This is a genomic window from Rhodococcus sp. USK13 (genome assembly GCF_018343855.1).
In the GTDB taxonomy this organism is placed as follows: Bacteria; Actinomycetota; Actinomycetes; order Mycobacteriales; family Mycobacteriaceae; genus Rhodococcus_F; species Rhodococcus_F oxybenzonivorans.
In genome coordinates, this window is record NZ_CP069241.1 from 519,043 (window position 1) to 576,276 (window position 57,234).

Annotated in this window: 52 protein-coding genes and 6 pseudogenes (2 of these 58 cut by a window edge); 30 read left to right on the top strand and 28 right to left on the bottom strand. The window is 63.4% G+C overall.

The window, feature by feature from the left end:
- The 10 genes from JQT59_RS02355 to JQT59_RS02400 form a co-directional block, all read right to left on the bottom strand.
- Positions 1-243 carry the 5' portion of an acyl-CoA dehydrogenase family protein gene (locus JQT59_RS02355; RefSeq protein ID WP_213571468.1) on the bottom strand. The gene continues 939 nt to the left of window position 1, outside the view, so the window shows 243 of its 1,182 coding nt (coding positions 1-243); the start codon lies at positions 241-243; its stop codon lies off the left edge, out of view.
- Between the two features lie 45 nt (positions 244-288).
- Positions 289-1,077, bottom strand: coding sequence for an alpha/beta fold hydrolase (locus tag JQT59_RS02360; protein ID WP_349306981.1), 789 nt, complete (start codon positions 1,075-1,077; stop codon positions 289-291).
- A gap of 123 nt (positions 1,078-1,200) precedes the next feature.
- Positions 1,201-1,962, bottom strand: a complete 762-nt coding sequence (fabG, locus tag JQT59_RS02365; protein ID WP_213571470.1) for a 3-oxoacyl-ACP reductase FabG — start codon at positions 1,960-1,962, stop codon at positions 1,201-1,203.
- Positions 1,959-3,194 carry an acyl-CoA dehydrogenase family protein gene (locus JQT59_RS02370; protein WP_213571471.1) on the bottom strand — a complete coding sequence of 412 codons (1,236 nt, stop codon included), beginning with the start codon at positions 3,192-3,194 and terminating at the stop codon, positions 1,959-1,961. The genes fabG and JQT59_RS02370 overlap by 4 nt, the downstream gene beginning before the upstream one ends.
- The gene (locus JQT59_RS02375) at positions 3,191-4,237 is read right to left on the bottom strand and encodes a Rieske 2Fe-2S domain-containing protein (RefSeq protein ID WP_213571472.1); all 1,047 of its coding nucleotides are present in this window, start codon (positions 4,235-4,237) and stop codon (positions 3,191-3,193) included. The genes JQT59_RS02370 and JQT59_RS02375 overlap by 4 nt, the downstream gene beginning before the upstream one ends.
- Before the next feature lie 31 nt (positions 4,238-4,268).
- Positions 4,269-5,435 (bottom strand): CaiB/BaiF CoA transferase family protein, encoded by a 1,167-nt coding sequence (locus JQT59_RS02380; protein ID WP_213571473.1) that lies wholly within the window; start codon positions 5,433-5,435, stop codon positions 4,269-4,271.
- On the bottom strand, positions 5,432-5,845 hold the full coding sequence (locus tag JQT59_RS02385) for a Zn-ribbon domain-containing OB-fold protein (protein ID WP_213571474.1): 414 nt from the start codon (positions 5,843-5,845) through the stop codon (positions 5,432-5,434). Before JQT59_RS02385 ends, JQT59_RS02380 begins: the two co-directional genes overlap by 4 nt.
- A gap of 8 nt (positions 5,846-5,853) precedes the next feature.
- Positions 5,854-7,008: a thiolase C-terminal domain-containing protein gene (locus JQT59_RS02390; protein WP_213571475.1), complete on the bottom strand. Its 1,155-nt coding sequence runs from the start codon at positions 7,006-7,008 to the stop codon at positions 5,854-5,856.
- Positions 7,005-8,186, bottom strand: coding sequence for a pentapeptide repeat-containing protein (locus JQT59_RS02395; protein WP_213571476.1), 1,182 nt, complete (start codon positions 8,184-8,186; stop codon positions 7,005-7,007). Before JQT59_RS02395 ends, JQT59_RS02390 begins: the two co-directional genes overlap by 4 nt.
- Positions 8,183-9,352 carry a CaiB/BaiF CoA transferase family protein gene (locus JQT59_RS02400; RefSeq protein ID WP_213571477.1) on the bottom strand — a complete coding sequence of 390 codons (1,170 nt, stop codon included), beginning with the start codon at positions 9,350-9,352 and terminating at the stop codon, positions 8,183-8,185. The genes JQT59_RS02395 and JQT59_RS02400 overlap by 4 nt, the downstream gene beginning before the upstream one ends.
- Before the next feature lie 707 nt (positions 9,353-10,059).
- Here JQT59_RS02400 and JQT59_RS02405 point away from each other — a divergent pair.
- The 3 genes and pseudogenes from JQT59_RS02405 (at position 10,060) to JQT59_RS38260 (ending at position 13,327) form a co-directional block, all read left to right on the top strand.
- Positions 10,060-11,437: pseudogene (locus JQT59_RS02405) on the top strand (IS21/IS408/IS1162 family transposase).
- A pseudogene (gene istB / locus JQT59_RS02410) lies at positions 11,434-12,274 on the top strand (IS21-like element helper ATPase IstB). The pseudogenes JQT59_RS02405 and istB overlap by 4 nt, the downstream one beginning before the upstream one ends.
- Before the next feature lie 864 nt (positions 12,275-13,138).
- The gene (locus JQT59_RS38260; protein WP_213571478.1) at positions 13,139-13,327 is read left to right on the top strand and encodes an IS3 family transposase; all 189 of its coding nucleotides are present in this window, start codon (positions 13,139-13,141) and stop codon (positions 13,325-13,327) included.
- A 6-nt stretch (positions 13,328-13,333) separates the two neighbouring features.
- Here the strand turns inward: JQT59_RS38260 and JQT59_RS02420 are convergent, their stop codons facing one another.
- The gene (locus JQT59_RS02420) at positions 13,334-13,975 is read right to left on the bottom strand and encodes a TetR/AcrR family transcriptional regulator (RefSeq protein WP_213571479.1); all 642 of its coding nucleotides are present in this window, start codon (positions 13,973-13,975) and stop codon (positions 13,334-13,336) included.
- A 40-nt stretch (positions 13,976-14,015) separates the two neighbouring features.
- Entirely contained in the window at positions 14,016-14,798 is a 783-nt protein-coding gene (locus JQT59_RS02425) for an enoyl-CoA hydratase/isomerase family protein (protein WP_213571480.1), read from the bottom strand.
- Between the two features lie 102 nt (positions 14,799-14,900).
- Here JQT59_RS02425 and JQT59_RS02430 point away from each other — a divergent pair, with 102 nt between their 5' ends.
- Entirely contained in the window at positions 14,901-15,917 is a 1,017-nt protein-coding gene (locus JQT59_RS02430; protein ID WP_213571481.1) for a phosphotransferase family protein, read from the top strand.
- A 45-nt stretch (positions 15,918-15,962) separates the two neighbouring features.
- Here JQT59_RS02430 and JQT59_RS02435 read toward each other — a convergent pair whose 3' ends face one another.
- On the bottom strand, positions 15,963-17,183 hold the full coding sequence (locus JQT59_RS02435; protein ID WP_213571482.1) for an acetyl-CoA C-acetyltransferase: 1,221 nt from the start codon (positions 17,181-17,183) through the stop codon (positions 15,963-15,965).
- Positions 17,184-17,236: 53 nt separating this feature from the next.
- Between JQT59_RS02435 and JQT59_RS02440 the strand changes: the two genes are divergently transcribed.
- A complete protein-coding gene (locus JQT59_RS02440) occupies positions 17,237-18,130 on the top strand; it encodes an alpha/beta hydrolase (RefSeq protein WP_213571483.1) in 894 nt (297 codons plus the stop codon).
- 9 nt (positions 18,131-18,139) lie between these two features.
- Positions 18,140-18,664, top strand: coding sequence for a MaoC family dehydratase (locus JQT59_RS02445; RefSeq protein WP_213571484.1), 525 nt, complete (start codon positions 18,140-18,142; stop codon positions 18,662-18,664).
- Between the two features lie 632 nt (positions 18,665-19,296).
- Here the strand turns inward: JQT59_RS02445 and JQT59_RS02450 are convergent.
- The 4 genes and pseudogenes from JQT59_RS02450 to JQT59_RS02465 form a co-directional block, all read right to left on the bottom strand.
- Positions 19,297-19,959: pseudogene (locus JQT59_RS02450) on the bottom strand (citrate/2-methylcitrate synthase); the annotation flags it as partial.
- 275 nt (positions 19,960-20,234) lie between these two features.
- Entirely contained in the window at positions 20,235-20,450 is a 216-nt protein-coding gene (locus JQT59_RS02455) for a hypothetical protein (protein WP_213571485.1), read from the bottom strand.
- A 232-nt stretch (positions 20,451-20,682) separates the two neighbouring features.
- Positions 20,683-21,738, bottom strand: coding sequence for a ferredoxin--NADP reductase (locus JQT59_RS02460; protein WP_213571486.1), 1,056 nt, complete (start codon positions 21,736-21,738; stop codon positions 20,683-20,685).
- 453 nt (positions 21,739-22,191) lie between these two features.
- Positions 22,192-23,591 (bottom strand): annotated as a pseudogene (locus JQT59_RS02465) (IS1380 family transposase).
- Between the two features lie 363 nt (positions 23,592-23,954).
- On the opposite strand from JQT59_RS02465, the gene JQT59_RS02470 reads away from it, so the two are divergent.
- The 8 genes and pseudogenes from JQT59_RS02470 to JQT59_RS38265 all read left to right on the top strand — a co-directional run bounded on the left by JQT59_RS02470 (position 23,955) and on the right by JQT59_RS38265 (position 29,913).
- On the top strand, positions 23,955-24,212 hold the full coding sequence (locus tag JQT59_RS02470) for a hypothetical protein (protein ID WP_213571487.1): 258 nt from the start codon (positions 23,955-23,957) through the stop codon (positions 24,210-24,212).
- A 322-nt stretch (positions 24,213-24,534) separates the two neighbouring features.
- A complete protein-coding gene (locus JQT59_RS02475; RefSeq protein WP_213571571.1) occupies positions 24,535-24,654 on the top strand; it encodes a transposase in 120 nt (39 codons plus the stop codon).
- Positions 24,655-25,825: 1,171 nt separating this feature from the next.
- Positions 25,826-27,211 carry an NtaA/DmoA family FMN-dependent monooxygenase gene (locus JQT59_RS02480; protein WP_213571488.1) on the top strand — a complete coding sequence of 462 codons (1,386 nt, stop codon included), beginning with the start codon at positions 25,826-25,828 and terminating at the stop codon, positions 27,209-27,211.
- Between the two features lie 156 nt (positions 27,212-27,367).
- Complete coding sequence (locus tag JQT59_RS02485; RefSeq protein ID WP_213571489.1) at positions 27,368-27,910, top strand: NADPH-dependent FMN reductase; 543 nt, start codon at positions 27,368-27,370, stop codon at positions 27,908-27,910.
- A complete protein-coding gene (locus JQT59_RS02490) occupies positions 27,903-28,433 on the top strand; it encodes a flavin reductase family protein (protein ID WP_249353627.1) in 531 nt (176 codons plus the stop codon). The genes JQT59_RS02485 and JQT59_RS02490 overlap by 8 nt, the downstream gene beginning before the upstream one ends.
- Before the next feature lie 412 nt (positions 28,434-28,845).
- A pseudogene (gene eutB, locus JQT59_RS36655) lies at positions 28,846-29,478 on the top strand (ethanolamine ammonia-lyase subunit EutB).
- Between the two features lie 26 nt (positions 29,479-29,504).
- Positions 29,505-29,687, top strand: a complete 183-nt coding sequence (locus JQT59_RS37615; protein ID WP_213571490.1) for an ethanolamine ammonia-lyase light chain EutC — start codon at positions 29,505-29,507, stop codon at positions 29,685-29,687.
- Complete coding sequence (locus JQT59_RS38265) at positions 29,677-29,913, top strand: ethanolamine ammonia-lyase light chain EutC (protein WP_502939698.1); 237 nt, start codon at positions 29,677-29,679, stop codon at positions 29,911-29,913. Before JQT59_RS37615 ends, JQT59_RS38265 begins: the two co-directional genes overlap by 11 nt.
- Before the next feature lie 25 nt (positions 29,914-29,938).
- Here the strand turns inward: JQT59_RS38265 and JQT59_RS02510 are convergent, their stop codons facing one another.
- Complete coding sequence (locus JQT59_RS02510; RefSeq protein WP_213571492.1) at positions 29,939-30,649, bottom strand: GntR family transcriptional regulator; 711 nt, start codon at positions 30,647-30,649, stop codon at positions 29,939-29,941.
- 132 nt (positions 30,650-30,781) lie between these two features.
- Between JQT59_RS02510 and JQT59_RS02515 the strand changes: the two genes are divergently transcribed.
- The 7 genes from JQT59_RS02515 (at position 30,782) to JQT59_RS02545 (ending at position 38,823) form a co-directional block, all read left to right on the top strand.
- Positions 30,782-31,858 (top strand): fumarylacetoacetate hydrolase family protein, encoded by a 1,077-nt coding sequence (locus tag JQT59_RS02515; RefSeq protein WP_213571493.1) that lies wholly within the window; start codon positions 30,782-30,784, stop codon positions 31,856-31,858.
- 16 nt (positions 31,859-31,874) lie between these two features.
- Entirely contained in the window at positions 31,875-32,810 is a 936-nt protein-coding gene (locus JQT59_RS02520) for an MBL fold metallo-hydrolase (protein WP_213571494.1), read from the top strand.
- A 31-nt stretch (positions 32,811-32,841) separates the two neighbouring features.
- Positions 32,842-34,143, top strand: coding sequence for an MFS transporter (locus tag JQT59_RS02525; protein WP_213571495.1), 1,302 nt, complete (start codon positions 32,842-32,844; stop codon positions 34,141-34,143).
- On the top strand, positions 34,140-35,609 hold the full coding sequence (locus JQT59_RS02530) for an aldehyde dehydrogenase family protein (protein WP_213571496.1): 1,470 nt from the start codon (positions 34,140-34,142) through the stop codon (positions 35,607-35,609). Before JQT59_RS02525 ends, JQT59_RS02530 begins: the two co-directional genes overlap by 4 nt.
- A 55-nt stretch (positions 35,610-35,664) precedes the next feature.
- Positions 35,665-36,657 carry an amidohydrolase family protein gene (locus JQT59_RS02535; protein WP_283254001.1) on the top strand — a complete coding sequence of 331 codons (993 nt, stop codon included), beginning with the start codon at positions 35,665-35,667 and terminating at the stop codon, positions 36,655-36,657.
- A gap of 21 nt (positions 36,658-36,678) precedes the next feature.
- Positions 36,679-38,130, top strand: coding sequence for an amidohydrolase family protein (locus tag JQT59_RS02540; protein ID WP_213571498.1), 1,452 nt, complete (start codon positions 36,679-36,681; stop codon positions 38,128-38,130).
- A gap of 489 nt (positions 38,131-38,619) precedes the next feature.
- Positions 38,620-38,823, top strand: coding sequence for a hypothetical protein (locus JQT59_RS02545; protein ID WP_213571499.1), 204 nt, complete (start codon positions 38,620-38,622; stop codon positions 38,821-38,823).
- 437 nt (positions 38,824-39,260) lie between these two features.
- On the opposite strand, the gene JQT59_RS02550 is transcribed toward JQT59_RS02545, so the two are convergent.
- On the bottom strand, positions 39,261-40,082 hold the full coding sequence (locus JQT59_RS02550; protein ID WP_213571500.1) for a hypothetical protein: 822 nt from the start codon (positions 40,080-40,082) through the stop codon (positions 39,261-39,263).
- Positions 40,083-40,342: 260 nt separating this feature from the next.
- Between JQT59_RS02550 and JQT59_RS02555 the strand changes: the two genes are divergently transcribed.
- Positions 40,343-40,657, top strand: a complete 315-nt coding sequence (locus tag JQT59_RS02555) for a hypothetical protein (protein WP_213571501.1) — start codon at positions 40,343-40,345, stop codon at positions 40,655-40,657.
- Positions 40,658-41,031: 374 nt separating this feature from the next.
- Here JQT59_RS02555 and JQT59_RS02560 read toward each other — a convergent pair whose 3' ends face one another.
- Complete coding sequence (locus tag JQT59_RS02560) at positions 41,032-41,199, bottom strand: hypothetical protein (RefSeq protein WP_213571502.1); 168 nt, start codon at positions 41,197-41,199, stop codon at positions 41,032-41,034.
- Between the two features lie 124 nt (positions 41,200-41,323).
- On the opposite strand from JQT59_RS02560, the gene JQT59_RS02565 reads away from it, so the two are divergent.
- A complete protein-coding gene (locus JQT59_RS02565) occupies positions 41,324-41,800 on the top strand; it encodes a hypothetical protein (RefSeq protein WP_213571503.1) in 477 nt (158 codons plus the stop codon).
- Here the strand turns inward: JQT59_RS02565 and JQT59_RS36665 are convergent.
- Both JQT59_RS36665 and JQT59_RS37620 read right to left on the bottom strand, forming a co-directional pair.
- Positions 41,743-42,130, bottom strand: a pseudogene (locus JQT59_RS36665) (transposase); the annotation flags it as partial. The gene JQT59_RS02565 and the pseudogene JQT59_RS36665 sit on opposite strands and share 58 nt — an antisense overlap.
- A gap of 45 nt (positions 42,131-42,175) precedes the next feature.
- Complete coding sequence (locus tag JQT59_RS37620; protein ID WP_283253998.1) at positions 42,176-42,310, bottom strand: hypothetical protein; 135 nt, start codon at positions 42,308-42,310, stop codon at positions 42,176-42,178.
- Between the two features lie 144 nt (positions 42,311-42,454).
- Here JQT59_RS37620 and JQT59_RS02570 point away from each other — a divergent pair, with 144 nt between their 5' ends.
- Complete coding sequence (locus JQT59_RS02570) at positions 42,455-43,309, top strand: HpcH/HpaI aldolase/citrate lyase family protein (RefSeq protein WP_349306976.1); 855 nt, start codon at positions 42,455-42,457, stop codon at positions 43,307-43,309.
- A gap of 48 nt (positions 43,310-43,357) precedes the next feature.
- Here JQT59_RS02570 and JQT59_RS02575 read toward each other — a convergent pair whose 3' ends face one another.
- Complete coding sequence (locus tag JQT59_RS02575) at positions 43,358-45,016, bottom strand: flavin-containing monooxygenase (protein ID WP_213571504.1); 1,659 nt, start codon at positions 45,014-45,016, stop codon at positions 43,358-43,360.
- Between the two features lie 173 nt (positions 45,017-45,189).
- On the opposite strand from JQT59_RS02575, the gene JQT59_RS02580 reads away from it, so the two are divergent.
- Positions 45,190-46,809: a class I adenylate-forming enzyme family protein gene (locus JQT59_RS02580; RefSeq protein ID WP_213571505.1), complete on the top strand. Its 1,620-nt coding sequence runs from the start codon at positions 45,190-45,192 to the stop codon at positions 46,807-46,809.
- A 244-nt stretch (positions 46,810-47,053) separates the two neighbouring features.
- On the opposite strand, the gene JQT59_RS38270 is transcribed toward JQT59_RS02580, so the two are convergent.
- Positions 47,054-47,545 (bottom strand): transposase, encoded by a 492-nt coding sequence (locus JQT59_RS38270; protein ID WP_213571506.1) that lies wholly within the window; start codon positions 47,543-47,545, stop codon positions 47,054-47,056.
- Between the two features lie 207 nt (positions 47,546-47,752).
- Between JQT59_RS38270 and JQT59_RS02590 the strand changes: the two genes are divergently transcribed.
- The 3 genes from JQT59_RS02590 to JQT59_RS02600 all read left to right on the top strand — a co-directional run bounded on the left by JQT59_RS02590 (position 47,753) and on the right by JQT59_RS02600 (position 52,566).
- Positions 47,753-48,181 (top strand): hypothetical protein, encoded by a 429-nt coding sequence (locus JQT59_RS02590; RefSeq protein WP_213571507.1) that lies wholly within the window; start codon positions 47,753-47,755, stop codon positions 48,179-48,181.
- 1,206 nt (positions 48,182-49,387) lie between these two features.
- On the top strand, positions 49,388-50,161 hold the full coding sequence (locus JQT59_RS02595) for a DUF5677 domain-containing protein (protein ID WP_213571508.1): 774 nt from the start codon (positions 49,388-49,390) through the stop codon (positions 50,159-50,161).
- 1,427 nt (positions 50,162-51,588) lie between these two features.
- The gene (locus JQT59_RS02600) at positions 51,589-52,566 is read left to right on the top strand and encodes a hypothetical protein (protein ID WP_213571509.1); all 978 of its coding nucleotides are present in this window, start codon (positions 51,589-51,591) and stop codon (positions 52,564-52,566) included.
- Positions 52,567-53,154: 588 nt separating this feature from the next.
- Here JQT59_RS02600 and JQT59_RS02605 read toward each other — a convergent pair.
- The 3 genes from JQT59_RS02605 to JQT59_RS02615 all read right to left on the bottom strand — a co-directional run bounded on the left by JQT59_RS02605 (position 53,155) and on the right by JQT59_RS02615 (position 55,452).
- On the bottom strand, positions 53,155-53,295 hold the full coding sequence (locus JQT59_RS02605; protein ID WP_213571510.1) for a hypothetical protein: 141 nt from the start codon (positions 53,293-53,295) through the stop codon (positions 53,155-53,157).
- A 131-nt stretch (positions 53,296-53,426) separates the two neighbouring features.
- Complete coding sequence (locus JQT59_RS02610) at positions 53,427-54,221, bottom strand: hypothetical protein (protein WP_213571511.1); 795 nt, start codon at positions 54,219-54,221, stop codon at positions 53,427-53,429.
- A gap of 1,039 nt (positions 54,222-55,260) precedes the next feature.
- The gene (locus JQT59_RS02615; protein ID WP_213571512.1) at positions 55,261-55,452 is read right to left on the bottom strand and encodes a P-loop NTPase family protein; all 192 of its coding nucleotides are present in this window, start codon (positions 55,450-55,452) and stop codon (positions 55,261-55,263) included.
- Between the two features lie 75 nt (positions 55,453-55,527).
- Between JQT59_RS02615 and JQT59_RS02620 the strand changes: the two genes are divergently transcribed.
- Complete coding sequence (locus JQT59_RS02620; protein WP_213571513.1) at positions 55,528-55,824, top strand: hypothetical protein; 297 nt, start codon at positions 55,528-55,530, stop codon at positions 55,822-55,824.
- Here the strand turns inward: JQT59_RS02620 and JQT59_RS02625 are convergent.
- Positions 55,821-56,342, bottom strand: a complete 522-nt coding sequence (locus tag JQT59_RS02625; protein ID WP_213571514.1) for a GIY-YIG nuclease family protein — start codon at positions 56,340-56,342, stop codon at positions 55,821-55,823. The two genes, JQT59_RS02620 and JQT59_RS02625, sit on opposite strands and share 4 nt — an antisense overlap.
- A gap of 575 nt (positions 56,343-56,917) precedes the next feature.
- Here JQT59_RS02625 and JQT59_RS02630 point away from each other — a divergent pair.
- Positions 56,918-57,234, top strand: partial view of a DUF4238 domain-containing protein gene (locus tag JQT59_RS02630; protein WP_213571515.1) — the 5' portion only. Its footprint extends 67 nt past the window's final position; only the first 317 of its 384 coding nucleotides appear in the window; it begins with the start codon at positions 56,918-56,920; its stop codon lies beyond the right edge, outside the window.

The window sequence follows — 57,234 nt, forward strand, 5'->3', positions numbered from 1 at the left end:
GATCGCGGTCATCACCGGTCCGAGGTCGGCTCCGCCGTACTCCGCGGGCGTGGCGATGCCCCAGAAGCCCGAACGCCGCGCCTTCAGCTGCAGGTCCCTGATCTGCTCGTCCTCCATGCCTGGACGGCCGGCACGTTCGTTGCTGAGAACCTGCGGCTCGTGAGGGATGATCTCTTTCTCGAGGAACGCACGGACAGAGTCCCTCATGGCGCGCTGCTCGTCACTGAGCGCGAAATTCAGCATGGCGAAGTCTCCTGATAGCAGAACGTGTGGTGATGGGGGAATGGTTCAGCGGTGGATACGCCGTTGGAGGAAGTCGCTCAGGACGGTGTCGAACACTGAGTTGTCATCGCCAGCGACCATGTGGTGGGCGTCGGCGATCTCGACGTACTCGGTGTGGGGCACGACGCGCAAGAATCTCCTGACGTCCTCCCGATCGAGGACATCCGACTTTCCTCCCCGGATCAGCATGGTCGGGATGCGCAGCGTGGCTGCCGCAGCACCGAGGCGTGCCGGATCGATCAGCCGGTCGCGATGCACCGGCTGATCGAAGGCAGACGACAGGAAGGCTGGGTCCCAGTGCCAGTGCCAGCGATTGCCTCGCTGGCGAAGATTCTTACGCAGCCCTTCGGAGTTCCGAGGACGGGGTCGGTGGGGAAGGTAGGCGGCCACGGCGTCGGCGGCCTCGTCCAAGGACGCGAAACCCCCAGCGTGAGAGGTCATGAAGTCGCGGATCCGATCAGCACCGCTCGACTGGACGAATGGTGAGACGTCGACTAGCACCAGCCCCCGCGCCGAGAGTGGCCGCTGACCCAGACTGGCGAGTGCTGCGGCACCTCCAAGGGACGCACCCACCAATACGGGTGGTGACGTCAAGGAGTCGACGATCGCATCGATGTCCGCCGCGAAATGATCAAGACCATAGGACCGCGATGCCGACCATCGACTGCTGCCGTGGCCACGTAGATCGACATTCAAGGTTGACCAGCTGTCGGAGCACAGCCGGGTGGCAGACACATCCCACGAGTGACGTGTCTGACCGCCCCCATGAAGGAACACGATCGTCGGGTCGTCCACGGAGCCGCGACGGTCACCTTCGAGCACGACATCACCGGAGGCCACGCCGACCCGGATCGGCGCGGCTGACGTGGGCGAGGTCATCGCGATGCGGGCGCGGTCGAGGTTGAGGGGGGCATCCGGTTACGCACGGGGGCCGCCGGCGACGTAGATGACCTGTCCGGTGACGTAGGACGCATCCTCGCTGACGAGGAACGCGATGACGTTCGCGACGTCCTCGGGACGGCCGGTACGCCCGAGCGGAATCTGCGAGACGATTTGGGCTTTGTAATCCTCGAACGACATCCCGACCCGCGCCGCGGTCGCCTCGGTCATGGCCGTGTCGACGAAGCCGGGCGCCACGGCATTGACGTTGATATTGAATTTGCCCAGCTCGGTCGCCAGGGTCTTGGCCATACCCTGCAGGCCTGCCTTCGCGGTGGAGTAGTTGGTCTGTCCTCGCTTGCCCAGAGCCGACGTGCTGCTGAGAAAAACCATCTTCCCGCGCTTGTTCGGGACCATATGCGCTTGCGCTGCGCGTGCCACGTGGAATGAACCCTTGAGGTGGATGTCGATCACGAGGTTCCAGTCCTCGTCGGTCATCTTGTGAAGCAGGTTGTCGCGAGTGACACCCGCATTGCTAACGACGATGTCCAGACCGCCCAGCTCTTCGACGGTCTTCTCGACAGCCGCCAGCACGGCACCGTCGTCCGACACGTCGCACGCGACCCCGATGGCTGAGCCGCCTGCTTCCTCGATGGCCCGCACCGTCGCCTTCGTAGCAGCCTCCTCGAGGTCAACGACGGCGATCTTCGCTCCGTCACGCGCAAGGCGAAGCGCGGTGACCGCACCGATCCCCTGCGCCGCACCGGTGATGAAAGCAACAGATCCTTCGAGTCCACTCATGGCAAGTTCTCCTTCGTTTCGTCCAGGTGCCCCGTCCGGGCATCCAGGGATTGCATCCACGGCGCCTGGCCGTCGTAGTCACGCAACAGATGGCGGCTGATCACCATGCGGTGGACCTCGTCCGCGCCATCGAGGATCCTGCCGAAGCGGGCCTCTCGATACATCCGGTCGAGCGGCAGGTCTGAGGTGACGCCAGCGGCACCAAAGACCTGGATCGCCCGGTCGACCACGTTGTGGAACATGTGGGCTGCGGCGACCTTCGCCATCGAGATCTCGACGCGGGCCTTTGCTCCTGTATCGAGGACCCGCGCGGCGTCGAGGACGAGCAGTCGTGCGGACTGGAGCTCGATCGCCGACTCAGCGATGTGGCGCTGCACCTCACCTTTGTCGGCCAGCAGGCTCCCGTGCGCGAATCTCGTCTGAGCGCGCTCGCACATGAGCTCGAAGGCGCGCTCGGCCTGACCGAGCCACCGCATGCAGTGGAAGATTCGTCCCGGGCCCAGCCGAGCCTGGGCGATCCGTAGACCGTGCCCCGTCTCTCCCACGACGTTCTCGTGGGGGACTCGCACGCCGTCTAGCAAGATCTCGCTGTGACCCCCGGAAGTCTTTCCCATGGTCTCCAGCACGCGGACGACGGTGTATCCGGGCGTATCCGTTGGTACCAGGATCGCGCTGAACTCGGGCGTGTCTGCGGTGCCCCCGGTCCGACAGAAGACGGTGGTGAAGGCGGCTCGGTTGGCGTGGGTCGTGAACCACTTGCGTCCACTGATGATCCAGTCGTCGCCGTCACGCACTGCACTTGTCTGCATCAGCCTCGGGTCCGACCCCGCCACGTCGGGCTCGGTCAAACCTACTGAGGGATGGATTTCTCCCGCGACCAGGGGTGGTAACCAACGATCCCGTAGCTCGGGGTTGGCGAAACGTTGCAGCATCAGGGCGTCCTGAAGTGTGGCGGTCCCGAAGACTCGCTGCCCCCAGTCCGAACGACCAATCGTTTCATTGAGCCGCGCGTACGGCAGAAAGTCGAGTCCACCGCCCCCTATCTCCGCCGGGTGACCCAGGGCCCAGAGCCCCTCGGCCTTGGCCTTCGCCTGCAGATCGTGTAACAGCGGAGATCGATGCCAACTTGCATCGAGTCTATTGAGCTCTGGCTCGGCCGGAATGAGATGGTCGTCGACGAACGCGCGGAGTCGGGACCTCAGCTCGGCCTCGGGCAACGTCACGGCGCTCATCGCTCCTGCCAATCGTAATACTGCTCGGTCCACTGCCGGACCTCGGCGAAGGCGCGAGCCTCCTCGCGGGCGTACGCAGGCTTGTCGCTGTACCTCAGGTGGTCCCAGATCTGCCAGTCCCGCTCGTAGACCTCGCGGTGCGAGGCACGGAGCATCGCGGCCGCCCGTCCACTCGGGACGTCCTCATCCCCCTCCTCGCGAGGGATCCAAGCCGTCATGCGCAGTTCCGCCCGACCGGGACTTGTCGGCGTGGTGCAGATCGTCGTGACCTCACCAAGTCCACCCTTCTCGTGCGACGTCTCCTCTCCAGGGAACTCGAACCGATGCCGGGAGATCACAATGCCGACGCCCCATGCCTTGACCTCGACGTGCTGAGTGACTGTGCCGCGCTTCGTCTTCAGTTTCGCCCGCGTAAGGGAGGTGAAGCAGTGGCCGTCCGGCCCGTAGTCGTCAATCTGCGGGTACTCGCTCCACTTGTGCACGTGCACGAAGTGTGCGGCGTCGACCTGGTTCTCGACGACGTACTGCGGGTGGCCGTTCATCTCCTCGACCCGGGACAGGTGTGGCCAGATCGGGTAGTACTCGGGATGTCCGTGTTCGGCGATCGCCGGCATCGGGTCCGCCCATGTGGGCTCGCCGCCTGACGGGTGGTACCACGCGAAGATCAGACCGCTGACGATCTTCACCGGCAGAGTGCCCAACCGTCGGCTCGGGTTGACCCGCTTGCTGTACGGAATGTCGACGACTTTGCCCGACTCGTTCCACTTCCACCCGTGGTACGGACACACGACGCACCCGTCCTCGACGACTCCGCCATACCCGAGATGAGCGCCCATATGGCCGCAGTACGCCGTCATCATGTGGATCTCACCGTCCTCCTTGCGGAAGAGGATGTAGTCCTCTCCGAAGGCGACGACCGGCTTGATGCCACCTGGCTCGATCTCGTCGGCCCAGCCGACCTGATACCACCCCATCGGGATGTCGACCGCGACCCGTCCGCGGTCGAGGGGTGCTGTTTCGTTGCTGACAATTGCGCTAGTCACGTCTTACCTCCGAGGTTGATTCGCGTCCCGATCACGCATCGCGCGATGAGCGAAGGACGGGGTTGTGCTGGCCGATCGTCGGTGCGGCACCGGACCGGCCGGGGCGGAGTCCGTCGAGGCTGGCTGGGAAGGCGATGTGGGTAACGTCGTCGTGGTCCGTCCACGTCATATCCCGATGGGCAAACAGAGGGTCCGACCGCGCCTCGTCGATCGTGTTCACCGACGACACGCAGACATCCGCCGCCGCCAGCCGCCGCAGCCAGTGGTCCCGGTCCTGCTGGGCGAAGATCTCCTGCAGCTCCGCCCGCACGTCGAGCGCGCGCTGTCCTTCTGCGAGGCGGTCCCTTTCAAGATCGGGACGACCAATCTCGTCGATGAAACACTTCCAAAAGTGGGGTTCGACGCAACCGAGACTGAGATACCGCCCGTCTGCAGTGCTGTAGGTGCCGTAACAGGGGCACTCCGCATACAGCAGCGACGGCCACGGCAGGCCCTGAAGCCGGGGATCAACGTCCGGGTCGATGCGATCATCGGCGTTCCAGGCACGAGCCGCCGACAGCGTGTTCATTGATAGGCAGACGTCCGCCATCCCGAGGTCGATGTGCGTGCCGCGACCGGTCGCTCTTTGTTGGACGACGGCTGCGGACACCAGGAAGCCCGCCATCATGCCTGCAGCCATGTCGGCCACGGGCACAGGAAAGACCTGCGGCGCGCGTCCGGGCGCAACTTGGATGCCCCCAGCCACGGACCAGTAGTTGAGGTCGTGACCCGGAACACCGCAACCGTCGCCGGTCTGGCCGTAACCCGAAACGGAGCACAGGATGATCGCCGGGTTGACCCCGCTGAGGATGGCGTGGTCGAGTCCAAGCTGGGACATGACACCCGGACGGAAGCTCTCGACCACGACATCGGCCGACTTGACTAATCCGAGGAAGCTTTCACGCTCGTCGAGCGCTCCCAAATCCAGCTCGATGCTGCCCTTGTCTCGATTCGACATCGCGAACTCGGCCCGCATCGCTCGCCCGTACTCCCCCCCGGGTGGCTCCACCTTGAGGACCGAGGCTCCCAGGTCAGCCAGCATCTGAGTCCCGTAGGCGACGGGGAGCAGACGCGTGCAGTCGAGGACTCGCACGCCGGCGAGTGGTCCGCTCTGCTTGAGCGCGAGAGGCCAGGTGCCGTCGTCGCTCGCCGGGCTCACGGTGCCACCAACTCACTGATGAGATGGGGTAATCCATCACGATCACGAATCCCGACGATGACACCGACGTTTGCGAAGTCGGCCGTGACGTCGACGTCGAGCAAACGGGTGTACAGCCGCGGGCCCTCGTCGAGCTGCACCTCGGCAATGACGAAGGGCACCTCGGGGATGAAGTTCCGATCGAACGGGAAGTAGGCGACGATCCACGAGTAGACAACACCCCGGCCATTCACCTCGCGCTGGCTGAGATGGTCCGGACTTCCACAGGAGGGACAGCCTGGCGCCGGAGGGAAGAAGTACCGGTCGCACCTTTCACAGTGGGGCACGGTCAGGCGCCCCTGGTTCAGGTTCTGCCAGTAGGCAGCGGTCTCGGGAAACTCGTCGTTCATCCCGTTCAGCGTGCTGGTCATGCCTTCTCCTACCTGTCGCTCGTCAGGACCATGGCGGAACCGCTAGAGGACCCGCCGGAGCAGACGACGCCCACCTCGGCATCAACGACTTGCCTCTCGCCACCCAGTCCCTGCATCTGCCAGACGGCCTCTGCCACCGTGTTCATCCCGTGCAGGTACCCCTCACTGAGAAGACCCCCGTTGGTGTTGATCGGGAGCGTGCCGCCCGGTGACGTGGCCCCGGAGGCGAACAATGCCCCTGCAGCACCACGTTCAGCGAGACCGAGGCCCTCAACGTTCTGCAGCAGGGCACCTGTGAAGCAGTCATAGAGCTGGGCATGGTCAACGTCCTGGGGACCCACGCCGGACTGCTTCCAGAGTCGATCGGCGAGATACGACGAGAAGTTCCGGGAGGTATCGTCGTTGAGACGACCTCCCATGTCGAGGTCGAATCCGTGAGAGGCCCACGCCGCACCAGCGATGACTGCGGGCTTCAACCGCAGGTCCCGCGCCCGCTCGGTCGAGGTGACGATGACCGCAGCTGCTCCGTCCATCTCTCGCGTGCAGTCCAGGACTCGGAAGGGGGCAGCGACGTAGGGTGACTCGAAGTAGTCCTCGAGGGTCAGCGGATCACGAAACTGTGCCCGGTCGTTGAGCTGAGCCCATCGGCGGGCGGCCACCGCGACGGCTCCGAGATCGGCCTCGGTGGCGCCGGTCTCGATCATGTAGCGGCGAGTCCACATAGCGATGTACTGCGGGTAGGCCGTGTACCCCAGGGAGTAGCGGTACTCGGAGCTGGCCGATGGCGGCGTCATCCGACCGATAAGCTTGCCCGACTTGCCGTTGAGTGCGCGGAAGACGACGACAGTGTTGGCCATACCGGCGGATACCGCCATGGCCGCATGAGCCACCATGTGGCACGCCGACTGGCCTCCCTGCCCGAAGTCCATGACGTAGGACAAGTCCCCGGCGCCGATTGCCGTGCCAACTGACTCTGACCATACTGAGTCGTCGTAGATGCTGTAGCTGACGATGCCGTCAACGTCGGACGGTTGAAGTCCCGCCGCGGTCAACGCTGCCCTGGTCGCCTCGGCCGCCTGGTCGAGTACGCTTCGATTAGACCTTGTCGTCAAGGCCGTCATTCCCGCCGCCGCTATCGAGGCGACGCCGCTGAGTCCGGTCATGAGGTGGAATACCTTTCGTTCGTGGACAGCCGGGTCCGCGTGAGCTCGATAGCCGCGGCTACATCCAAATCGAGGGCGCCGGCCGATGCCTCGTTCGCAGAAGGCTCGAGGCCGTCGCGGGAGAGCACTGTGAAAGCACGCGAAGCCCAGCTCGGAGCACCGTGCACCGATCGGCGCAACGTCGTGAGAATGCTGCTGTCGGTCGCGTCGTCGAACACAATCGCTGCACCGTGGGACTCGAAAGCCCGTACAGCCACGACGGGCCCGGCCGGTGTACGGAGATCGTTGGCATCGACCAGGAAAGGCCGCAGTCCGACCTCCTGGAGTGCGGAGCAGAGAGTGGCCGCGGCGTTGCCCGACTCTCGTCCGCCCATAACTAACACGGTCCGGGACGGCGCCTCCACCCTGGCATGGAGGCTCGGGCCTAGGTGGACGATCCGGTGGTCGGTCGCAACCGACGGCGCGTCCGATCCCCAGAAAACCGTCCCTCCCGTCCTTGCTCCGGTCAGATCGACATCTGTGATGACCGTGTCGATCAGGACCGATCCAAGGAGGGACGTTCCGCGCAGCGATCCGCCACTGATTCGCGTTGATCGGAAGTCCACACCGCAGAGGTCGGCCTCGTCGAAGCTCGCGTGCGACACATCGCTCTGAGCGAAGTTCGCGCCTGTGAAGACGCCACCCGTAGCGTCGACTCGGTCGAACCGAGCACCGAAGAATGAAGCTCCAGGGAGATGCGCCTCGGTCATTACCGCGCCTGAGAGGTCAGCGTGGTCGAACCACACCGACGCGCCGTTGCCCTGGCGAAAGGTGGACTCGGTAAGCCAAATGGATCGCCACCCTACCCGCGCACGCGTTAGGTCGGCTCCACGCAGGTCACACGACTCCCATCGAGAGTCCTCAAGATTCGCTCCCTGCAGGCTGACGCAGGCGAGTGATGCCCCGGACAGGTCTGACCCCCGGAGATCGGCGGCATCGAGCGTGGCACCGTCGAGCCGGTTGCGTGACCACATGCCGAGGACGTCCCGCACGTCGGCGCCGGTGAGGTCGGCGCCCGACAGGTCCACCTCAACGAGACGTGCGCCCCGTAGTCGGGCGCCCCGGAGGTCGGCGCCCGAGAGGTTGACCTGATAGAGGTCGGCGAACTCGAGATTCTTGACCTGACCCTGCGTGATCACGCGTACGCCGCAGGATCTCGTGACAGCGCACCGCTTGAGACCAGGTGCTCGACCTCGTCGGACCCAAGCGTGAGCCAGTCGGCCAGGACGGCCTCATTATGCTCACCGCGACGCACGGCGGGGCCCGCCACACCTGAGTCTGCTGAGGAGAATCGGTACGGCGACTGGATCACGCGGCGTGTGCCTCCAGCACCGTCCGCAATTTCGCCGACCATGCCTCGGTCTGACAGCCGCTGGGGGGAGAAGGCGGACTCGACCGATCGAATCTCAGCCCATGCGATGTTGGCCGCTTCAAGATTGGCGATGAGGGCATCCCTCGACCCGTGCTTGAGGATCCACGCCCCCACGGCGGTACGCCGCACGCTGATCTTCTCGGCGAGATTCATGTTCGGCGACGCCGGGTCGTCAAGGTCAAACGTGCGCTTCAGCTGGTTCCAGGTGTTGCGAAAGACGCTCCCCAACATAAGAGATCCGCCCGGCGCGTCCCATACTTCTCCTCCGAGCACGGTCACTGGGGCGTCGTCGAGCACGAAGTGGGCATGGTCGTCGGTCGCCAACATGGCGTCCATCAGGTTGATGTCGACGCGCTGACCTTGGCCGGTTCGTGTTCGCATGGTCAACGCAGCCAGAACAGCGATAGCGCCATGGAGGCCGGCCGTGTAGTCGGCGACCGACGTGGTCAGGTCCGTGACGCGACCGCCTGAGTGCTCCGCTTGGCGGGCGACGAGGCCGGCCTCGGCGTGGATGATCGGCGCGTACACGGCTCGCGACGCTTCGTCGCCGGATCTGCCGAATCCGGAGATCGACAGCATGATGAGGCCCGGATGCTCAGACGAGAGCCGGTCATACCCGAGACCGAGCCGGGCCAGAACTCCTGGCCTGAAGTTCTCGATCAGCACATCGGCGCGCGAGGCGAGTGACCGGGCCGTCTCCACCGCTTCAGGCGTACGCAGGTCGAGGCTGATGTTCCGCTTGCCCGCGTTGTACTGCGCGAAGAACCCTGAAGTCCCGTTGCGCTGTTCACCGAAGAGTCGGGTGGAGTCGCCGCGCGGCGACTCCAGCTTCACGACGTCAGCTCCGAGATCGGCCATCATGCGTGCCGCGTACGGGCCGGCTACGGCGTGGGACAGGTCCAGGACGCGAATTCCTTGCAGCGGCTTTTCCACATTCGCAGCCTAGGGCAACCGATCCGAAAATACAACCAATTGCTTGGTTGTATTCGCCGCATCGGAGAAGGCGAATCCCCTTGTTTTGCGCTGCCCCCAGGAGTCGGACTGAGAAATCAGTTCCGACTTCCGGGGAGTAGTCGCATGGATATGCGTAGTTCGTTGTCGTCGGAACGGCGTGAACTGGCGGTAGCCTCTGCTCCGAGCAGGGCTTCGGTGACCAAACGGTCGCGACGATGCTTGGAGTGTCTCCGCGCTGGCCGGTAGAGCAGCTGTATCAGCGTTGGCGGATTCGTGGCAGAGGTGCGCTGGTGGAGAACGAGTGAAGCCGTCGTACTCGGTTGAACTCAAGCGCGACCTGGTGGAGCGGTTCTTCACGGGCAGAGTGCGCCGTCGCTGGCCCAGGAGGCTGATCTTTCCTCACCCCAGCTGTTGACGACGTGGGTGCGGGTATACCGCCGTGAGGGCGTCGACGGGCTGCGGGTCTAGCCGCGGGGTCGGTCCCGCACCCGGATGTCGATCAGATGAGCGAGTTGGAGAAGTTGCGTCGCGAGAACGAGTGGTTGCGGTGATGGCGCTCGCTGAAAATGCTCAGTTCTGCTTACCGAAAGTGCTCACCCGTGTGGCTCCGCCAATGAGGGCGGGTCTCCCTCGATGCTGGTGGTCTCTGACCACACACCAGCGATTCGAGGGAGACCCGCAATCTCATGCTGACATGGGAGGAAGACGTGGAAGTACACGCACTGCACAAGCAGGGCTGGACGATCTCGGCGATCGCCCGCCACACCGGACGCAACCGCCGCACCATCCGTAACTACATCAACGGTGTCACCACCCCCGGTACCCGTAAACCCGCACGTGAGGACCCGTTCGAGCCGTTCGTCGAGTACGTCACCTACCGGCTGGGGGAGGACCCGCACCTGTGGGCCCGCACCCTGTGCGACGAGCTCGAGGACCTCGGCTACCGGTTGTCGTATCCGACGCTGACCCGGCAGATCCGTGACCGCAAACTCCGCCCGGTGTGCGAGGCCTGCGCGAACGCCACCGACCGGGCGAACGCGATCATCGACCATCCGCCCGGCGAGGAAACACAGTGGGACTGGGTCGATCTGCCGAATCCACCCACCTCCTGGGGATGGGGCGCGATGGCGCACCTACTGGTCGGCTCCCTGGCGCATTCGGGGCGCTGGCGCGGGATCCTGGCACCGGCGATGACCCAACCGCACCTCGTCGACGGCCTCGACCGGGTCAGCCGCCGGCTCGGCGGCGTGACGAGGAAGTGGCGGTTCGATCGGATGGCCACCGTCTGCCACCCCGAGTCGGGCCGAGTGACCGCGAGCTTCGCCGGCGTCGCGAAGCACTACGGCGTCTCGGTGGCGATCTGCCCACCCAAAGCCGGGAACCGCAAAGGTGTCGTCGAGAAGGCCAACCACACTGCCGCGCAACGATGGTGGCGCACCCTGCCCGACGACGTCACCGTCGAACAGGCCCAACAACGCGTGGACGAGTTCTGCCGGCTGCGGGGCGACACCCGAATGCGGGCCACCGCCAACGGCAAGGCCTCGGTGGCGACCGTGGCGGCCGCCGAACCGTTGACCGCGCTGCCGGCCACGCCGTATCCGGCGATCCTCACCGAACCCCGGACCGCATCCCGGCAAGCGCTGGTGTCCTACCGCGGCAACCGGTACTCGGTGCCCCCGGAGTTGGCGTCGGCGCAGGTCACCGTCACCCAAGTCCTCGGATCGGAGGTGATCGACATCGTCACCACCGCGCAGATCACCATCGCCCGCCACCGCCTCGCCCCGGACGGCGCCGGGGCGATCGTCCGCGATCACGGTCATGTCTACGCGCTCGAGCAAGCGGCCATGGCCGCCGCCGGGTCCGCCGGGCGCCCACACCGCCGGAAGGAGCGGATCCCACCCGGACCCGCCGCGATCGCCGCCGCGGACGTGTTGCGCCGCACCACCACCAGAACCGTCCACCACAACATCGAGTGCGGTCGAACCCTCAGCTGCAACGGCCTCGACGGTCATCGACCTGTCCACCTACGAGCGGGCCGCCCGCGGAAGGAACACCCTCGCATGACCACCACCCCGATCCCCGATGCGGTGCCGGCGCCGAACACCGCCGAGGCGGCCAGCCTCTACCAACGCCTGCGCGGACACCTGGCGGCGCTCAAACTCCACGACGCCGCCGAAGCCCTGCCGGGCGTCCTCGACCGCGCGCAACAGACCAACCTGTCGATGACCGCCACCCTCGAGGAGTTGCTCTCGATCGAGGTCGAGGCCACCGAGGCCCGCCGACTCGCCGGACGACTGCCGTTCGCGTGCCTGCCGACACCGGCGTCGCTCGAGGACTTCGATTTCGACGCCGCCGCGGGCCTCGACCGGAAGCTGATCGCCGAGCTCGGGACCTGCCGCTACCTCGAAACCGCGACGAACCTGCTGCTCATCGGCCCGCCGGGGGTCGGCAAGACACACCTCGCGGTCGGGCTCGCGCGGGCCGCGGTGCACGCCGGCTACCGCACCTATTTCACCACCGCCGCCGACCTCGCCGCCCGCTGCCACCGGGCCGCGATCGAGGGCCGGTGGGCGACGACGATGCGGTTCTTCGCCGGCCCCACCCTGCTGGTCGTCGACGAACTGGGCTATCTCCCGTTGCCGGGCGAGGCGGCGTCGGCGCTGTTTCAGGTTGTCACGCAACGGTATCTGAAGACCTCGATCATCATGACGACAAACCGCAGTGTCGGCGAGTGGGGTCAGGTCCTCGGTGACACCACCGTCGCCGCGGCCATGCTCGATCGGCTCCTGCACCGGTCCGTGGTGCTCAATCTGGACGGGGACTCCTACCGCCTTCGGGATCATCACGCCCGCCGAAAACCTCCGCAAAGCCACCACCACACCCCGCCAACCGCTACAGTAATCACCGCTCACAGGTGGGCACTTTCACCGAGCAAATCTGAGCACTTTCGCCGAGCGTCGTCAGCGGACGGAGAATACGTACCTGGGTAAACCGCGGATCTTGATGAGGCAGCGCCGACAGTCCTGAAGGTTCGGGCTGTCCTCTCCCTCAAGGCAGATCGCCGTCTCGACGATCTACTCGCCGCGGCCGGGCTGGCACGGTCGCCGTACTTCTATCTCCAAGCCAGGCTCGCCGACTCCGATCCGTGGGCGGAGGTCGAGGCTGCGATCAGCGAGATCTGCCACGTCAACGAGGCACGTTACGGTGCCGACGGGTGCACCGCGGATTGGTCAAGGCCGGCCGGCAGGTGGCCAATAAACCGTCCTGAAACTGATGCACCGGCTCGGTTTGGTCTGCCGGATCCGCCCTTGGCGCTACGTGTCCTATCGTGGCCGGACAGGTCAGATCGCCGACAACTTGCTGGGCCGTTACTGCCGACGCGATCAACCAGAATGGGTCACCGATGTCACCGAGTTCCGGGTCGGCGAGAACAAGCTGTATCTGTCACCGGTAATGATTTGTTCAACCGCGCGATCATCGCCTACTCGATCGGCCGCTCGCCGAATGTTGACCTGACCACGCCTCGCTGCGTGCCGCGATCGCCACCGTCGAACCCGACCAGCACCCGCTGGTGAACTCCGGCCAAGGCTTCCAAGACCAGCACGGGAGATGGGGGAGGGCACTCGCCAAAGCTGGTGCGTAACAATCGATGTCCGCAAGGAGAACTGCCTGTTAACCGGCTAATGCACCGGATCGTTACCCATGAATCGACACGCCGTGATCGAAGCCTTCTTCGGACACCTAGAGTAAGGGTGCTTCCACCAGGTGTCCTACCTCGACATCGACGCCCTCGATGCGGCGCTCCACGATTACAACCACGACCGCACCTCGGAAAGACTCGAGGGCCTGAGTCCGGTGCAATACCGGGCTCAGGCCCTCGTGTTACCAGTCCAACTTACGGAGACCAGTCCATTTGCGAGGGAATCGATGACTGGTGGGACGAGCGTGAGGTAGATTTACTCAGCGCACGAGGAGACCGGAGAAGAAGAGCCGAGTCTGAAGCTCGACGAGGCGATCGAGCTTGCGGCGCGATCTGTTTCCGTCCGAAACCGCTGCGTCAAAAATGGCACTCCGGATGCTTCGGTACACCAGCACGGGGTCGAGCTCGGCATCGAAGACTCCGGCCTCACCGCCGCGCCTAAGCAGCTCGACCCACTTGGCCTCCGCGCGCTTAAGGCCCTGTCGGACGAACGGGAACTGTGTCGTGAAGTAGTGCCAGTCTTTCTGCAGGATCTGCACGATCCTCAACTGCTCCGAAGCGAGCACCATGGTCACCCTGATTAGGTCGACCAACGCCGACTCGATGTCACCATCCGGTACGATCGCGTCGTAACGTCGGTCGAGCTCGTCGAAGTAGCGGTGCAGGAGCTCCTCGACGATCGATTCCTTGGTGTCGAAGTGGTAGTAGAGACTTCCGTTCAAGATCCCCGCGTGCGCGGCGATATCGCGGATGCGCGCCTGGGAATATCCAATCTCCGCGAACGTCTCGGCCGCCGCCTTAAGCAGCTCCTCGCGACGCTTCGACGAATCAGGTTGGCTCTTCACACGTACCGTCGGTCGTGCCTTACCCCGCGCCGCCATGTCGGTCACCCTCTCAGCCATCAGAATCTGAAATTCTAGCAAGCATTTGGTCTGCTCTCGGTTAGCGTCCTGAGAACGTGGCCGGTCGCCGTTCGTAGAATGCAGCCTTGCCTTCCAAGAAGTCGGCGCTCGCCAGCAACGGCACCTGAGCCGCCTGCTCCGCGGCCAGAGCCTCGTTGAGGCTAACCGGAAGAGGCAGTAGAAGTCGTTTGATCGCGGCGAGTGCGAGCGGCGCTTTGCCGGCCAGGCGGCCGGCCAGGTCCGTCGCGGCCTTCCGCGCCGCGCCGTCGTCAGCGAGCCGATCGGCGATCCCCGTGCTCACAGCGGATTCCCCATCGATGCGTTCGCCCAACATCAGGATTTCGGCGGCTTTGCCGACTCCGACCCTGCGAGGAAGCAGCCAGGAAAGACCTGCATCGGGGCCAAGTCCCACATGGACGAAGGAAGCGACGAAGGTGGAAGACCGCGCTGCGACGACCTGATCGCACGCCAGGGCGATCGACATTCCGGCACCTGCCGCCGGGCCTTCTACTGCGGCGACGACCGGCACCCGCAAATCGGCGATGGACCGAATCAGGTCGGCCATGAGATTAAGTCGGCCCCGCGAGTCGGTGAGTGAGCTGGGCGGCATGTTCGATAGGTCTCCACCCGCAGAGAACGCGCCACCGCTGCCGGTGAGGACAACGGCCATACAGGTGGGATCGACAGCGATGTCGTCAAAAGCGGCAAGCAGCGCAAGTCGCATATCTCCGCTGAGAGCATTGCGGCGCTCCGGATCGTTCAACTCGAGCACACGGACAGCGCCGACGTTTTCGACGACGACCAAATTACGCGAAGACGACATGTTGCTCCTTGACCGAATGCTTGGTTGTATTGTGAATACAATACACGTTTCGTCCGAACCGCAGCTGGGGCGCGACGCGCTCCACGAACATCACGAGGTCACATGAGCAGCACAACCCTCCCTGGACTCGACCTGACCGACCTGTCACGCCACCTGCGCACTGTCGCCTCATGGCCCGACGGTGACATCCGCGCACGGCTCATCGCGGGGGGTCGCTCGAACCTCACGTACCTGCTGGAGGTCGATGACCGACGATTCGTCCTCCGCCGACCCCCACTGGGCCACATTCTCTCGACGGCGCACGATATGGCTCGCGAACACCGCGTACTCACCAGCCTCAGGGACACCGATGTCCCGATACCGGACACGATTCACCTGTGCACCGATGAGCTGGTCATCGGCGCACCGTTCTACGTGATGGACTACGTCCCGGGTCGTGTCTTCCAGACTGCGCGCGACCTCGCGGACCTCGGTTCCGAGTCGACACGCGCGCTGGTTCTCGAGCTCGTCCGGATGCTGGCTCGGCTCCACGCTGTCCCAATCGAGGGTCCCGGCCTGCGCGAGCTAGGCCGGCCCGAAGGTTTCCTTCGCCGCCAGGTCGACCGTTGGCAGCGTCAGCTCGAAGCTTCCGCAACCCGAGATCTGGCCGGAGCCGCGGACCTCACGCTGGCACTGCGGGACCGGGTTCCGGAACCCGATGCGGCGACCCTGCTGCACGGGGACTATCGCCTCGACAACGTTCTCGTCGAGGACGGTCGGATCACCGCCGTGCTGGACTGGGAGATGGCAACGCTCGGTGACCCCCTCACCGACCTGGCACTGCTGGTGTCGCGCAATCACGACGTGTGTGGCGAGGACGGAATGATGTTTGACACGAGTCTCGCCCCCGGGTTTCCGGCCTCGACGGAGATGATCGAGGAGTACGCGCGAGCTTCCTGCAGAGACGTGTCCAGGCTGCCCTGGTTTATCGCGCTCGCGCACTTCAAGCGAGCAGCCATCCTTGAGGGTCTGCATCACCGCCACGTCCAGGGGCTGACCGTCGGGGACGGATTCGAGCACGCAGGAGACCTGGTGCTCCCTGCCATACGCGCGGGCCTGGAGTCAATCGAGAACGCGTGACGTTCGTGCCGTGCCGCCGCGCCACTGCGACGGCACAGCACGTGCTTAACTCAGGCGCTCGAGCACCAGGGCCATGCCCTGACCGCCACCGACGCACATCGACTCGACACCGATCTCGGCGTCCCGCGTCTGCAGGCCGTTGATCAGGGTTCCCATCAGTCGGGCTCCGGTCGACCCGAATGGGTGCCCGAGGGCGATCGCCCCGCCGTGAACGTTCAGACGCTCAGGATCGAAGCCGATCTCGCGAGAGCTCGCCACGACCTGGGCTGCGAATGCCTCGTTGATCTCCCACAGATCGACGTCATCGACGGACAAGCCCGCGAGCTTCAGGGCACGGCGTGAGGCCTCGACCGGACCAAGGCCCATGATCTCGGGCGACAGACCGGAGACACCGGTAGAGACGATGCGGGCCAGTGGGATGATCCCAAGCTCCTTCGCGCGCGTGTCGCTCATGATGACCGTCGCCGCCGCACCGTCGTTCAGGGGGCAGCTGTTCCCAGCCGTCACCGTCCCGTCCCTGCGGAAGACCGGCTTCAGCGCGGAGACCCCCTCCAACGTCACACCATTGCGCGGACAATCGTCCCGAGTGACTAGGTTGCCGTCCGGAGTTCGAATCGGCACAATTTCGCGAGCGAAGAAGCCTGCCTCGATGGCATCCTGAGCCAGTCGCTGGCTGCGGACCGCGAACTCGTCCTGGTCCTCGCGACTGATGTTCTTGTAACGTGCGACGTTTTCGGCGGTCTGACCCATCGAAATGTATCCGTCAGGCAGCAAGCCGTCCTCGCGCGGATCGGACCAGCTCTCACCCCTTTTCGCGATGCGCTCCGTGCGGTGGCGCGCGTCGGCGAACTTCGGATTGTCCGTGGACGGATCGAAGACTCCGGCCATCCCGCCGTGGAATCGCGACACGCACTCGACTCCGGCCGATATGAAGGTGTCTCCCTCGCCCGCCTTGATCGCATGCAATGCCATCCGTGCGGTCTGCAGGCTCGATGCGCAGGCCCGCACCACAGTCGTTCCAGGCATGCTGTCGTTCCCCATCAGCACGGCAATGCGTCGCGCCATGTTCCGACCCTGCTCATCCTGCGGTTCAGCGCATCCCAGGTGCAGGTCGTCGATGCTGCTCGGGTCGAGTTCCGGGATCTTCCTCAGAGCGGCGAGGATGACTTCTGTGACGAGGTCGTCGGGACGGACATCTTTCAGGGAACCTTTTCCGGCGCGACCGATGGCGGAACGCGCGGCGGAGACAACAACCGCTTCGGGCATGATGGGACCTCTCGACAGTAGACCAAGAATTTGGTTGGTACGCTAGCAGAGCCATGCCAAATGACCACACTCTTTCCGCATCCGCGCAACAGGCGCTGTTGGACTACATGCGCTCTTTTCGGGTCCCGTCGGGCTGGGACCTCCGGGGCTTGCTCACCGCCTTCGAAGCCGCGATGGACTTCGAGTTCATCAGCGGAGTATCGCTGTCGCACGTGACGGTGATCGACCGTTCCCCCTGGGGTCTGCGCGCCGAAGTCCTCGCCCCCACGACTCCTGGGCCCTGGCCCGTCCTGGTGTATCTCCACGGCGGCGGTTGGACGACAGGTCACCCGCAGGGATACCGGCGGGTGAGTCATGAGATGGCCCGACGCGGAGCCGTCGTAGTGTGTCCCGACTACAGGCGTGCGCCACGTCACCGATTCCCTGCTGCCATTGACGACGCCCGTCGGAGCATCGAGTGGGCGACTCAAAACTCCACGCGCTTCGGTGGCGACCCGACGCGCGTGAGCCTGGTTGGAGACTCCGCAGGAGCCAATCTCGCCGCCGGCACCCTGAGTGCTGGGCTGAGCACGGAAATCTCACACATCGTCTTGGCCTACGGCATCTTCGACGTACATGCCGCGCTTGAGACTCTCGGGCCGATCGTGGGCGGCCCAGGCGCGCATGAGCAGCTCTACCTCCCGACTGAGCAGTTTGAGAATCTGAGGTTAGACCCACGCGTTAACCCGATCCAGGCGACTGAATCGTGGCCTCAACTGCTGGTTCTCAGCGGCACGGAAGATCCTCTGCATAGCCAGTCACGTGGTCTCGTCGCTCGACGGCGAGACCTCGGAGATACAGTTGTGGAGTCGATCTACCCCGGCACGCCCCACGGATTCCTCCAGCTGCCGTTTCTCAAAGAGCACGTCGCTGCACACGACGCGATTCACCAATTCATCAACGATTGAAGAGGCCGTATGACCGATACTCCGACGCTCCCAACCACTCAGAAACCTGCCCGTGAGATCGTGCAGCGAGGACTGTGGTTCGAGGAGTTCGACACCGACGTGGTGTACCGACACCGCCCCGGTCGAACGATGACCGAGGCCGACAACGTGCTCTTCACGACTCTCACAATGAACCCTCAAGCCCTGCATCTCGACGCAGAATTCAGCGATCAGCAGTCCCCATTCAAGGCGCGCCTAATGAACTCGATGCACACTCTTTCGACGCTCGTCGGACTGTCTGTCGGCCAGCTCACCCAGGGGACGTTGACGGCAAATCTCGGGTTCACCGAGATCGCATTCCCGCGGCCGGTATTCCATGGCGACACGATCTACGCCGAAACCACGGTGGCAGAAAAGCGTCCCTCGGCGAGTCGGCCTGGAGAGGGTGTCGTCACCATGCGCCATGTCGCGCGCAATCAGGACGGTCTTGTTGTGGCCACTGCGACACGCTCGGCCCTCGTCCGCTGCGCACCGACGGCGAAACCTCAGCCTTGATCTGGCCGCGAGATCGTCTCATCGATGATGGTGGGTCTGTCAGGTAATCGGTGGATCCGGTTCTGACACATGGGATAAGTTGCTGTTCGGGGTGATTCGTACTTCGAAGGTGATCGCAAAGTCGTTCAGCGCTCCTTCCCACTTCGTATGTCTATCGTGCGCGTCCCTTGCCGGTCGGGTCCAGAGCCCGATTGATTAGATACAGGCACTTGAGCGCGGGGTGAATTAGACCCGTCAACACAACACTTGATGGATTCTCTTGCGGATCCGATAGTAGTTTTCGCATTTCTCGCAGGTTGTGCGCCATCGATGACATTTTCGCCGTCTGTTGTTCAGTTCGGCGGCGACGAACTTGAGGTAGTCGCGGTGGTATCCCGAAAGGCGAGTGAGCTTCAGGGTGCTTCTGTGTTTGTCATCCCTGTAGGAGCGGTGCCTGTCAATGTTGGCGATTTGGCCTTTCGGCGTTCCATGTGGGCAGCGCAGAGTGAGGGTCAGGGTCAATGCGGAGCGCCCGGAGCGTAGCGAGGACGAACGGCGTTGACATGACCCGAGCCGGCGCAGACTCGGTGGGGGGCGAGGTCAGCGCACGCGGGTGGCTATGTGGGGGTTAAGGTTTCCTTCTCCAACTGATGATGCATGGGTGTGGGTAGGCCGGATCTTGTGGTGCGCGGTGCGTCTGCATCAAGGGAAACTCGCGTAGGCTTCGTGTATAAGCCCACAAACTTGTCCTTGCGGTCGAGGATGGCCTTGGCCAGTCCGCGCGGATCATCGGTGCGTTCGGTCTCTTCGATCATCAGCAGCACCCGCGCGGGCGCGCCACCGTGCAGCGGTCCGGACATCGCGCCGACGGCACCGGACAGGGCAGCGGCGGTGGAGGCGATGACCCGGGTGGTGAACGTCGAGGCGTTCATGCCGTGCTCGGGCGCCGACACCCAGTAAGCGTCGATCGCCTCGACGTGCTTGGGGTCGGGGTCGTCCTACCAGCGCACCATGAAGCGGTCGGTAACGGTGGCGGCCTGGACATCGACGCGCACGTCGTCGGTGTGTATGGGCAGCGGGAACGGCTCGGCCGGGTGCAGGCCTCGGCCGAATTCGCCGTCGACGAGAAGTGCCCAGACGTCGCTGAAGGTCACACCCTTGGTAACGAGTTCTTCGATGTCGACACCGCGATAGCGCAGTGCGCCACCGTCCTTGTCGGGTTCGGCGATGTCGCTTGTGAAGGCGCCCACGCCTTCTAGACCGGTCACGAAATTAGCTGGTCCTGAGGTACGGACGGTGTGGTTAATCGTTGTCATCTCGGTATCTCAAGCGGGCGGGGTGGGTTAGCGAAAACGACCTGGTGCCCGACCAGCGTCGTTGCTGGTCGATGAGGCGCTCACTCGACCAGAAGAGTCTATGGGTGCCGTGCATCGATTTCTGCCGCTCTGGTCACCCAGCGGAACGCGCCCGGAGAGCAAGCCCGCGATCGGGGCGTGGGCTACGACATGCCCGAGTAGCCCCTTCGGTCTCGGTCGTCTGTCGATTCGTGTTCGCGAGTTAACCCTTAGAGTTCGTGTCTCTTACGGCTGGATCATATGTGCGGCACGATGCATGTCGTGGTCGATGCGTTATCTGCCCGGTTGGTGCTGGATGTGGAAGTGTTGGTCCGCTGCTTACTGGATTCGAGTGCTGCATAGCGGCGTACTTCAGGTAAGTCCGGCCTAAGTATGCGGTCCAGCAGGACGACCGGTACCGCGAGCAACCACGACATTGGGGTGGTGAAGAATTTGTCAATCATGGTGTCCATAGCAGGCTCCTGTGTGTGTATGCGATAAGGGCAATCCGGATGACGCACGCCTCGTCGAGGGATCTGGCCGGAAGGCCCGATATCGGATCACCAATCCGAGGCGGAATCGGCCCCACCACGTCACGGGCTAGGGGACTGGCATGCGGGAAGCAGTATGCCATACCAGACATCCACTTATCCTCAGTTGCTTTCCGCCCCAGCATGGTGCCGTAAAGATGCTCGCGAATCCCGGTCAGAATTCGATCTTGAGGTGGTCGGTGATCGGACGGGCCTGGCAGCCCAGGATGTAGCCGTTCTCGATGTCCTCGGGGTCGAGGATCTCGCTGTTCTCCATCTCGACCTTGCCCTTGAGTAACGTGCACGCACAGGACCCGCACTCGCCTTCCCGGCAGGAGTAGGGGACGTCGATTCCCCTGGCTAGCATGATGTCGACGAGAGTCTGCTTGCGGGGCCAGCTCAGGTTATGGATCTCGCCGTCGAGTTCCACTTCCACGGTGGCGGCGTCGGCGACCTCATCATCGGTGACCTCCACGACCTCGGCGTCACGGAAGGGGTCACCGGCAAGTGAGTTGAACACTTCGGCGTGCATCTGGCTGCGCCGCATTCCGGCGTCGGTAAGGGCATTGTGAATGGTGTCCATGAACGGCGCCGGTCCGCATATGAATGCTTCGTGCCCGAGGTAGGGCGCGACGGCGGATGCGAGCTGTTCGACGCGCGGCAGTCCCTGGACAGTCTCAAGCCAGTGGATGGTCACGAGCCGTGACGGATACTGGCTAGCGAGCGTGCGGAGTTCCTCCGCAAAGATGACCGACTTCTCGTCGCGATTGGCATAGAAGATCACGACCTTGCCGGACCCCTCGGTGAGGGCGGACTTGAGGATCGAGATCACCGGCGTGATGCCGCTGCCTGCCGCGAACAGCAGGAAGTCGTGGTCCAGTGACTTGGGGGTGAAGAGTCCGGACGGGGGGAGGACCTCGAGGGTGTCGCCGACGGCGACGTTGTCGCATAGCCAATTCGACCCGTAGCCCTCAGCTGTCCGCTTGATGGTCACCTTGGGGGCGCCGTCGGTGAACGGTGAGCTCGCCAGCGAGTAGCACCGGGCGACCGATCCCGTGCGGTCGCTGGGTATGCGCAGGGTGAGGAATTGGCCCGGCTTGTAGGCGAATTTGCCGACGAGGTCTGCCGGGACGTCGAAGACCAGTGACCGGGAGTCGGGGGTTTCCTCGATCACGCTCGACACGGTGAGCACTACCGATCTTGAGCTGTCCTGCACCTCGACAGTCGTCATCGTATTGTCTACCTTTCCTGGCCTACTTACTCGATCCGGATTTACGAGGCTGTACGGCAGCGGTCGGAAGCAGGGTAGGACTCCTACTATGCAAGCTAGTGCAATGAACGAATTCAAGCAAGTACTTGGTTGAATTGCGTGTTAGATCTGACTCTTGAGTCGTTGGTTAAGATGCGTTTTGGCGCTGCGGTCACGATGCCACCGAGGGCGGTGGGAAGCAGCGGGAAGGGCTGGTGAACACCCTCATTCACGCTTTGAGCTTCACAAATCGTTGCTCCGCTTGGTCTCAGCGGGCAGCGTCACCTTTGGCCTGGATTCACCGACGTGATGCCGAAGCCCGTTCCGGCCGGGGGAGTGGATGTGGGGGCATTGCGGGCATGCGGTGACCGCTGGTATGCCCAGCTTTTCCACGATGCGGTTCCGGTCGTGCCGTCGCGGCGGGTCGGTCAGTGTTCAGATGGTCGAGGGCGGGCTGTGGCGGATGGTGTTGGTCCACAATCGAAGCCACGCGGCCGACCAGGGCCAGTGCGGGGGGAGCCGCAGAATCGGTTTTCGTTGCGGCCGACACAATCGGGCGGGGATGTTGACGATCTTGCGTCGTAGCGTCGCCCCACGGGCGCGCGAATTCCTACCACCTGCAAGAACGCCGGTGGCTCGCAGCAGATTGTGGCCGATCGCCGCGCAGAGAACTCAGGCGGAGTTCGCCCCGAACTTCCCCGACGGCATGTGTGCCAGGGGCCCGTCGATGAGGGCGGCGAAGACGGTTTCGATGATCGCGTGCCGGCGATGGGTGACATCGGCGTCAGCGGCCGGGGCGGTGGTGTTGGTGAAGAACGGGTGGTATCGCCATATCGGGAACAATGCGTCGGGGTAGCGGGCGTCTTTGACGCGGCGCACGATCAACCGGGCGGTCACCGGAGTTGTGGTGGAAGCGAAAGCCGTGTAGGTGGTTTCGGCGACTTCGGCGTCGGAGATCCAGGCGCCGGTGTCGGGGTCGCGGACCGCTCCGGGATAGCGCACCGGTGTCCACGCCTCGTCGGGAATCGAGTCGATCGCGCGTTGGACCGCGGAGTTCTTGGCCATGACGAGCGAGAAGTACTCTTTCGCGCGCAGGCATGCCGAGATGACCGCGCGGGTGCCGTACGCAGAGTCCCCGCGGACCACGATGGTCCCGGTTGCGCCCGCAGCCCGGGCGGTGACGATTGCCTGGGTCACCATCCGACCTGCGCCTTTACCGGAGCCAGCTTTCCCGGCGCGCGTATTCGCATGCCGGTGATGATCGGCGCGGAGTCCGTCGTGCTGAGCGTCGTTGCCAGCGGGGACAGGCCTTTGCGCAGGATCTGTTTGCCGGCGATTTTTGTGTGTCCGTAGGAGGCGCCTTGCTTGGCGTGGCCGTAGACCGGGCGCAGCAGCGAGTCGATGTCGATGAACGCCTGCTCGGCCAGATCGGGCAGGATCTCGACCCGTCCGGTGAGTGCGATCAGGTGTTCGCGGAGCACGGATTCGAGCTGACGTGCATGGCCGAAGCTGAACTCGCGCAGTAGCGTTCCAACAGTGGATGGTGCGTAGACACCTGCGAAATGGTGTGTCATGCCGCCCGAGCGCAGCAGGTCGATATCGTCGATGCTGTCAGCGCCGGCGCACATCCCCGCGATCAGGGTGAGCAGTTTCGGTGCCGGGTTCGCCGCTCCGGACGCGACCTTGGTGGTGGTGTTCGAAATTTTCTCGGTGAGGAGGTCCGGTAGGTGGGTGTGTTCGGCCAATGTCATGACCGGGACCAGTCCGGCGCACGAGACGAGATGGTCCTCGTCGAACACGGCGGAGCCGTCGACGAACGTGTGGGACACTTTCACCGGAAGTGCCTTTCCTGAACTGGTGGGATGGTTGTGTGAGAACTCCAATCTTCCCAGTTCAGGGGGCACTTTCTTCAGTTCGACACGCTGCTATACAGCTGATCCTTCGGTGGAATCAGGTTTAGCTGGCACAAGACTGCCCATACCAACTTGTTCACTTACTAGGAAATCACGGCCTGCCGCCATGATCTCGTAGGCCCCCCGGATCGCTCGGCGAATACCTGCCGCCGCTCGAGGCCGGCTCCTCGACCGCCTGCGTCCCGGTCGCTGCCGACGGCGTGGGTGGCTGATAGAGGCCTGCAGAGCCGAAAGTTGATGTGCCCTCCTCGCTACCGCAACGAAGTCGAGTCGAGGGGTCGGGTTATGCAGGTGCTTGAGAATCCCACAGACCGGGTAATGATCACCGTCGATCCGTACAAGGCGTCGCGCGGACGGCAGCCGCGGTCGATCCCTCAGCGGACGTTAGCCACGATCCGGGTGCAGGTCGGCGACAACGGATACCGACAGCTACATCGATTCGCCCGGCAATGGACGAATGCCGAGTGGGCCGTCGAGGATGCGACCAGCCTGGGTGCACCGCTGACGAGGCGCGCCTGGGCAACGATGGTGTGGCAGTGGTAGATGTCCCTGCGAAACCGGCATCCGGGGTAAGGCTGCTGTCCACCGGTCACGGCTGCAAGAGCGACGACGCCGATGCCATCTCCGTCGGTATCGCCGCCCTGACCGGACACGGCCTGGCTACCGCCCCGGATCGATGCCGCGGTCACTGCGTTGCGCGCGATCGTCGAGCATCTTGGGCGACCTAGCCAACACCCGCACTCAGGCCTCAATCGGCTTCCCGATCGTGCTCACCCATCTGATTCCTGCGGCTCTGCCCGCGGTCTGAGCGCTGACCTGACCGGGCCGCCGAGATGCTCACACGAGTGCGCCCCCCGGGACGTCGCTGGCAAAACCCTCCGGCCGATTCCGGCCGGCCGCCGCGTTCGCCAGCTGCACCGGCACCGCTCCGATCGAGACGTCTTCCGGAGACGTCGTTCGCCACCGCATTTCCCGGGCCCGGTGATCGACAACTGAACTTCGTGCTACGCACCATGGCCTATCGGCCGAGGCGTGTACTACCAACGCAAACGCGCCGCAGGCGAGAGCCGCAGGGAAGCGTTGCGTGCTTGAAGAGGTGACTGTCCGACGTTGTCTATCGGCAGCTTTACCGCGAGGCAGCACCAGCCGTCGCGGCGTGCCCGGGATGGCACGCGGGGCGGCTTTCAGTGCTGCGCGGCTGGTTGACACCTACACCGGCACTTCGGATATGCAACTTCCCGAACTCGCCAAACCCCACCCCTAGCGACAAAGAGAAGGCTGCTCCGAATTTGAAGCGTGGATAGGGCTTTCATCCGTCGGGTGCCCCCGTCGACCACGGCGAGCGCGGGCGGTGACCAGGGTGGCGTCCATGACGACGGTCATGGACGCCGCTTCACCCTGCGCCTCTTGACAAAACTGATTCCATATCAGGGCGTGGCCCACCGCCGATGCTGTTTAAGCTGGTTGACGCCGCACTCAGCCGCGTGCCACTGCTGGAGCGTCTGGCGGTCGAGTGCCGGAGCGAGTGAGCTGCGCCTGCGGCGGGTGGATCGGACGAAATCGCGATCACTGCTGTAGGCTCGCCGGATTCTCGTCAGAGATCGGGTGTTTCGGAGGACCGTGCCGATACGGCGCCCGCCTGAAGCAATGGCGGTGGGGATGACACCAGTACTCGTGGCTTTCACGAGAAGTGGTGATGCAATGAAAATCACAGGCGCGCGTGTGATCTTCATGTGAGTGGTGTCGATTCGTCCGAGCGCGTAGCAACCCATCCCAGATGGGGACCTTGCCTGGCGGCGGTAGGCGCCCGCAGGCGTCTTGCTCGATGGAAGGTCCGCTGTCGGCGATGGACGCCGTCAGCGTGTTTTGAAGCCTCCCTGCGGACAGTTGTCGAGGCACCATCAAATAGGAGCGATGTCGAGAACTTAACCGGGTCGTGACAGAACGTCATCCCATAGCTACGATCATCGATATAAATTCAAATCATCGATCCCACTCACCGTGAGCCGTTGAGTGCTGACCGGGACACCACCAGCCGGTCGGGACATGGAAGACCAGCGATTGACGCCTCGCGCCAATCGCGAACGACCCGCACTGACGCTAATGGCAGAGGACCGCGGATAGCTCCCACACATCGTTCACGCTTAGGAGATCACATGCCGGCCAATCGTCCGCTTATCTGGAACTACTTCGCCCACTTCACGCCGTTCCATGAAGGGTGGGGCACCTGGAGCAGTCCACAGGGGTCGCATATGGTGGATGGGTGGAGTGACGTCAATCGATGGATCGATTTGGCCCGGGTCTGCGAAGAGGGGCGTTTCGACGCGATCTTCTTCGGCGACACGATCGGGATCTACGACGCCTACCAGGGATCCCCGGACGCGGCGATCCGAGCTGGGCTCCAGTTCCCGGATGCCGATCCCAGCGTGCTCATCGGAGCTCTGGGAGCAGCGACGGAGCATCTCGGCTTCGCGATGACCAGCTCAATCATCCAGGCGCACCCGTTCGAGTTCGCGCGCCGCATGTCAACCTTGGACATGATGACGAATGGTCGGGTCGGCTGGAACATCGTCACTTCATACCTGGAATCCGCCGCTCGGAACATGGGCTTCGATGGCCTCGCTGAACACGATGAGCGGTACGAGATGGCTGACGACTACCTTGCTGCGACATACGGGCTCTGGGAGCACAGCTGGGAGGACGGAGCGACCGTCCGGAATGCTACGACTGGCACACTCTATGACCCCAAGCGAATCCACCGCGTCGATCATGTGGGCAAGTACTTCCGCACCGCCGGCCCGTCGATGATGCAGCCGACGGCGCAACGCACACCGCTGCTGTACCAAGCGGGATCGTCATCGCGAGGAACAGTATTCGCAGCGACGCATGCCGAGGTGACGTTCCTCGGCACGCAGGCGGTTAACGGGGTGGCTAGGGATGTGCAGCGCGTTCGCGAAGCGGCAGTTGCCGCCGGCCGACCCGAGGACGCCGTGGCATGCATCGCGATGTTCGCGCCGGTCATCGGTTCCACGGAGGCTGAGGCTCGGGCGAAGCAGAAGGCCTACCGTGAAGCGCTGAATCCCCAGGCGTTGCTCGCTTTCTTCAGCACCAGCGGAGTCGACATGTCCGAGATCGACCTCAACCGGACAATCTCGAGTCTCCTCGCCGAGGACGGGTCCTTATCCACGACAGGGCGCTATTGGCTTGAGATGATCGTGGCGGCGTTCGGAGACCCGGACGTCTCCGTGGCCGATGCGGTCCCGTCTGTTGCTCCTGCGGCGCGGTTCGCAGGCACGCCGGAGCAGATCGCAGATGAGGTGCAGCGTTGGGCCGACGCAGGGATTGATGGCTTCAACCTCGTCCCGCCGGAGACTCTGGGCTGGGCGGATGAGTGGGTGACTCATGTCGTGCCGGTCCTTCAGCGCCGCGGCCTCATGCAGCAGGACTACGCGCCGGGAACGCTCCGCGAGAAGCTCTTCCGTGCCTCGCCGCGACTTCCTGAGTCTCACCCGGCTCGGTGCTCGGTTCCGGCACGCGCCTAGCCGCAGTCACAGCTTTGCGATTGATTCAGTCGTCCACAGCGTGAGCCGCCGTGGCAACGCCCCAAACACCGACTTGGGTTCGCGTGAGCAGATGGCGCCGATGCGTCGACCCATCTGTGTCGTCCTTACTCATGCTCAGTTAGAAACGAGAATCCCATGACTCTTCAGGTCGCAGTCGTTGTCGGGAATCCCAAGCCGATGTCCCGGACGCGCAAGGTCGCAGAGCTTCTGGTCGAGCGCCTCTTGACGCCAGACACTTACGATCTTCACGTCGTTGATCTCGCCGACCACCTCGGCGACGTCTTCACCTGGCCATCCGAGACGATGTCAGGACTCAATGATGCGGTCGCCTCTAGCGATCTCACTGTGTTCGCTTCCCCGACATACAAGGCGACCTACACAGGGCTGCTCAAGTCGTTCCTGGACAGGTACCCGGCGAATGGGCTCGCTGGAGTTACAGCGATCCCGGTCCACACGGGTGCGGACTTCGTCCACGCCATGGGACCCACGTTCACTCTGTCGCCCTTGCTCTGTGAGCTCGGTGCGACCGTTCCAGGCCGCGGCGTCTACCTCTCGCTTACCCAGATGCAAGAGGTGGAGTCTGTGGTCGATGCCGCTGTAACTGAGTTGGCGTCCAACATCGGGCAGGTCGCCCGGTTGGGTGAGTTCACGCGATCGGGGGAGGTCTCCGATGTCTGACCGTCTGTCAACCATCGACGTCCCCGCCATCTCCGAAATGGACTACCGGCAAGCGCTAGGCCACTACGCCTCAGGGATCACGGTCGTCACCAGTGTGAATGGCGGGCACCCAATCGGATTCACGTGCCAGTCCTTCTACGCAGTGTCGATGGATCCGCCACTCGTGTCGTTCAGCGTCATGAAGACCTCTACGACGTATCCAGGCATCGTGGGAAGCGGTTGTTTCGCGATCAACGTCTTGGCAAGCGGCCAAGACGCGATCGCCAACCAGTTCGCCCGCAGCGGAAGCGACAAGTTCGCAGGCGTGTCATGGAGGCCCGCGACATCCGGAAACCCCATCCTTGAGGGTGGACTCATGTGGGCTGACTGCGAGATGTGGGCTGAGCACGAGGCAGGAGACCACCTCATCGTCATCGGTCGAGTGGTTGAGATGGGTGGGGCCGATGATCGCACGTCCGGGCCCTTGGTCTACTACCGCGGCGGATACCGGGACCTCACAACGAAGCCAGTGGACCGCTCATGAACCGAACGTGTAGAGCATCGGTGTCAGGTCGAGCATACGAGTTTGATGGCCTGGTCGAACTCCTAGGAAAGCGAGTCCCGAACGGTCCGGATACCACCTAGTCTGATGTGCAGCGGAATCTCCTGTGGAGGGGGCCGCGGCAATGTGCCGTACGAGACCGACGAAGTCACGAGACTCATCCTCGATGGGCATGATCGGGAGTCATTTGCGCCGATTTCGTCTGACAGTCGGTGCTTCACGACTGGCTCGGCAACGCGAGCGTGACCGAGGATGCGTAGCGAGTTCCCGCCGCGGGGTCCGCAGGTCTGACTCCGGAAATGGTGTCTGCGGTATCGAATCTGATGGAAAACCAAGACCCCATTAGCGTTCGGCGGCGATGAATGTATAGCCGGCATTCCGGACGACCATCGGTATGCCGGGGATACTTGCCACCCAACTTCAACCCAAACCATCCGATCGTGACCTTCGTGGTATCGCCGCATCGACACTCGACGGGCTTCTCATGGGGTGCGGAGACGCTGTTGTTGGAGTCAATCCGGCAACTGACGCCCCGGAAGTGACGGCCGACGTCGTCAGACTCTTGGACGTTCGTGTTCGTTTGGGGTCCCGATGCAGACGTGCGTATTGGCACACGTCACGACGACCATCGAGCTGATCGAGCGTGGCGCTCCGTCGATCTCGCTTCCAGTCCATCGCGGGCACCGAACCGGCCAACTCCTCGTTCGGCATGAGCGTCGAGCTGCTGCGCGAAGCCAACACCGCCGCGAGGTCGTTGAGGCGGGGGACGGTCGGCGACAACGTGATGTACCTCGAAACCGGACAGGGTTCAGCGCCGTCCTCGGATGCACATCTAGGTACGGACGGGCGTCCCGTCGACCAACAGCCACTGGAAGTGCATGCGTACGCAGTAGCCCGCGACCTTCAACCAATGCTGGGCAACTCCGTGGTGGGGTTAGTCGGACCCGAGTACCTGTACGACGGGAAGCAGATCATCAGGGCTGCCGATGAGCATCGACATCTGCTACACGAACCACGCCCAAGCTGACAGGACGACCGGTCCGGAAGCCTGACATGCAGGTAGTGCTCGCCGACGGGCTTTCGGCTGGCGCGGTCATGCGCAACGGACCGAAGCTGCTCGACGCACTCAATCGGATTTGGCTGGCCGAGTCACATGTCGCCCCGGTGATCGCAACCCAGGCACGAGTGCTCCGGGTGACCACATCGCCGCAGCAACCGGAGCGCGCTGCATCGTGATGCTCATGGGGAACGTCCTGGGCTGACGGTTAGCGCGAGTTTGGGTGCCTACGTCACCTATGACCCGAGGCCTGGACGCACCGATGCGAAACGCAACTGTGAGTTCAACTTTCACCTGCCATCGGGACTCAGCTACCGGGAGGTCTCGGACATCATCACGTACATGATTGAGGAAGCTCGGAGCCGAGGGAAATCCGGCTACGAGCTCAGGTGCCGACCGATCTGAACGCGGCCACCGCTCTCGAGCCACCTTAACCAGATCGCTGACTCCAGAACTCGAGGCCGTCCAGAACCTCGACGATCAACGAGAGGTGCGCCCGAAGGGTGGAGACAGCAGACTCGACGTCACCGCTGAGAACGATCTCGGTGAGCTCGTCGTGGACATGCTGGAAACGTTCATTGGCGCCCGCCCCATCTGCGGGATTCGTTCCGGGGAGGATCGCCTCTGCCGGCTGGGTGAGGAAGATGTAACGCGAGTGCTCCATCGCGAGCCGCGCTGCCAGGTCCAGCAGTCGAGGAGACCGGCAATCGCTGATGAGCGAGCGATGGAAGTCCACATGGACAGGCTCCACCTCAGCCCTGCTCCATGCATCAGTCTGCTTCCCGACCTGGCGGCGGAGCCGGAACTGTGCAGCGACGATCCCTGACGCCCACTCGTCAGTCCCGTGGGCCATGGAGAGGCGTAGCGCTTCAGACTCCACGGCGCACCGTGCCGTTGTCAGGTCTATCAAATCGTCTCTGGACACCCCGCGGACTTTGAAGCCGCGATTTGGGGCGAAGTCGACCATTCCTTCCGGGAGCAGTCGCGAGAGGGCCTCTCTGACGGGGGTGGGCCCTGAGTCGAATCGTTCGGCGAGGTGAGAGATCCGCAATGGCGAGTCCGGGGCAAGCCGGCCCCGGATGATCTCGGTTCGCAGTAGCGACTCCACTCGGCTCGTCAGGTTGATCTCTGATTCGGGCATGCACTCAGTATCTCTCGAATCGTGACGCGAACGGAAATATCATCAAAAATTTGTCCGTTCACCGATATTTGCAAGAATCATCGATGATTTGATAGAGTTTTGGGGATGTGATCGAGGCCACCCGAAGGATGGATGATGAAGCTGCTTGCCTACCGCTCCGGCGACGCCACTCGATGCGGAGTTCTCGTTGAGGGTGATTTCGTCGTCGACGTGACCGGCCTCCTAGGCCTAGAGGTTCCGCTACGGGACGTGCAGGACCTCTTGGAACTGCCTGATCGTCCACTCGATCGTCTTCGCGACGCGATTGCCACCGGCCTCGGGAAGAGCCAGTCTCGACGTCCAATTGCGGACGTGAAACTTGGGCCGCCTGTCATGCAGCCACCGACGGTCCGCGATTTCGCCGCGTTTGAAGAGCACATCACTCAGCAATTCACGCGAGGGGAAGACGGCACGATCGACGGCTTCGGCTACCTCGATATGGAGGTCTGGAATCGGCTTCCGGTTTTTTACTTCTCGAACCCGCTGATGATCGCGGGCCACGACCAAGACGTCGTGCACCCGGCTGCGACTCGGAACATGGACTACGAGTGCGAGATCGGAGTTGTGATCGCGAAGGAAGGCAAGGACGTCCTCGAAGCAGACGCCGATGAATACATCGCTGGCTTCACGATCTTCAACGACTGGAGCTTCCGCGATCTCCAGGTTGACGAGATGGGCGGGACCCTTGGTCCGGTCAAGGGCAAGGACGCGGCCACGTCCATTGGGCCGTGGATCGTGACCCCGGACGAGTTCGGTGACGCCTACCGAGATGGAGTTCTCAGCCTTCGCGCGCAGGTCAGGGTCAACGGTGAGACCTGGACCGATCGCAACACGTGGAACATGGTCCATACCTTCGGCGCGATGATCGAGCGCGCGTCCCAGGACAGTCGCGTTGTGCCGGGGGACGTGATCGGCTCCGGAACGATCGGCATGGGAACCACCATGGAGGCTGCGCGGTTGGGAAGGCCGGCGCGCTGGTTGCGTCCGGGCGATGTCGTAGAGATGGAGATCGAGGGCATCGGCGTACTGAGGAACCGGGTCGTCGAGCCAACGCGTTTGCGCGACGCCGTTCGGTACGTCGCACCGTTCGAGCTGCCGATGGCCAGTCCGATGTCTGCGGATCAGATCGCGGCCGTTGATGCGCGCGTTCGCAATCCGGCCACCGTCTAAGAGAAGGAGAACCACGGTGCGGAGAATCAGCAAGAACGTCACCGCCGAGTTCTACTACTGGGGTTGCAACCCAGCAGTGCTCCACACGAGCGACGGAGCAATACTCTTCGACACCCCGCAGCAGCCGATCGACGCTGTTCGATGGCGCGAGCAGATCATCGAGCGCAGCGGACGCATCCGGTATCTCGTCAACACCGAACCGCACGCCGATCACACCCAAGGGAACGCCTACTTCCCAGGGGTAGAAGTCGTCGGGCAGCGGGGCCTGGCTGTGCGGTACGCGAAAGATCTCAACATGCTTCCGGCTATCACCGGCGAACCCCACGTTGAGCACCTGAAACGAAGCGATCCCGACAGCGTGTGGCTTGCGGAGAGCCCCGACTATCCCGCGAACCCGCCCACAACCTTGTTCGACGACGAGCTCGTTCTCCAGATTGGGGATCACGAGGTTCGGATCCTCCACCATCCCGGTCATACGGCCATGCAGACGGCCATTCACATCCCGAGCGAACACGTCGTAATTACTGGTGACAACGTATTCTCCGGCGTGCGGACGTTCCTGCAGGAGGCCGACCCATGGGCGCTGTTGCAGCGCCTTGAAGATTTGCGTGGGCTCGACGTGGAGACCATCATTCCCGGACACGGTGAACCGGTAGGCGTCGAGTATCTCGTTACCCAGGAGCAAATCATCCGCAACTGGCTCGGCACCGTGGAGTCCTTCGTCGACAAAGGCCTGACGCTCGCGGATGCTTTCGCGCAGCCACTCGATGTCAAGCGGGACATCGACCCATACGAGATGGATCAGCGGCTCTGGCAGCACCGCGAGTGGCTAAACCGCGCCAACATCGCAAACCTCTACGACAAAGTCTGTCGCGCTCGGGGAGTCGAGAGCGATCTCGGGGGCTACGTCCTGTACGAGGACCTGGCTATGGCCCAGGAGATCCCCGACTAACTGCTCAATCCCTCCCCCGAAAAGGATCACCATGTCTCAACTCGATGCACCCGCCAACGCGCACTCCGAGTTCCGTAACGGCTGGCCGCGGCTGACAACCGCATTTTTCAGCTCAGGTCTCGGCCCGATCGTGATCATTAACACCAACGGCCTGTTCGTCGAACCCATCACCGATTCCACAGGCCTACCCACGAGCCAGGTGCAGATCGGCGCAGTGGTCAGCCTCGTGCTCTCCGTCGCCAGCATCTTCGTCGGCATGTTGATCGGGCGGATCGGATCGAAGAGAATCGTGATGACCGGCTTCACTGGGATGGGCGCGTCGAGTCTCCTCCTCGCGGCGCTCCCCGCCACGCCCCTCGTGTTCTACAGCGTGGCCGTGCTGCTTGGACTCTTCGGTGCGATGGCGTTCCAGGTGCCGTTCGTCCGCATGATCTCCACCTGGTTCAGGCGGCAGTTCGGACTCGCCGCCGGAATCATGGGCGCCGGTGGAGCGTCAATGTCGCTCATCGCGACTCCCGCGATCGTCGCCGCCATCGCAGCTGGCGGTTGGCGTTTTGGGTACGTCGTTCTCGCGGGGCTCTTCCTGCTCGTCGCGCTCCCCTTGGTGTTCTACGGCTTTAAAGAGAACGACAGAGTCGACGCGGATGTTTCGAACGAGTCCGCTCAGGTTGTAGCCGAAGCTGTCGAGCGTCCACGGATCGGGCAGGTCCTACGAAATGGTCGCTACTGGTTAGCGATCCTTGGAGTTGCGCTCGCCTCATTCGCGCTCGTCGGATTCGTGTCCAGCCTCGCTCCAGCCATGTCGGACGAGGGCTATTCGCGCAGTGCCGCCGCGACCGTTCCCATGGCGTACCTCGTCGGCGGACTCCTCGGACGGGTCCTCGGCGGGTACCTGCTGGACCGCCTGTGGCCCTACCTCGTACCGATCGTCCTGCTTAGCATCGGTGGTTTCGCCGGTCTCGGCCTTGGCGCAGCCATCGAGGCAGAGGCCTACCCAGTCATCCTGACCCTGGTCCTCGCTATCGGCTTTGCTGCTGGCGCGGACGCGGACTTCCCGGCCTTCTTCTCTCGCGAGATCCTCGGCGAGGCTTCCCTGGCGCTCGGCGTCGGTGTGATGGTTTTGGCCGCTGGTCTGGCCTCGGTGTGTGGCGGTCTCGGCTTCGCGATGATTCGCGACAACCAAGGCACCTACTACCCGGCATTCATCTTGGGTGGCATCGCCTTCATCGTCGGCGGACTACTCCTCTTCCTTGCAGGGGCCGGCACGCAAGGCTTGAGGTCGAGCCGCCCCGTCTCGAACATCATCAACTCCGAGCAGGAGAGCAAGGCATGAGTAACATCAAGAAGTTCGAATGGTCCTCAGATGCCGAGGAGGACCGCTTCGAGGTCGAGAACCCAGCGACAGGCGAGCTGATCGTCGTCATCCAGGGTGGCGGACCAACGGAGGTCGATGCCGCGGTCCGGCGCGCGAACGACGTCTTCACGAATGACTGGCGTTGGCGCCCTGGCGCAGAGCGAGGACGGCTGCTGATACAGGCAGCCCAGGTCATCCGCGAGCACAGCGCTGAGATCGCGGCTATTGAGACCCGGGAGAATGGCAAGCCGCTCGGGCAGGCGATGGGCGACGTGGCCGGCTGCATCGCCATTCTCGAGTACTTCGGCGGACTGGCCGGGAAGCTTCCAGGAGACTTCCATGTCAACGGGCCGATGCTGGGTGCAGCATTCCTGGAGCCCTACGGCGTCGTGGGGTCGATCGTCCCGTTCAACTGGCCGCCGATCCATACCGCCGGCAAGATCGCTCCGGCGATCGCTGCTGGAAACACGGTCGTGATCAAGCCGCCGGAGCAGACCCCAATGACGGTGATCCGAGTAGTTGAACTCATCCAAAGTGTGCTCCCGCAAGGCGTCGTCGAGATCGTCCCCGGCGTCGGTCTACGAGCCGGAGCGGCGCTCGCCGAGCACCCGTTGATCAAGCTCATCTCTTTCACAGGCGCGACCGTCACGGGAGCCGCTGTGGTTCGTGCGGGCGCAGACAACTCCACTCCGGTGCTGCTGGAACTCGGCGGTAAGAACGCGATGGTTGTCTTCGAAGACGCCGATCTCGATCTTGCTGTAAAGAGTGCCTTTGACGGTGCATTCTTCAACCAAGGAGAGGCCTGCACGGCAATCTCACGCCTCCTGGTACACAGGTCGCTCCACGACGAGTTCGTGCGCCGTCTGACCCCGTTGGTCGAAGAGCTTCGGGTGGGGCCGGGCGACGATCCGCAGACACAGGTTGGCCCCATGGTCACGAAGCGACACCAAGGCACTGTGCTGAGGCACCTGGACCGAGCTCTCAGCGAGGGTGCTGTCATCGCCGCCCAAGCCGTGGCTCCAGACGATGAGGCGGCTGCATTCGTTGCGCCCACTATGCTGGTGGGGGTGACGCCGGACATGTCGGTGGCGCGGGACGAGGTCTTCGGACCGGTCCTCGCCGTGATCCCTTTCGACGACGAGGCCGAGGCGATCGCGATCACCAACGACACCGAATACGGGCTCACATGCTCGATCTTTTCAAGCGATCAGCCGAGAGCATTCCGAGTTTCGCGGTCTGTCGACGTCGGCATGGTCTTCATCAATAACTACTTCCGCGGAGGAGTTTTCGGCCTCCCCTTCGGGGGGACGAAGGGGAGCGGCCACGGTCGTGAGCACACGATCGAGACGCTAAAGGAGTACGGCCGTTGGAAAGTCCTGTCGATGCCGTCCGGATTGGGTCAGTGGCCGATGTGGCCAGACGTTCCTGCCCTGCTGCGCGACTAAGAAGGACCTCCATCTTCCTGCCATCGCAGCCTTAATCAGGAGAACTGCCATCATCATCGACCTTCATGCCCACGTCATTTCTCGTGCTTACGTGGAGCTCTACAGAGCCCTGGCTGTGGAAGCAAACGGTCTGGACTCCCGGCAAGTAGCGTTCGCGAGCCAGATGGGTTCCTTCCCCGGCCCCATGTTCGACGAACCAGATCATATCGACGCTCGACTGCGGGCCATGGACGAAGCTGGAGTCGAGAGGCAGGTCCTGTCGCTGGCGAGTCTGTTCCCGTACTTCGAGCAAGAGTGCCACTCGGTCCGCACGGCGCGAGCGGCCAACGAGTCGCTCGCAGCGATCGTCGAATCGCGACCGGACCGATTCTCGATGTTCCTTGCACTTCCCTTGCCACATGTGGAGGCGGCGGTGGACGAGATCGAGCACTGGCGGGGTCGCTCGGGGGTCACCGGCGCTCAACTCGGTACCTCAGTACTTGGAAGGTCAGCGGCGGCCGCTGAGTTCGACCCTGTCTTCGCGGCCCTGGAGCGGGTCAGCCCCGTCGCCTTCTACCACCCAACCGGGAACGGGATTGAGTCGCCGCTGGTCAATGAATCTGGGCTTGAGGTGTCGGTCGGGACGTCGTTCGAGGACACAGTGCTGGCGATTCAGTTGGCACTGGCTGGTGTTCCGAGCAGGTTCCCCAAACTGGACCACATCGTTCCCCACTTCGGGGGAATGGTTTCACTGCTCCTGGAGCGACTCGACAATCAAGGCTCGACCCTCCGGCCCGTCCTTACGGAACCGCTTAGTGCGACGCTCAAGCGCTTCTACTACGACACCGTCTCCCACGGTTCACATGCTGCCCTCCGCGCAGCTTGCACTGCAGTCGGCCACGATCGGATCGTCCCAGGCAGTGACTATCCGATCTTGCAACTGTTCGAACCGTATGCTGACTCCTTCGACTGGATTCTGGAAAGCGGCATCGATGGAACGATCATCGAGAGCATCCTCCACCACAATGCCCATCAACTGATCAATGTCGCGTCCTCGTCCGAAGCCTAAAATCACGCCAGGAGCAGCAACATGACTCACCGTCCCATCCTCATCCGTGGCGGCCACGTCGTCGTCGGTTCGCCCCGGGAGGGCAACGTCCAACTGGTCGACATCCTGATCAAAGACAGCGTGATCCGCGAAATCGCACCGCGCATCGACGCCTCAGATGCTGAAGTGATTGATGCCTCCGACAGCATCGTGATCCCCGGCTTCGTCGACACGCACAATCACCTCTGGGAAGCCGCACTCCGTGGCATCACTCGCGACTGGTCCGGGATCGATTTCGGGTGGGGCATGCGGTACAACCATGCTCCCATCCTCTCTCCCGACGACATCTACTCGGGGACGCTCGCAGCGGCGGTGTCCTCGCTAGACGCTGGTTTCACCACGACAATTGACCACCTCCACGCGGTAAATTCGCCCGAACATGCTCGCGCTGGTCTGCGTGCGGCACGAGAGTCCGGTATCAGAACCCTGTGGTGCTACGGTCTGACTGATGCCAACCCGCCAGTACCGGTCTTCGGGGGCGCCGCAGACCGTCGCGACGACCTACGAACTCTTCGAACGGAGGAGTTCGCCGGCAGCAAGGACACCGACCGTGTTGTACTCGGTATGGCCACGAACGACATCGGAGGTGTTCCATGGGAGACCATCCGAGAGGAGTACCTTCTGGCCCGTGAGCTCGACCTGACGATCACGACGCACACCGACGGAGTGTTCGAGCCCGGCCGCCGCCCGGAGATCGAACTCCTTCATGCCGACGGTCTCCTCGGTCCTCGGCAAGTCCACTCGCACGCGAACGCCATCACCGACGCGGAGCTGCGGCTGTTGGCGGACGTCGGCGCGGGGCTGTCGAGTACTCCGGAGGCTGAGCTGCAGATGGGTATGGGATTCCCGGTTTTCGCCCAGGCCGACCGCCTTGGTGTCAACGTCGGCCTCGGCACCGATGACCAGGGCAACAACAGTGCAGATCCGTTCATGACGATGCGCGTAGCGCTCCATGCCGAGAACGGGCGAACGTTTCAACCGATCCTTGAGGAAGCAGGGTTCGGTGCGCTCCCAGACCGACCAGTCACCACCCTCGATGCGCTGTATTTCGCGACCCTGGGTGGGGCTCGAGCCATGGGCATGGGCGGGATCGTGGGTTCACTCGACATCGGCAAGCAGGCTGACGTGCTTATCGTCTCGCTTGTCGGAGTCCATCAGCGTCCGGTCGTGAATCCCTTGTCGACTTTGCTGATGCACAGCCGTCCATCCGACATCAGAACTGTGCTGGTCGGCGGTGAAATCGTGAAGCAATCCGGGACAATCCTCGGAGGACTGGCCGAAAGGGCGACACGAGCGGTCGACAGCGCTTGGGATTCGCTGTCGCAGCAGATCGAGGCACGTGGCGGGCACCTCCCGCCACGCCCCCCGGAGCTCATGCAGCAGCTTCAGTCAGCCCCGACCGCCGCCGTCAACACGGGGGCCTGGAAGGAGTAATTGGCCCGGGCGTGAATCGCCTTGAAGCTAGCGTGGGAACGATCGCGACCACTGACGCTGAAGCGGACATGCCAATCTGGCTCCGCCACACTTTCCGCGATGACGCTGGCGTGTCGCTGAACTGCACCGACGGCGGAAGTAAAAGCTTTCTGGTTGCTCTGAACGGCGGGATGGGCGTGCTCCCGCGTTTGGACAGTGTTGAGTTTCTCGATATCCGACAGTTGGCTCCACCATCCGCATCGAGGCTCGACCGTGAGGCAACCACGCGACGTGCCCACGCTATGACGGCCAAGAGCGTCGAGTGCACTGTCGGTATCCCGGTCCCAGAAGGCACTTCGTCCGTCAAGGCCAAGACGAAGACGAAGACGAAGACGATCTGTCTTATGACGTCAGCCTTCCGCTGGCAGTCCTGCTGCACAAATCAGGTGCTGCGGGGCTGGACCGCCTACTTGCCCGGGAGTGTCGGCCCGCGACTTCCAATACCTGCGCATGATCGTCTGGCGTCAGGTCTTCGGATGGTTGCGGCGCAAACACCCCAACACGGGTTGGAAGGAACTCCGCCGCCGCTACTGCAACGGCGGATGGTGGCCACACGACGAAGAAGTTGTCCTGTTCAATCCCGGCTCGGTAGTCACCACCCGATACCGTCCCCGGGGGACGACGATCCCGTCGCCCTGGCCCAGCGTCAGCTGAGGAGCGCAACTCGCACGTCCGGTTCGGGGGGCGGCATGGCTTTGCCTGGAATTCACGCGAACTGAGGGCTTCTTCGGCGGGAACCCGAGGATACTCATGGTGGACGACGAACCCAACGTCCTGGGTCTCTAGCTAGTCGGTACGTCCTATTGTGGATCTGGGGCGTTGATCGTTGGGTTCGTGCTCAACTCGGTGGATCGTGTTCCTCGGCTGGGGTTTGGAGGATCTGTCGCGCGGCTGTGGAGTATCGGATCGCTGTGGTCTCGTCGAGTCCGAACAGGACGGCCAGATGGAGCGGGTCGGGGCCATGGGTGAGCGCTTCGTCGAGTTGACGGTCGACGCGTAGGGCTTCCAATGTGGCGGCTCGGCGGCGGAATGGCGCGGTGAGCGCGTTGACACTGATGGCTCGGGTGGTCGAGGCCGGTGTTTGTCGATGATCAGGTGCGGGTTGGCGGTGTTGGGCCAGCGTCTCTCCGCCGGTATTCCAGCCAGTCGATAAGGAGCCGGTGAGTGAGCTCGTCGAGTGGGCGGGCCACAGTGCCGATGGTCAGCCGCCGGTTGCCGAGGTCGCGCCGCCGCCGTCCGGATCGAGCGTCGCCTCCGCACTCGCGTGTCGTCCAGCCGCAGGGTGCGGATGGCTTCCGGGCGGGCGGCGTGAACCGCGGCCAGGGCGAGCGCGATCCGGGCTGCCGGGTTGCGGCCTGGGTTGCGTCGTCGATTTGGTTGGAGCCCAAGGGAAGAATGATCGGTTTGTCGCGGTGTCCTATACGGACTCGCGCTGCTGGGTCGGTGAAGATAGTGCCGTTCTTCTTGCAGTGCCGCATCAGCGAGCACAACGCGCCGAGGGTTTGGCGGCGCGGGTGGCCGCGCAAGGCGCCGGCGACCGCGTTGACATCGCCGATGGTGGCCTCGCGCAGGTGGTCGTGTCGCGTGGACCATTCGACCAGCACGGGGTGGGCGGCGCGCACGTCGCGGCGGACGGTGTTGATGTTGCGGGGTTGGCTGCGGGTCCGCCATGCCGCAATACTTGCGTCCAGTCGCGGACGTCGGCGGCGATGCCCGGGGCCAGGTCGGCGAGTTTGTCCTCCAGCCAGGTGTCGAAGGCGGGACGCGGTCATCGACCAGCAAATCCCATCTCCGGCCACCACTTCGGCGACCCGGCTGATGCTGACCCCATAGCGGTGCAGCACGCCGATCAGGTCCGAGTAGTGGAACTGCTCGCCGTGTCCAGACAGCAGGATGACCAACGTCCGGTCCATTCGGCGGCCAGCTTGGTGTTCCAGCCTCGGCGCTCGCCCAGCGCTTGGGCGATCCGGCGCGCGGATCAGCGCGGGGCTGGTGGGGGTTCGGCGTGCCGGACCCAGTTGAAAGCCCGGCCGGCCCCTGGTAGGTGCAGCTGATTGCCCGCTGTCGAACGGCTTCGGCTCTGGTGACGGAAGGGCGACGGCGGAGGCGCGGAGGCGGGCGCGCAGCCGCACACCGGGCCGCGCATCTTGGTCATCCCCGCGAACCACAACTGGTGGCAGGTGACCCGACCGAGATCGTCCTCGGCGACGACCGGAGGATCCGCGGACAGCGCGGGGGCCTGCAGCCCGGGCCCCAACGAACTCCAGTTCTTAAGAAACGGGCCGGGAGTAATCCCGGAACGGCGCTCCGTGCCGAAGACCACCACGATATCGAACTGATAGATGCAGCCGGACACAGACTGAGCAAGGGCAGGCTGCCGGAAGGAGCGGCCCCGCTCGCGCGGTTGCATGCGCTGATCGGAGACCAACCCGGTGACGCCGACGAGTCCGAGGTGGCGATCGGAATCGAGACCGACCGCGGCCCGTGAGTGGCGGCACTGGTGGCCGCCGGTTACACGGTGTTCGCGGTGAATCCGTTGCAAGCAGCCCTTTCCGACATCGTCGGCGGGTCTCGGGTACCAAGAGCGACGCCGCTGATGCCCACATGCTGGCCGACATGGTGCGCACCGACTCGTACCAGCTGCGGCCGGTAAGCCGGTGACAGGCCCGAGGCCGAGGCGCTCGAGGTCGTCGCACGGGCGCACAAGACCTTGGTCTGCGAACGAACCCGATACACCCAGCGGTTGCGGCATGCACTGCGCGAATACTTCCCAGCCGCGCTGGAGACGTTCGACGACAGTCGATTCCCTCGAGTTGCTCGGTGCGGCCCCGACCCTGCCTCCGCGGCCCGACTGGCACGCGGTCAGATCACCGCGGTGCTGCGCAAGGCTCCCGCCGCGACATCGAGACCAAGACCGATCGGATCCAGGCTGCGCTGCGTGGCGAGCACCTGGGCCGGGCGGTGGCGATCACCACCGCGTATGCGGCCACCACCCGGGCCGCCGTCGCCGTGTTGAACACTCTCAATCACGAGATCACGGCGTTGCAAGGTGGATCGATGTGCATTGTGGTCGGCACCGAAGATGCTGAGGTCATCTTGTCCCAGCCGGAGATGGGATCGTTGCTCGGTTGCGCCGACGGGACCCGTCTTACCCGTGCGGTCGTCGCGATGGGTTACCGCGGCAGCGACAAAGACCGTGCGCCGCTACCTACAGCCCCTTCGGACTGCGCACCAGCAGCCGCCGCCCGCACCTGCGATCGGACCCGGCATCCGGCAGGCCACCGGCTGGCTGACCCGCCATCGCGACCGGCTGATCGACAACGGCCGTAACCAACTCGATGCACTGCTCGGCCGCAGTCCCGCGTTGGCGACCACCCGCCGCCACGTGCGCGAGTTCGTCGACCTCATGACCGAGCGCCGCGGCAGCGATCTCACCGCGTGGATCAGCGCCGTCGACATCGAAGGAAAATCCGCACTGCGATCCTTCGCACGGGCCTACGCCGAGACCTCGATGCCGTCCAGCAGGGCTCCACAGCTCCCGGACCCGGCGAAGGTCACATCAATCCGCGGTCAGGCCCTCGGATGCCACAGCTCTCGTTCGGACATCGCCCCGCCCCGCGCGGGGGCATAGGCAAGGAGTATTCCGAGGGGGAGTTTTCGATCCGTCCCGCGGTTCCGGAGTACTGGCGGGCCACACCGGTCGAGCGAACTCCCTTCTCCGGAAAGTTGATTTGTCGCCGATCAGCACACCGGTGTCGGCATTACCAATCGCCTCGGTCACGAACTCTCGCGCGTCGTCGCGCAGTCCCAAGAGTAGAAGTTCAACAGCCCTGTGCATTCCCTCTGGGCCGCCTTTCCCGGTCTCCTCTGCCAACGTCCAGCCGTTCTTGCGTCCTACCTCACCGAGCAGGTCCCGAACGTACGCAGTCATCCGCCTCCGCGATTCCACTCGCGAGAACCGTGCTCAGAACCACAGCGCCACCATGGATCACAATCTGTGGTGCAGTTAAGCAAAGTTGTTCGCGTGGCTCGGTGGGAACTCGAGTACGAGATATCGAATGTCCGAGATATCGCGGATGACCTCACGGACGTTGCCGGCGATCGCGCGCGAGGTTGCGACGACGGGCGTGTAGGTAGTCATGTGGATCCTCAAGATTGATCTACATATTAAGCGTAACAAGCATGTGCTTGGTTGATAAAGCAAATACTTGGTTGTGGAAGGATTGCGATCGGTCGCGGCATGAGCGCGGTGACCGGGTAAGCATCTAACGCGAGGAGCATCGACGTGATCGAATCCATGCACACCGAACCCACCGACGAAGAGGGAGGTGTCGCGTGGCTGTTTTGTCCCGCCGACCGTCCCGACCGATACGATAAGGCGTTCGCAAGTGCTGACGTTGTGATCCTCGATCTCGAGGATGCGGTGGCATCTCCGGGCAAGTCTGCGGCGCGAGACTCGCTGCGTGCGGCGGACTTCGACGACGTCCGGGTTGTGGTCCGCATCAATGCCCATGGCACGGACGATCACGAAAAGGACGTCCGACTGGTTCGAGAGCTAGGACTTCAAAGGGTGATGCTCGCAAAGGCTGAGACCGTGACCGACCTCGAGCTTTTAGAAGGGTTGGATGTGACAGCCCTCATCGAGACGCCGCGCGGACTCGTCTCGGTGAACGATCTGGCGACGCATTCCGGAGTCTCGAGACTTATGTGGGGCGCGGACGACTTCATCGCAGCCCTGGGCGGCACCGCCAGCAGGAATGCGACCGGCGAGTATAAAACCGTCGTCTCGCACCTGCGAAGCAGTGTGCTGGTGGCAGCGAAAGCGCACGGCTGTGAAGCGTTGGACGGTGTCTACACGTCGATTCCGGACCTCGACGGGCTCCGCGCCGAAACGGCTGACGCTGCGGCCTGCGGCTTCGACGGGAAAGTCGCGATTCACCCCGACCAGGTCGAGGTAATTCGCCGAGAGTTCCATCCCTCACCCGAACGCCTTTCCTGGGCGGACGCTGTTCTCAAGGCAGCGGGTTCTGGCGGGGTGGCATTGGTGGCGGGCCAGATGGTCGATCGGCCGATGGTCCTGCAAGCGACCCGGGTACAACGTCTTGCCCAAGCGGCGAGGAGCGTACGCCGGGAGTCGTGAGATCGGGGCTGCGACCTGCAACGTCGCAGGTCGCAGCTCCTCGGTGACTCAGACGGCCGCGGTGTCGCGAACGCGACCCGTGTGAAAGTCGGCGAGGTCGTTCTCCAGAGCTGCATCACAAGCCTTGACGTACGTCCCGACACCGCCGAAGTAGAAGAGCACATCGGGAGCCTTCCCGGGGATGTTGCCACCGAGCATCCATGACCGAGTTCCTTGCGGCAGGACAGTCATGTTGGCGAACTTCGTCAGGCGTTCGTGCCACTCCCTCACCGCGCTTCGGCGGGGCTCGATGGCGTCGATCGAACTGGCCCGCATTCGTTCGACGCACCGGCCGATCCATGTAACAGCTGCCTCGACGACGACGGGAATGTTGCCGAACGGGCTCTGCGGACCGCTGATCATGAACATGTTCGGGAAGGCATGCGCCATCAAACCCAGATGAGTTCGGGCGCCGGAAGCCCAAGCTTCGCGCAACGCCTGTCCGCCGCGGCCGCGGATGTCGATAAGGTCGTACGAGCCGCTGCCAGCGTCGAAACCTGTGGCAAAAATGATCACGTCCACTTCGTGCTCGACATTGCCGACGGTGATCCCTCGAGGGGTGATTCGGGAGATCGGCTCGCGGCTGACGTCGACGATCTCGACGTTCTCGCGGTTGAAGGCTTCATAGTAGAAGTGTCCGAGAGGTGGGCGCTTCGATCCGAGAGGGTGGTCCTTGGGGCACAGGAGCTCAGCGGTCGCTGGATCCTTGACGATCGCCCGGATCTTCTCCCGAACGAATTCGGATGCGATGGCGTTGGCTTCGGGATCTGTTGTGATGTCATCGAAGGTCTCGTAAAGGAATCGGAACCCGCCGGCTTCCCAACCAGCCTCGAGGACCTGACGGTGCTCTTCGGGGGTGACGTCGCCGCGTCGGCGGTTGGCCCTTGGGAAAGCGTAGCCAAGAGGGTGACGGCGAGCCATTGCCCAGATCTCGTCGTAATCGCGGCGGATCTGCTCACGCTCGAAGTCGGTCAGCGTGTAGTTGCGGGCCGGAAGCACGAAGTTCGGCGTGCGCTGAAAGACGCTGACGTGATCGGCGACCTTCGCAACGAGGGGAACAGCTTGTACGCCGGTAGCACCGGTTCCGATGACGGCTACCCGCTTTCCGGCCAAATCGGCCCCCTCTGAAGGCCAGCGGCCCGTCACGAACCAATCGCCCTGGAAATCGTTGATGCCAGCAAAGGCTGGGATGTACGGCCGGGAAAGGAGTCCGAGGGCGGTCACGAGGAACTGGGCGCTGAACTGACGTCCGTCCTGGGTCGTGATAGTCCAGCGATTGGTCGTCTCATCGAAGGTCGCAGCGGACACCCTGGTGTCGAACTCGATATGGTCGCGCCAGCCGTGCTTCTCGGCGGCGAAGCACAAGTACGCGTACATGTCCGCCTGCGTTGCGAAGCGCTCCGGCCAGTCCCACTCGTCCTGCAGTTCCTGAGAGAAGGCATAGGCGTACGTCCAGCTCTCGCTGTCGGTGCGGGCGCCGGGGTAGCGGTTCCAGTACCAGGTACCGCCGAGGTCGGGTGCTGCCTCGAACGCAGCGACGGACAGTCCCTTTGAACGGAACTCGTGTAGGGCACGTAGTCCGCCGAGTCCGGCTCCGATCACGATGGCGTCGAGGCGGCGCGTTGCTTCATGTGGCGTTTCAGGGCCAGGGGTTTCGGTATGTGCCATGCAGGATCGCCTCCGTGGAGATCTAGGGTGTGCCGGTAATGTGCCAACTCCCCGCAGTATGGGCCGACGCCTGAGTCTAAGCAAGCATTTGGTTGTAATTGAACCAAGCATCTGGTTGAATTGACGCCACTGCGTGATATGCATCACGTTAACTCCGAAGAGGAAGGGCTGCCATGCCGGGAGCGACCCTTGATCACCCCACTCAGTCGGCGACGGCTGACGTGGACCGTTCGCTGAAAATCTTGGACCTGTTCGACTACCAGGTGCGGGAGTCTGGCGCGGAGGAGTTCGTCGCCGACGTCTCCATGCGCCTGACCTACGCCGAGGCGGACCAGCGTGCTAATCAGATCGCGCGAGTGCTCGACTCACTCCAGTGCTCCCAAGGCCAGCGCGTTGCGCTTTTGTCCCACAACCGTGCGGAGTACGTGCTGCTTTACCTCGCCGCCGCAAAAGCCGGTGCCGTAACCGTTCCCCTGAACTTTCGTCTGGCGCCAGCCGAACTAGAGTTCATCCTCAATGACTCCGGCGCCACTGTCGTCGTCGCTGCGTCGGCTCTTCACCCCGCAATCGATGCGATCCGGTCAATGACGCCGTCGGTCAAGCACTACGTCAGTCTCGACCCGACCGACGACGCCCGGTGGGCCCCGATCAACGACCTCGCAGACGCGGAGTCAATCGAACCGCCCTCGATCCAAGTGCATTCGAGCTGGCCATTATCCCAGCTGTACACAAGCGGAACGACGGGAACCCCGAAGGGCGTGGTTGTCACCCACGGGGCGATGGCGTGGCAAGTTGAGCAGGAGGCGCACGTCCTGCAACCGTTGGGCGCCCTGCAGGGCCGGTTCCTGGCCGTCGCGCCGATGTATCACGCTGCGGTCAACTTCCTCTGGATGACGGTCGCCGCATGGGGTGGCAGCGTCTTCGTCCAGGAGAACTTCGACCCAGTCGGCACACCTGAGATAATGGCGCGTGAGGACATCGCCTGGATGTTATCGGTGCCGGCAATGATGCACGCCAGTATCGAGGTGGCGCCGCAGCTCGCTGGAACCTTCCCGTCGTTGAAGGTCATCTATTACGGCGGATCAACCATCGATCCCAGCTTGCTCCGTTCTTCCATGGAGTACTTCGGCTGCGAGTTCCTCCAGGTTTACGGGCTAACCGAAACGCTCGGCATGGTGGCCCTCAATCCGCGCGATCATCGCCTCGCGTTGGAGGGAAGGCCTCACCTGCTCGGTGCGGCAGGTCGGAGCTTCCCTGGCTGTCGCATCGGCATCATTGGAATCGATGGGCAACTGCTTCCCGAAGGGGAAGTTGGGGAGATAGTCCTGAGCGGCCCGCAGATTATGACTGAGTACTGGAATCGGCCTGAGGCGACGCGCGAGACTCTCCAGGACGGTTGGCTGCGCACAGGCGATGCCGGCTATCTCGACAGCGAGGGTTACCTCTACATCACGGACCGGATCAAGGACATGATCATCAGCGGGGGGGAGAATATCTACCCGCGTGAGATCGAGGAAGTCCTCCTCATGCACCCGAATGTGGTTGAGGTGGCGGTCGTCGGGATCCCTGACACAAAATGGGGCGAGTCAGTTGCGGCCGTCGTCGTGCCGCGTCACGGGGGCGACTCGCGTCTCGGCGAGCTGTTGGTCGAGCTGTGCGTCGAGCGTCTCGCGAAGTACAAAGTGCCCAAGCACATTGACTTTGTCGACGCTCTGCCACGCAATGCGATGGGCAAGGTGCAGAAGTTCGAAATCCGGAACCGCTACTGGTCCGGCCACGATCGTCGGATCTAAGCTGAACGGACGGATTGGCTAGGTCCTGTCTTGTGAAATCACTGAAGTGACGGGGCAATCGCGGCGATGATGAACTCGGACCGGCAGTAGAGCAGCCCGTTTGGCATACCGTGTGACCAGGTCACGGAAGTGCTTGAGCAGGTTGATGCAGCGCTCGACGACTTGGAGACCTGCGTATTCGGCGTCGAATGACGGTGTACGCCCGCCCCGTGAACCCTTCGCTGCTCGGGTTGCTTTCTGAATCTCACGCCCGTCGCGACAGCAAGGTGGATCTTGCTGCTGAACCCTCCCCGGGGCCGTCTGAGACATTTGCCGTCGACCGCGCGAGCCTCGATCGTTGTGCGTAGAAACCTATTTCGGGCACCGGTTGAACGCTGGTGCGCACGGACCACCGTGGAATAGACAGAGACGATCTACTCGTCCTCGCCGACCTGTCGCCTTTGACGACCCGCGGCGTCGAGGATTTCTCCCATGTGCCGTCCATGGTCCACTTGCGTAAGCGCTCGTGGGCGGTCTTCCACGGTCCGTACCGTTCGGGCAGGTCCTGCCAGGGTACGATCGCACGATGTGTGTTGGTCGCGGCGCAGAACCGGGACGAGAAGCAACGCTGCGTCGTGCGATGCCTGCAGGAGCGGCTCGAGAAGGTCGTCGCCGGCGGGGAGCGGATCCGGGAACTCTCGCGTGAGAACGCGCGCCTGACCGCGGAAAATGCGGCGGTCTGGTACGACACCACCATTGACGGGGCGGTCGCCCGCGGGCTCGGTGTTACGAGGAAGACCGGGTGGATGCGGGCGTGGGAGCGGGCCGGGAAGAGGTTGCCGATCGACTACACCGGTCCCGGGTTCGGTGGCCGCGCCCACCGGGTCCGTTCCCCGGGGCATGATCTGGGCCGGCCGTTCGAGGCGCTGCGGCAGATCCGGGCGGGGGAGTTCCGCGGCGTCCGATGGGACTACGGAACAAACACACCGTCACCGTGGGTGGCCGGTTCCGGGAGGTCGACTCGCTCGCCGAGGCACTCGTCCTTTGGGCCCAGCACCTGGCGGCGGATCTGGTGACCCCGATGAGCCTGCCGATGCCCGGCTCCTCCTGGCTGTACGAGCTCGACAACCGGGCACTGCGGACGTTCGCGCACGAGGTGTACCTGGGCACGTCGGCGGGCAACGGGCTGAACGTGCGATCCGGGATCCTCACCCCCTCGCTGAGCGTGGTCACCACCGAGGTCATCCTCTGCACCCATGTGCATGCCCGGCGTCCGCGGTCACCGGAAGCGCCCGCCTGGACGAGCGGGAGCAGGCCCGGCGCAGCGAGCTGCTCCTCGCAGCCCATTCACTGGTCGGGCTCGCGTCGGCGGGGAAGACGCTGGCACGGATGATCATCCTCGATGACCGGAAGGGTATGGCGCTGCGCCACGTGAATGTTCCGGTGCTTCTCCGGATGGGGTGTCTTGCAGTCGAGGTCGCTCATGACGGGCGGATGCGTAGTCGTGCTGTGGCGCGGGACTGGGACGAGTCGGCCAATCTCGTTGGGTAGCTCGCGGCTGTATGAAACGCGGCCGGTCTCCTGGTCGGTGTTGAGCCAGATTTCGTAGGACCCGGTTGCTCGTGTTCCGGTGGACGTGTCATCTGCCTTGTTCGGATCAATAAGGGGTGTGGTCAGGGGTCTAGAATGCGGAGCACGGGACCCGTCAGTGGGGGAGATGATCCGCTGTCGGTGCGGGCATATCTGCACCTACGCGCGGCGCACGGAAGGCAAGCGGTGGGGGTACAGCGTCGCCCATGGTGCTTTGGCGCCCCACACTACGTCGAGCCATCCACCAGATGCCATCATTCGTCTATGACACAGGTAGGTTCGCCTCCTGAAGACGGTGCCCGAATCCCTCTGGTGCCGATTAGCGGTGGACTCCCAGCATGGCTCGCAGACCTCGCCTCGATTGCGGCGGACCTGGAGTCCGCCCACAGGTTCATCGAGAGATACATCGAACTCGCGCGGAACCGACCGAGCGATGGAGAAAGCCCGGTCGACACGGATATGCAGGCGCTGTGGAACGCGGGGGTCATTGCGTATCGGCGTGCTTTCACCTCAGGCCGAAGTCTCGTTCTTCCGAAGGAGTCCAGGCCAAAGCTGGCAGACAATATTCTCGCGCAACTGTCTGAGGACGGTCGCACAACTCACGAATCTCTTTAGGACCAGGCCAATAAGCATGTCGCCCACAGGGTCGCCGACCTTGAGCAGGCCAGAATCTACGCTGCACTCGCGCCCGAAGGTTCTGAGCGAAGCATTCAGGGGGTCGCCAGGCTGCATGTTCGCTTCATCGGCCCGGATCCCGCCGATGCGGGTAGGTCTCTCAATCTCTGCACGACCGTTCACGACATCGTGATGAGAGAGATGGAGACGCTCACGGCGGGTGCGACCTCTGCTCTAGCCGCCGACCTCGACGTCGAATCGTTGTATGAGGCGTGGGAGCTACTCCAGCAGAGCGAGACAAGCCCGATCTGACACGCTGACAGATAGCAATTCCGAATTCCCCCTGGGCCGGTTCTCAACAACCTGATGACCGTCAATCGTCACAATGGGCTCCATGGTCTCCCTTGATGTGAAGCTCATTTCGGAGGAATCACGGTGGATTTCTGCGGCCGAGGAATGTCTACAGCTATTCGCGACTCCTCCGGCGAGAGTCCTGGTCGCGGACGAGGACAACCATTGCTTCCGCGTGAGCTATCCGATCGCCCGGCATGCATTGAACCAGGTCGAAGCCTGCCTGACGCTCATCACTACAGGCCTGGTGTATCCGGCCGTCGCCAACGTGCGGGTTGCGTTCGAGCACGCACTTGTCGCGCAATGGGTCCTGCTCACGGACCAGGGTGAACGCGCATTCGTGGCTGCGACCCGGCGTAGCAACGCAGCGTTCGTAAAGGACTTTGCGCAGTACGCGGAGATCCCAGACGATCTTCTCGCTGATGCGGATGATCCCTCTCGCGACGGAGGTAACTTTCCCAGCATGCAATCCCTTTGCGACAGATTCGATGGTAAGACGAAGAAGATCTACACGGTATACAGGTCGCTGTCTGGCGCTGTGCATCCTTCAGCATCCACGCTGGCTCGCCACCTGGAATGGGATGCTTCGACCGACAACTTCAGACTGAAACCCAGAGGATCGACTGAGTTGCCCACCGACCTGGCGATGGCGCTCGGCTGGTCGGCAGTCATGGCGGCGTATGTCATTGAGACCCTGAAGCATGAGAAGTCGCGAGTGCAGGAGGTTGAGCGGATTGCGCGGCGCGGCGGACTCCCCACGGATCTCAAATCGGACGATACACAGCCGCATTTCCAGCGGAGGTCGCCCGGCCTCTGAACAGGTGGCCGAAGGTCGGCCCGATGTCCTCGCTGAAGTGGTTGGCGCCGCATCGTCGGTGGCGCGGGTCTTCTCGCCGGTCGGACTCTCCTCAGGCTGGGTTGTGTACAGTCGGTGTGCCGTTTGCCTTGGCGACGTGCAGCATAAGAAGTTCACCTAGGTACAGCTGGCCACGGATCACGCGAATGGGGTCGAGGGACTCAGAGCCGGTGAGTCTATGGCTGACGTAGTCAGCCGCCTCCTGACGCTCTGCCGACACATACATAGTCAAGAACTCAATTGCGAAGCGGGACAGCTCGCGTGGCGTCAGGAACGGGTTCTGTCATCTTCCGACGATAGTGCCACCTGAAGTCCAACATCCGCTGATCAAGGATTGTTACGCCACATACGGGAGCAAGCCCTCGACGAGCGCACTATCTGAGAAGTGATCCGCGAAATGATGCGCAGGATCGTGGTGGACCGGGGCCGCGATGGATTCTGGTTCCGGACGTTGCCGAGCTGTGTATCACACGGAGATACAACGCCTTTCGAGCGAATGACGTTCGGTGTTCACCGATAGTCGGAGCTAACCGAGGCGATTAGTGGTGGATGGTGTCCGAATATTCCTCACGAAGCAGCTGGTGGCTCCAGTCGATGCGGACGAATGTCGGATCGAACCCCTGGCGGCCCCGTGTGGACGGGAGTATGGGTCACCGTCATCAAGAGTGCGATGACCTTGCCGCGCAGGGCGGCGCTGAACGTCTTCCATCGTGCGCGGACTTCATCGGCACTGATCAAGTCCGCTATCGGATCACGGGATGTGTTGGCGACGATTCCGGTGAGGGCGTTGTCGATGGGTGCGCTAGCCGTTCGCAATTCCGGATCTACGCGCTATCGGACTGCCCAACACCGCTCGTCCTCAGGTGAACGCAACTCTTCCGTGGTGGCCCCGATGCCTGATGCCGCATGTCTCGCGGTTGTGTGCGCGATCACCGCTGTGTTTGCTACTCTTCTGCCTCGGACGGAGGTGTGAACGTCCTGATCGTTTAACTCAGCGGAGTTGGGTTGGCCGCGCTGGTTCAGAAGATGACGTAACAGCCGAGCGCGTCGCTGTTCGATGGACGGCGACCTACCCGAAACCAGCTGAGTGGCAGATCAACCCTGTCATTCGTCACGTGAATGACTCTACGGGGATTCGCGTCCACCGGATTCTCGTCCAGTACCCACACTCAATCGGTGATCATCAAGCATCCGCATGTGGCGCCGGCAACCATGGTCCGGGGGTAGGAAGGTAGGGGTCCGGGCGGTCTCGGCAGTGATCGGGATGCTGGGGTGGCGAGGTTGCCACTGGTGGGTGAGGGTTGTGCCCACACCGTCCGCGGCCGCAGGCCCTGAACACGCGCTCCGAGGTGGCGCCGATTGGGCGCATCGGCAAGTAAAGTTTGAGCGTGGCAGGTACCCCAGCTCAGAGTGTCCAGTTCCCGGCATTTCGTCAGTACGAGGCGAAGCGGCAAGAGGCCAACAATGCAATGACTGCGCTCCTGGCGGGCGCGAAGCTCGCCGCACACACGCTGCAGCTGACCTCGGGATCTCAAGAGCTCCTGCCTAGAATTTTTCCGGGCGTCGAGCACATCAATTACTTCCGTCTCCGAACAGATCGAGCGACTGAACTTCTCGTGGACACTGGGCACCATCTCGGTGCCGTCGCAGTGCCGTATGCATTGGCCGTCCACGAAGATTTCGTCACAAGCGTAGTTGATCTGCTCAAGGAGCTCGGCTACACCCGTAAAGCGCCTGGTCGAAACAAGGACCTTTCGAAGAATCCGGTTAAGGCATGGAACATGCACGACACGGTGTATCTGACGCTCGGCGGGACGGTGCCGACGAGTGGTGGTGACGCAACTGCCATCGAAGTTTTTCATCTTCTGCGCGAGATGCGGAATGCGCATATCCACGCCGGAGGCGAGGTGTCCGACGCTCTCAAAGAGGTAGTCGAGGCCTTCAGCGCGGATGCGGCACAGGAATGGTCACGGCTCTCACGACGAAGGCACGGAGACCTCGTTTCTAGTAAAGAATTGCGTTTCAACACCTTCGACATCTTCGCTGCCTTTGCGGTGACTAAAACGCTGGGACGGCAGATCAACGCCTTGCTCCGGGACAGAATGGACCACGCTCACTGGGCGGAGATCGCTGTCAGGGACTATGCGATGCAAACTTCGAAGGCGCGCGGGAGCGACTCCTGGATGCGAGGGTATCTCGGCTATGCAGCGATGAATTACGGCGGCATCGAACTCACGGAGGCAGAGCTTGTCGCTGCGGCGGTTACGACCGGATTCTGGACAGGGGGACGACAGTGGGCCTCGCGTCGTTCGGAACGTGGCGCCCAGCGCAAGCGAAACCAAGGCGTAGGCAAACCTGGTGATTAGTCAGTCCTGGGCTGAAGAGTTGGCGCTCTTCCCATTGAGCTATACCCACAAGATTGCGGGGACCTGGACTCGAACCAGGGTCTCCAACTTGCGAACAACCCCGGTCGCGAACCGGACGGGCGCCTAACCGCGCTGTTCCTAGGCGAGCATACAGCGCAGGTGTCGAAGTTCCATCACCCAGAGCAAGCGGGAGCGATCCTCGTCGGCGAAGACGAGCCCGGTCCTGGCTCCGCGGCCGTGGAGTGCACGACGATCGCCGGTCGGTCCTCTCGGCGTACCGACCCACTTCGGCTCTCGGCGATGCTGGGTGGACGGCGCTGCGCCGACGAATACGGCCGACTCGGCCACGGAGCGTATACGACAGGGTCGAGGGCATGATCCATTGAGGCCAGTCAGGTGATGACCCCCGGCGGGCAACCGGTAGATCCGTGCGATTCGTCCGGGGTTTGGCTTTCGCTCGCGCCTCTGAGAGGCGTCAGGCGTGGCTGCAGGGGTGCCGGCACGGGGTAAATGTTTGGAGGAGACTCGTTCGCCCGGCACTGAGCGCATCAGACATGTTTACGGGGTACCTGAGTGGTGCCTGGGAGGTCAACCGAAGAACGCCTCCTTCAGGGCTTCGACTACCCCGTGGGCGATGATCCGGGTAAGCAGGTCGCGACCCCAGGTTTTGGCCGTCTGGAGTCGGTTCGGATGGGCCGGCTCGGGTCGGTCGGTGGGCGTGGTGCTCATGTGCACTCCTGTTCGCGGTTCGTGCCTGTTCCTGGCCGGCGGCCGGCAGGTCGTGAACTCAGGATGCGGGAGCCGATCGCTGCGATCCAGCGCCCTTTCTACGGTCAATGTCACAAACGGGTTGTGTGGATTCACCGGTGCGCCAGGGGGTGGGCTGTGTTGAACGCCTGACGGGCGGTGAGCTCCATCGCGCGTTCCAGTCGGCGTGAAGTCGTGGTGATCTGGTACCCCGTGAGCCAGGACAGCGCCTCAGCACTGGTGTCGCCGGCGGCGATGACATCGGCCAGCGACGTGACCTCCCACGGGTACGCCGCCGGCACGAAAGAGAACCTGATCGTCACGTCGTTCTCGTCGAGAAATTTCTTGGCCTGACGGAGGATGCTGCTGAACCATGATGGGTCACTCCGCGCACCGTGCAGGCGGTCACCGAGTGCGTACACCTCGGGTTTCGCATGTGAGTGGAGGAGGTCGATCACCTGCTGCATGCGCGACGCATTGAAGGCTTCGGCCTCTGCGAGGAGTCGATCCCGTTCGGGCTCTGTGATGAACCCGAACTCATGCGCACGATAGGCAGGCACGTAGACAGCCTCGCGAACGTCCTCCTGCAAGTAGCTGGGCAGACCCACGATGCCGTCGTTGCCGAGTGTTTTGGGCCCGCGGTCGGAGCTGGGCGTATCGGGATCTTCGAGGACCCGCAGTAGCACTTCGATCACGAATTCGGGTGGACGGGCCTTAGCCTGCGGGTGCGTGCGGGCGACGGGCAGGAAGGCGTCGATACCCGGTACTGGTTCGGGTCCTGTCGGAGTCTCGATGATGGGCCAGAGGAAGCGTTGGCCTTCGGATTTGAGATCGAGCACGCGGCTGCTCTCGATGTGCTCGGACCACTGCGAAGACACAGTATCGATGACGAGAGGATGCCAGCCCACGGGGATTCGCAGGATCCAATCGGGAGGCTGAACCGTGCAGGTCGTTGCAACGGATGGATCCTCCGGTGCGCTATTGAGCAGCCAGCGACGTATCTCCTCGAGCGTGAGGTTGCGTCGAGCGCGCCAAACCGCACCAGCGCCCCTCCCATTGAATCGGCGCTCAATGGTGGGAGGGCCGGGAGGAGTCGGAAGACTGCGGATGTAAAGCGATCGGCGGATCCCGAGCTTCGTCCGCCAAGCAGGATTCAGAAGGTCATGGTCAAAGAGTGCCTGTTCGACCGTGTCATCATCAGAGTCGCTGAGCAACTCTCGCGCTATCCGCCGGGCGAGTTCGTTGCGCTCCGGACTGTGCCAGGAGATGTCTTGCTCAAACAGTTCGTCAGCGACCAAGCTCGTTGCGCTCATCTCGCCCGGAGGAAGTCCACGTTCCCTCCGTTTCCTACGGGCGCCTTGTTCCCTCCCGTAGTGGTCGAAGACCGCGGCTTCCCACCTCGTGAGGCTCGATACCACGACCAGCTGCCACAGGCCCCGCGCAGCTTCCTGCCTGATCCGCGGACGGATACCGGTAAGGACATCGTCAGAGAACTCCTCCCGCAGTGAGATGGCGGTCAGAACCGCGTCGGTCATTGGCCGCGACTGGTAATTGTGGTGACCTCGAAACTGCGACTGACCGGGGAGAATGAATCCGAACCCCTTTGCGGCTTCTGCCAATTTGGCGTCCAACCTCAACCGCAACGGCACGCCAGTCGCCGGGCGACCCCGCCCGCCGGGGAGGGGATGACGCAAGACGGTGGCAATGTGTGTCAACAACTGCGAGCGATCGTCAATTGACTTCTGCTTCTCGACGTACTCGGCGAGGAGGCGTCGCACGGTCTCATCTCGGGAGCGATAACCCTGAGCGGCCTGTATCCGAGCGAGCGCGTCCAGGGCGCACTGCGCCACCCGGACATTCGTCTCCACCTCCGCCTTCGCCATGATCGAATTATCGACCACGCCCGCGCGGGAGTGCGCGCGGCGGCTGGTGCCGTTGTCCGTGTCGTCAGTCGAGTGGATTGCACGCCCCCGCCGCGCGGATGTCGGCCTGGCGGTGGGAGTCGCCCGTGGTTGCGATGTCATGGATGTGGTCCAGGAGTCGATCGGAGGTGGCAGTGGCCAACGTTTTCGGCAGGATGGCGTCGAATCGCAGGGGATGTTCGATGCCACGGCGACCGAACGGGCTGGCACGTGGCATCGAGTGCGGTCGAAAAGGCCCTGGTCGTGATTCTGCGCCGCGGGCGCCTGTCCCGGCGGATCACCGTTCCGGCCGTTGGCGGGCCATCACCCGATTGCACAGCAACTCCGCCGACTCACCGCGGCCGGCGTGCTCGAGGTGATGTGCGAGAGCAAACGCAACCAGATCTGGGCCGCCGTCGACGTGATCGCCAAACGCGACGTGCTGCGCATCACCATCGGTGAACGCACGACCGAGCACCCGGAGCTAGTGGATGACGCTGGCCGCGAGGTGAAGCTCGACGATGTGGTCTCGCTCTTGGCCATACCGGGGTGGACGACGGCCACGCCTGCGGTTCCGGGCATGACACCGTTCACGTCAGTAGAGGGTTAGGCGCTGGCGAAGTAGGCCGCACGCGCCGCCTCGATCAAGGCACGGGCCGGGCCGCTGGCGTGGGCGACATTGAGTGGCGGCGCCCACTGCTCGATGACGGTTGCCTCGACGGCGGCGGGTGTCGGGTGCTCGCACCACGACACCCGCAGATGGGCGTGCATCCAGGCGGTCAGGCGGATCTCGTCTTCGTCGACCAGGACGACCCGGTCGGTGCGGCGGGTCCGGTAGCCCTCGGTGTCGAGCAGCAGTCCGGCGAGAGTGCGACGTAGGGTGGATGATCCGCTGCGGCGCAGGTGGTGGCTGGTGATCCGCCGACGCAGGTTGGTTGCAAGACCGACATAGAGTAGCCGCGCCCCGGTGTCGGTCGGGTGCGGCGGGCCAGTGAGTTGCGGGAACACGTCGGGAGCTGCCCACCATGCGTACAGGCCAGGCACGGCAGGCAGTGTGGACAGGTCGTCGAGTGCGTGATGAGTGGCGCCGAGGGCGGTGATGGTGTGTGCCGGATCGAGCAGAGACATTGGGGCGGGGTCTGCATGGTCGTCAGTGTGCCGTGAGCGGCTGACAACCTGGACTCGGCGTCGTCCGACGTGACGCGACGGGGGCCCACCTGTGACGGTGGAGCCCTCGCACGGATATGGGCACCGGTGCCGAGCGATGGCCAGCACGATTGTGACCGCGGCGGTGACGGCGTTGGCGGGTCCTGGATGTCTTCCCGGATGTAGACGGCGGCTCGACCGCATTGAGCGCATTGAGCGCATTTCGGCACGATGATGATCGGACTCGGCTCCTCCGCCCCGGGCCGCTTCAGCGCCGGCGATCCGGGGGCGTGTTATTACCACTGGTCAAACAGTGGTTGTGTTGCAGTTCAGGCTCGGCGGACCACCACAACGCATCCTGCCATCGCCTGACCAGGGGTGTCGCACCGCTCTGGGACGCTTGGAAGCCGAGAATGGCCGGGGGGAGGACCCGTGCAATCGGGCGACCCGGTGAACCCCGGACGTGCCTCGTCGTCAGCATCGTCACCAGCGGCGAGGACGTAAAGGCCGCGGCCGCTTGGATGCGCCCCGGGGAATCAGGAGTCGAGGAGCAGCAGATGACCGGTGGAGACCTGATGCAGATGATGTCGGAGCTCCGCGTCGAGCACCGGTGGCTGGCAGAGGAGTTTGTGGCGGAGTCGCTGCGCCTGGGCGAGCAGGAACGGGGCAAGGAGCACCACTACGTGCCCCGGATGTACCTGAATCGGTGGGCTGTGGATAAGAAAGTGCAACCGGTTCTCGTTGACCGCCGGCAGGTATCGCCGCCACAGCAGCCGAAAGAGGTAGCGAAGAAGACGAACCTCTACTCCCTACCTGCACCTGACAGCACGATGGATCAACCGCTGCGGTGGATCGAGAAGCACCTGTCCCGGAT

Coding starts and splice junctions, on each gene's coding strand:
- fabG (WP_213571470.1), bottom strand. CDS start 1,962: ATGAGTGGACTCGAAGGATCTGTTGCTTTCATCACCGGTGCGGCGCAG.
- JQT59_RS02370 (WP_213571471.1), bottom strand. CDS start 3,194: ATGAGCGCCGTGACGTTGCCCGAGGCCGAGCTGAGGTCCCGACTCCGC.
- JQT59_RS02385 (WP_213571474.1), bottom strand. CDS start 5,845: ATGACCAGCACGCTGAACGGGATGAACGACGAGTTTCCCGAGACCGCT.
- JQT59_RS02390 (WP_213571475.1), bottom strand. CDS start 7,008: ATGACCGGACTCAGCGGCGTCGCCTCGATAGCGGCGGCGGGAATGACG.
- JQT59_RS02420 (WP_213571479.1), bottom strand. CDS start 13,975: ATGGCTGAGAGGGTGACCGACATGGCGGCGCGGGGTAAGGCACGACCG.
- JQT59_RS02425 (WP_213571480.1), bottom strand. CDS start 14,798: ATGTCGTCTTCGCGTAATTTGGTCGTCGTCGAAAACGTCGGCGCTGTC.
- JQT59_RS02430 (WP_213571481.1), top strand. CDS start 14,901: ATGAGCAGCACAACCCTCCCTGGACTCGACCTGACCGACCTGTCACGC.
- JQT59_RS02435 (WP_213571482.1), bottom strand. CDS start 17,183: ATGCCCGAAGCGGTTGTTGTCTCCGCCGCGCGTTCCGCCATCGGTCGC.
- JQT59_RS02440 (WP_213571483.1), top strand. CDS start 17,237: ATGCCAAATGACCACACTCTTTCCGCATCCGCGCAACAGGCGCTGTTG.
- JQT59_RS02445 (WP_213571484.1), top strand. CDS start 18,140: ATGACCGATACTCCGACGCTCCCAACCACTCAGAAACCTGCCCGTGAG.
- JQT59_RS02455 (WP_213571485.1), bottom strand. CDS start 20,450: ATGGACACCATGATTGACAAATTCTTCACCACCCCAATGTCGTGGTTG.
- JQT59_RS02460 (WP_213571486.1), bottom strand. CDS start 21,738: ATGACGACTGTCGAGGTGCAGGACAGCTCAAGATCGGTAGTGCTCACC.
- JQT59_RS02470 (WP_213571487.1), top strand. CDS start 23,955: ATGCAGGTGCTTGAGAATCCCACAGACCGGGTAATGATCACCGTCGAT.
- JQT59_RS02480 (WP_213571488.1), top strand. CDS start 25,826: ATGCCGGCCAATCGTCCGCTTATCTGGAACTACTTCGCCCACTTCACG.
- JQT59_RS02485 (WP_213571489.1), top strand. CDS start 27,368: ATGACTCTTCAGGTCGCAGTCGTTGTCGGGAATCCCAAGCCGATGTCC.
- JQT59_RS02490 (WP_249353627.1), top strand. CDS start 27,903: ATGTCTGACCGTCTGTCAACCATCGACGTCCCCGCCATCTCCGAAATG.
- JQT59_RS37615 (WP_213571490.1), top strand. CDS start 29,505: ATGCAGGTAGTGCTCGCCGACGGGCTTTCGGCTGGCGCGGTCATGCGC.
- JQT59_RS02510 (WP_213571492.1), bottom strand. CDS start 30,649: ATGCCCGAATCAGAGATCAACCTGACGAGCCGAGTGGAGTCGCTACTG.
- JQT59_RS02515 (WP_213571493.1), top strand. CDS start 30,782: ATGATGAAGCTGCTTGCCTACCGCTCCGGCGACGCCACTCGATGCGGA.
- JQT59_RS02525 (WP_213571495.1), top strand. CDS start 32,842: ATGTCTCAACTCGATGCACCCGCCAACGCGCACTCCGAGTTCCGTAAC.
- JQT59_RS02530 (WP_213571496.1), top strand. CDS start 34,140: ATGAGTAACATCAAGAAGTTCGAATGGTCCTCAGATGCCGAGGAGGAC.
- JQT59_RS02540 (WP_213571498.1), top strand. CDS start 36,679: ATGACTCACCGTCCCATCCTCATCCGTGGCGGCCACGTCGTCGTCGGT.
- JQT59_RS02545 (WP_213571499.1), top strand. CDS start 38,620: ATGATCGTCTGGCGTCAGGTCTTCGGATGGTTGCGGCGCAAACACCCC.
- JQT59_RS02550 (WP_213571500.1), bottom strand. CDS start 40,082: ATGGACCGGACGTTGGTCATCCTGCTGTCTGGACACGGCGAGCAGTTC.
- JQT59_RS37620 (WP_283253998.1), bottom strand. CDS start 42,310: ATGACTACCTACACGCCCGTCGTCGCAACCTCGCGCGCGATCGCCGGC.
- JQT59_RS02575 (WP_213571504.1), bottom strand. CDS start 45,016: ATGGCACATACCGAAACCCCTGGCCCTGAAACGCCACATGAAGCAACG.
- JQT59_RS02580 (WP_213571505.1), top strand. CDS start 45,190: ATGCCGGGAGCGACCCTTGATCACCCCACTCAGTCGGCGACGGCTGAC.
- JQT59_RS38270 (WP_213571506.1), bottom strand. CDS start 47,545: ATGGTGGTGTCGTACCAGACCGCCGCATTTTCCGCGGTCAGGCGCGCG.
- JQT59_RS02590 (WP_213571507.1), top strand. CDS start 47,753: ATGGGACTACGGAACAAACACACCGTCACCGTGGGTGGCCGGTTCCGG.
- JQT59_RS02595 (WP_213571508.1), top strand. CDS start 49,388: ATGGTCTCCCTTGATGTGAAGCTCATTTCGGAGGAATCACGGTGGATT.
- JQT59_RS02605 (WP_213571510.1), bottom strand. CDS start 53,295: ATGAGCACCACGCCCACCGACCGACCCGAGCCGGCCCATCCGAACCGA.
- JQT59_RS02615 (WP_213571512.1), bottom strand. CDS start 55,452: ATGCCACGTGCCAGCCCGTTCGGTCGCCGTGGCATCGAACATCCCCTG.
- JQT59_RS02625 (WP_213571514.1), bottom strand. CDS start 56,342: ATGTCTCTGCTCGATCCGGCACACACCATCACCGCCCTCGGCGCCACT.